General features: G+C 71.8%; 56 protein-coding genes and 1 tRNA gene (2 of these 57 only partly in view). 38 read left to right on the forward strand and 19 right to left on the reverse strand.

Going from position 1 to position 56,126, the window contains the following annotated elements:
* The 12 genes from ASG80_RS10685 to ASG80_RS10740 form a co-directional block, all read left to right on the forward strand.
* A protein-coding gene (locus ASG80_RS10685; protein WP_056730380.1) for a potassium channel family protein crosses the window boundary here: on the forward strand, nt 1–697 show its 3' portion. It extends 113 nt beyond the left edge of the window; 697 of the gene's 810 nt are visible here — the last part of the coding sequence; the start codon falls outside the window, past its left edge; it ends in the stop codon at nt 695–697.
* Between the two features lie 9 nt (nt 698–706).
* Nucleotides 707–1,231, forward strand: coding sequence for a phosphoribosyltransferase (locus ASG80_RS10690; RefSeq protein WP_056730382.1), 525 nt, complete (start codon nt 707–709; stop codon nt 1,229–1,231).
* The gene (locus tag ASG80_RS10695; protein ID WP_056730384.1) at nt 1,228–1,950 is read left to right on the forward strand and encodes a Type 1 glutamine amidotransferase-like domain-containing protein; all 723 of its coding nucleotides are present in this window, start codon (nt 1,228–1,230) and stop codon (nt 1,948–1,950) included. Before ASG80_RS10690 ends, ASG80_RS10695 begins: the two co-directional genes overlap by 4 nt.
* Before the next feature lies 1 nt (nt 1,951).
* Nucleotides 1,952–2,683 carry a uracil-DNA glycosylase gene (locus ASG80_RS10700; protein ID WP_056730386.1) on the forward strand — a complete coding sequence of 244 codons (732 nt, stop codon included), beginning with the start codon at nt 1,952–1,954 and terminating at the stop codon, nt 2,681–2,683.
* 9 nt (nt 2,684–2,692) lie between these two features.
* Nucleotides 2,693–3,271: a GNAT family N-acetyltransferase gene (locus tag ASG80_RS10705; RefSeq protein WP_056730388.1), complete on the forward strand. Its 579-nt coding sequence runs from the start codon at nt 2,693–2,695 to the stop codon at nt 3,269–3,271.
* Nucleotides 3,272–3,416: 145 nt separating this feature from the next.
* Entirely contained in the window at nt 3,417–4,892 is a 1,476-nt protein-coding gene (locus ASG80_RS10710) for a hypothetical protein (protein WP_056730390.1), read from the forward strand.
* Between the two features lie 52 nt (nt 4,893–4,944).
* On the forward strand, nt 4,945–6,369 hold the full coding sequence (locus ASG80_RS10715) for an amidase (protein WP_056730392.1): 1,425 nt from the start codon (nt 4,945–4,947) through the stop codon (nt 6,367–6,369).
* Between the two features lie 76 nt (nt 6,370–6,445).
* Nucleotides 6,446–7,405, forward strand: a complete 960-nt coding sequence (locus tag ASG80_RS10720) for a siderophore-interacting protein (RefSeq protein WP_056730394.1) — start codon at nt 6,446–6,448, stop codon at nt 7,403–7,405.
* 6 nt (nt 7,406–7,411) lie between these two features.
* Complete coding sequence (locus ASG80_RS10725) at nt 7,412–8,479, forward strand: iron ABC transporter permease (RefSeq protein ID WP_235508272.1); 1,068 nt, start codon at nt 7,412–7,414, stop codon at nt 8,477–8,479.
* The gene (locus ASG80_RS10730) at nt 8,476–9,558 is read left to right on the forward strand and encodes an iron chelate uptake ABC transporter family permease subunit (protein ID WP_235508273.1); all 1,083 of its coding nucleotides are present in this window, start codon (nt 8,476–8,478) and stop codon (nt 9,556–9,558) included. The genes ASG80_RS10725 and ASG80_RS10730 overlap by 4 nt, the downstream gene beginning before the upstream one ends.
* Nucleotides 9,555–10,367: an ABC transporter ATP-binding protein gene (locus tag ASG80_RS10735; protein ID WP_056730396.1), complete on the forward strand. Its 813-nt coding sequence runs from the start codon at nt 9,555–9,557 to the stop codon at nt 10,365–10,367. Before ASG80_RS10730 ends, ASG80_RS10735 begins: the two co-directional genes overlap by 4 nt.
* Nucleotides 10,368–10,406: 39 nt before the next feature.
* A complete protein-coding gene (locus ASG80_RS10740) occupies nt 10,407–11,423 on the forward strand; it encodes an iron-siderophore ABC transporter substrate-binding protein (protein WP_056730397.1) in 1,017 nt (338 codons plus the stop codon).
* Nucleotides 11,424–11,495: 72 nt separating this feature from the next.
* On the opposite strand, the gene ASG80_RS10745 is transcribed toward ASG80_RS10740, so the two are convergent.
* The 11 genes from ASG80_RS10745 to ASG80_RS10795 all read right to left on the reverse strand — a co-directional run bounded on the left by ASG80_RS10745 (nt 11,496) and on the right by ASG80_RS10795 (nt 21,451).
* Nucleotides 11,496–11,900 (reverse strand): hypothetical protein, encoded by a 405-nt coding sequence (locus ASG80_RS10745; protein ID WP_056730399.1) that lies wholly within the window; start codon nt 11,898–11,900, stop codon nt 11,496–11,498.
* Nucleotides 11,897–13,339, reverse strand: a complete 1,443-nt coding sequence (locus ASG80_RS10750; RefSeq protein ID WP_056730401.1) for an NAD(P)/FAD-dependent oxidoreductase — start codon at nt 13,337–13,339, stop codon at nt 11,897–11,899. Before ASG80_RS10750 ends, ASG80_RS10745 begins: the two co-directional genes overlap by 4 nt.
* Nucleotides 13,340–13,432: 93 nt before the next feature.
* Nucleotides 13,433–14,314 carry an arginase family protein gene (locus ASG80_RS10755; RefSeq protein ID WP_056730403.1) on the reverse strand — a complete coding sequence of 294 codons (882 nt, stop codon included), beginning with the start codon at nt 14,312–14,314 and terminating at the stop codon, nt 13,433–13,435.
* Nucleotides 14,315–14,384: 70 nt separating this feature from the next.
* A complete protein-coding gene (locus tag ASG80_RS10760) occupies nt 14,385–15,122 on the reverse strand; it encodes a PspA/IM30 family protein (protein WP_056730405.1) in 738 nt (245 codons plus the stop codon).
* Nucleotides 15,123–15,225: 103 nt separating this feature from the next.
* Entirely contained in the window at nt 15,226–17,217 is a 1,992-nt protein-coding gene (locus ASG80_RS24790; protein WP_056730409.1) for a TPM domain-containing protein, read from the reverse strand.
* Between the two features lie 80 nt (nt 17,218–17,297).
* Complete coding sequence (locus ASG80_RS10770; protein WP_056730412.1) at nt 17,298–18,089, reverse strand: hypothetical protein; 792 nt, start codon at nt 18,087–18,089, stop codon at nt 17,298–17,300.
* Entirely contained in the window at nt 18,076–18,609 is a 534-nt protein-coding gene (locus ASG80_RS10775; RefSeq protein WP_056730416.1) for a sigma-70 family RNA polymerase sigma factor, read from the reverse strand. The genes ASG80_RS10770 and ASG80_RS10775 overlap by 14 nt, the downstream gene beginning before the upstream one ends.
* Before the next feature lie 179 nt (nt 18,610–18,788).
* A complete protein-coding gene (locus ASG80_RS10780) occupies nt 18,789–19,436 on the reverse strand; it encodes a DUF2461 domain-containing protein (RefSeq protein WP_056730418.1) in 648 nt (215 codons plus the stop codon).
* 52 nt (nt 19,437–19,488) lie between these two features.
* Nucleotides 19,489–19,561 (reverse strand) — tRNA-Arg (locus ASG80_RS10785).
* A 65-nt stretch (nt 19,562–19,626) separates the two neighbouring features.
* Entirely contained in the window at nt 19,627–20,823 is a 1,197-nt protein-coding gene (locus tag ASG80_RS10790; protein WP_056730419.1) for an ROK family transcriptional regulator, read from the reverse strand.
* Between the two features lie 10 nt (nt 20,824–20,833).
* Nucleotides 20,834–21,451 carry a hypothetical protein gene (locus ASG80_RS10795; protein WP_056730420.1) on the reverse strand — a complete coding sequence of 206 codons (618 nt, stop codon included), beginning with the start codon at nt 21,449–21,451 and terminating at the stop codon, nt 20,834–20,836.
* A 39-nt stretch (nt 21,452–21,490) separates the two neighbouring features.
* Here ASG80_RS10795 and ASG80_RS10800 point away from each other — a divergent pair, with 39 nt between their 5' ends.
* The 8 genes from ASG80_RS10800 to prfA all read left to right on the forward strand — a co-directional run bounded on the left by ASG80_RS10800 (nt 21,491) and on the right by prfA (nt 32,627).
* A complete protein-coding gene (locus tag ASG80_RS10800; RefSeq protein ID WP_056730421.1) occupies nt 21,491–23,167 on the forward strand; it encodes an arginine--tRNA ligase in 1,677 nt (558 codons plus the stop codon).
* Nucleotides 23,164–24,120 (forward strand): DUF2993 domain-containing protein, encoded by a 957-nt coding sequence (locus ASG80_RS10805; RefSeq protein ID WP_056730422.1) that lies wholly within the window; start codon nt 23,164–23,166, stop codon nt 24,118–24,120. The genes ASG80_RS10800 and ASG80_RS10805 overlap by 4 nt, the downstream gene beginning before the upstream one ends.
* A 160-nt stretch (nt 24,121–24,280) precedes the next feature.
* On the forward strand, nt 24,281–25,720 hold the full coding sequence (gene lysA, locus ASG80_RS10810) for a diaminopimelate decarboxylase (RefSeq protein WP_056730423.1): 1,440 nt from the start codon (nt 24,281–24,283) through the stop codon (nt 25,718–25,720).
* On the forward strand, nt 25,717–27,027 hold the full coding sequence (locus tag ASG80_RS10815) for a homoserine dehydrogenase (protein WP_056730424.1): 1,311 nt from the start codon (nt 25,717–25,719) through the stop codon (nt 27,025–27,027). The genes lysA and ASG80_RS10815 overlap by 4 nt, the downstream gene beginning before the upstream one ends.
* The gene (gene thrC, locus ASG80_RS10820; protein ID WP_056730425.1) at nt 27,024–28,121 is read left to right on the forward strand and encodes a threonine synthase; all 1,098 of its coding nucleotides are present in this window, start codon (nt 27,024–27,026) and stop codon (nt 28,119–28,121) included. Before ASG80_RS10815 ends, thrC begins: the two co-directional genes overlap by 4 nt.
* Nucleotides 28,118–29,113 (forward strand): homoserine kinase, encoded by a 996-nt coding sequence (gene thrB, locus ASG80_RS10825; RefSeq protein ID WP_056730427.1) that lies wholly within the window; start codon nt 28,118–28,120, stop codon nt 29,111–29,113. The genes thrC and thrB overlap by 4 nt, the downstream gene beginning before the upstream one ends.
* Nucleotides 29,114–29,331: 218 nt before the next feature.
* Nucleotides 29,332–31,545, forward strand: a complete 2,214-nt coding sequence (gene rho, locus ASG80_RS10830; protein WP_235508274.1) for a transcription termination factor Rho — start codon at nt 29,332–29,334, stop codon at nt 31,543–31,545.
* Nucleotides 31,546–31,550: 5 nt separating this feature from the next.
* Nucleotides 31,551–32,627 (forward strand): peptide chain release factor 1, encoded by a 1,077-nt coding sequence (prfA, locus tag ASG80_RS10835; RefSeq protein ID WP_056730429.1) that lies wholly within the window; start codon nt 31,551–31,553, stop codon nt 32,625–32,627.
* A gap of 81 nt (nt 32,628–32,708) precedes the next feature.
* Here the strand turns inward: prfA and epsC are convergent, their stop codons facing one another.
* Both epsC and cysK read right to left on the reverse strand, forming a co-directional pair.
* The gene (gene epsC / locus ASG80_RS10840; protein WP_056730431.1) at nt 32,709–33,287 is read right to left on the reverse strand and encodes a serine O-acetyltransferase EpsC; all 579 of its coding nucleotides are present in this window, start codon (nt 33,285–33,287) and stop codon (nt 32,709–32,711) included.
* A gap of 4 nt (nt 33,288–33,291) precedes the next feature.
* Nucleotides 33,292–34,227, reverse strand: a complete 936-nt coding sequence (cysK, locus tag ASG80_RS10845) for a cysteine synthase A (protein ID WP_056730433.1) — start codon at nt 34,225–34,227, stop codon at nt 33,292–33,294.
* Between the two features lie 147 nt (nt 34,228–34,374).
* Between cysK and prmC the strand changes: the two genes are divergently transcribed.
* Nucleotides 34,375–35,247, forward strand: a complete 873-nt coding sequence (gene prmC, locus ASG80_RS10850; RefSeq protein ID WP_056730435.1) for a peptide chain release factor N(5)-glutamine methyltransferase — start codon at nt 34,375–34,377, stop codon at nt 35,245–35,247.
* A 21-nt stretch (nt 35,248–35,268) separates the two neighbouring features.
* On the opposite strand, the gene ASG80_RS10855 is transcribed toward prmC, so the two are convergent.
* Nucleotides 35,269–36,297, reverse strand: a complete 1,029-nt coding sequence (locus ASG80_RS10855) for a TetR/AcrR family transcriptional regulator (protein ID WP_056730438.1) — start codon at nt 36,295–36,297, stop codon at nt 35,269–35,271.
* Between the two features lie 119 nt (nt 36,298–36,416).
* On the opposite strand from ASG80_RS10855, the gene ASG80_RS10860 reads away from it, so the two are divergent.
* Together ASG80_RS10860 and ASG80_RS10865 are read left to right on the forward strand one after the other, a co-directional pair.
* Nucleotides 36,417–37,328: an ATP-binding cassette domain-containing protein gene (locus ASG80_RS10860; protein ID WP_056730440.1), complete on the forward strand. Its 912-nt coding sequence runs from the start codon at nt 36,417–36,419 to the stop codon at nt 37,326–37,328.
* Between the two features lie 14 nt (nt 37,329–37,342).
* Nucleotides 37,343–38,134, forward strand: a complete 792-nt coding sequence (locus tag ASG80_RS10865; RefSeq protein ID WP_056730942.1) for an ABC transporter permease — start codon at nt 37,343–37,345, stop codon at nt 38,132–38,134.
* 76 nt (nt 38,135–38,210) lie between these two features.
* Here the strand turns inward: ASG80_RS10865 and ASG80_RS10870 are convergent, their stop codons facing one another.
* Nucleotides 38,211–38,852, reverse strand: coding sequence for an HAD-IA family hydrolase (locus ASG80_RS10870; protein ID WP_056730442.1), 642 nt, complete (start codon nt 38,850–38,852; stop codon nt 38,211–38,213).
* Between the two features lie 42 nt (nt 38,853–38,894).
* Here ASG80_RS10870 and ASG80_RS10875 point away from each other — a divergent pair, with 42 nt between their 5' ends.
* The 13 genes from ASG80_RS10875 (at nt 38,895) to ASG80_RS10935 (ending at nt 49,881) form a co-directional block, all read left to right on the forward strand.
* Nucleotides 38,895–39,758, forward strand: a complete 864-nt coding sequence (locus tag ASG80_RS10875; RefSeq protein WP_082590139.1) for an L-threonylcarbamoyladenylate synthase — start codon at nt 38,895–38,897, stop codon at nt 39,756–39,758.
* Entirely contained in the window at nt 39,755–41,032 is a 1,278-nt protein-coding gene (locus ASG80_RS10880) for an MraY family glycosyltransferase (RefSeq protein ID WP_056730443.1), read from the forward strand. The genes ASG80_RS10875 and ASG80_RS10880 overlap by 4 nt, the downstream gene beginning before the upstream one ends.
* Entirely contained in the window at nt 41,013–41,492 is a 480-nt protein-coding gene (locus ASG80_RS10885) for a hypothetical protein (protein WP_056730445.1), read from the forward strand. Before ASG80_RS10880 ends, ASG80_RS10885 begins: the two co-directional genes overlap by 20 nt.
* Before the next feature lie 185 nt (nt 41,493–41,677).
* Entirely contained in the window at nt 41,678–42,457 is a 780-nt protein-coding gene (atpB, locus tag ASG80_RS10890; protein ID WP_235508275.1) for a F0F1 ATP synthase subunit A, read from the forward strand.
* A 45-nt stretch (nt 42,458–42,502) separates the two neighbouring features.
* Nucleotides 42,503–42,736 (forward strand): ATP synthase F0 subunit C, encoded by a 234-nt coding sequence (gene atpE, locus ASG80_RS10895; RefSeq protein ID WP_056730448.1) that lies wholly within the window; start codon nt 42,503–42,505, stop codon nt 42,734–42,736.
* Between the two features lie 46 nt (nt 42,737–42,782).
* On the forward strand, nt 42,783–43,337 hold the full coding sequence (locus ASG80_RS10900) for a F0F1 ATP synthase subunit B (RefSeq protein WP_369816254.1): 555 nt from the start codon (nt 42,783–42,785) through the stop codon (nt 43,335–43,337).
* A gap of 3 nt (nt 43,338–43,340) precedes the next feature.
* Nucleotides 43,341–44,135 carry a F0F1 ATP synthase subunit delta gene (locus tag ASG80_RS10905; protein ID WP_056730452.1) on the forward strand — a complete coding sequence of 265 codons (795 nt, stop codon included), beginning with the start codon at nt 43,341–43,343 and terminating at the stop codon, nt 44,133–44,135.
* Between the two features lie 76 nt (nt 44,136–44,211).
* Nucleotides 44,212–45,852, forward strand: coding sequence for a F0F1 ATP synthase subunit alpha (atpA, locus tag ASG80_RS10910; RefSeq protein ID WP_056730455.1), 1,641 nt, complete (start codon nt 44,212–44,214; stop codon nt 45,850–45,852).
* A 43-nt stretch (nt 45,853–45,895) separates the two neighbouring features.
* Nucleotides 45,896–46,792: a F0F1 ATP synthase subunit gamma gene (locus ASG80_RS10915; RefSeq protein ID WP_056730456.1), complete on the forward strand. Its 897-nt coding sequence runs from the start codon at nt 45,896–45,898 to the stop codon at nt 46,790–46,792.
* 20 nt (nt 46,793–46,812) lie between these two features.
* Nucleotides 46,813–48,270, forward strand: a complete 1,458-nt coding sequence (atpD, locus tag ASG80_RS10920) for a F0F1 ATP synthase subunit beta (RefSeq protein WP_056730458.1) — start codon at nt 46,813–46,815, stop codon at nt 48,268–48,270.
* A 2-nt stretch (nt 48,271–48,272) separates the two neighbouring features.
* The gene (locus tag ASG80_RS10925) at nt 48,273–48,533 is read left to right on the forward strand and encodes a F0F1 ATP synthase subunit epsilon (protein ID WP_056730459.1); all 261 of its coding nucleotides are present in this window, start codon (nt 48,273–48,275) and stop codon (nt 48,531–48,533) included.
* 10 nt (nt 48,534–48,543) lie between these two features.
* Entirely contained in the window at nt 48,544–49,116 is a 573-nt protein-coding gene (locus ASG80_RS10930; RefSeq protein ID WP_056730461.1) for an ATP-binding protein, read from the forward strand.
* Nucleotides 49,117–49,881, forward strand: coding sequence for a YaaA family protein (locus tag ASG80_RS10935; RefSeq protein WP_056730463.1), 765 nt, complete (start codon nt 49,117–49,119; stop codon nt 49,879–49,881).
* A 15-nt stretch (nt 49,882–49,896) separates the two neighbouring features.
* On the opposite strand, the gene ASG80_RS10940 is transcribed toward ASG80_RS10935, so the two are convergent.
* The gene (locus tag ASG80_RS10940) at nt 49,897–50,514 is read right to left on the reverse strand and encodes a DNA-3-methyladenine glycosylase I (protein ID WP_056730945.1); all 618 of its coding nucleotides are present in this window, start codon (nt 50,512–50,514) and stop codon (nt 49,897–49,899) included.
* A 5-nt stretch (nt 50,515–50,519) separates the two neighbouring features.
* Nucleotides 50,520–51,011 (reverse strand): methylated-DNA--[protein]-cysteine S-methyltransferase, encoded by a 492-nt coding sequence (locus ASG80_RS10945; protein WP_056730466.1) that lies wholly within the window; start codon nt 51,009–51,011, stop codon nt 50,520–50,522.
* Between the two features lie 143 nt (nt 51,012–51,154).
* On the opposite strand from ASG80_RS10945, the gene ASG80_RS10950 reads away from it, so the two are divergent.
* Nucleotides 51,155–52,123, forward strand: coding sequence for an aldo/keto reductase (locus ASG80_RS10950; RefSeq protein ID WP_056730468.1), 969 nt, complete (start codon nt 51,155–51,157; stop codon nt 52,121–52,123).
* A 90-nt stretch (nt 52,124–52,213) separates the two neighbouring features.
* Nucleotides 52,214–53,410 (forward strand): DUF4192 family protein, encoded by a 1,197-nt coding sequence (locus ASG80_RS10955; protein WP_056730470.1) that lies wholly within the window; start codon nt 52,214–52,216, stop codon nt 53,408–53,410.
* On the opposite strand, the gene ASG80_RS10960 is transcribed toward ASG80_RS10955, so the two are convergent.
* A complete protein-coding gene (locus tag ASG80_RS10960; RefSeq protein WP_056730473.1) occupies nt 53,397–54,842 on the reverse strand; it encodes an FAD-binding oxidoreductase in 1,446 nt (481 codons plus the stop codon). The two genes, ASG80_RS10955 and ASG80_RS10960, sit on opposite strands and share 14 nt — an antisense overlap.
* Nucleotides 54,842–56,126, reverse strand: the 3' portion of a protein-coding gene (locus tag ASG80_RS10965; RefSeq protein ID WP_056730475.1) for an aspartate aminotransferase family protein. Its footprint extends 131 nt past the window's final position; only the last 1,285 of its 1,416 coding nucleotides appear in the window; its start codon lies off the right edge, out of view; its stop codon occupies nt 54,842–54,844. Before ASG80_RS10965 ends, ASG80_RS10960 begins: the two co-directional genes overlap by 1 nt.

A 56,126-nucleotide genomic window follows, 5' to 3' on the forward strand; every position in this document is an offset into this window, starting at 1 on the left:
CACGGTCTACGTGCTGTGGCCGGATCGGCCGCAGGGGGTGACGACCGTCCTGGCCGTCATCCTCATCACCACCTGGGTGATCTTCGTCATCGATGTCATCATCCGGATCTCGCTCACGCCCCGCGGCCGACGCTGGCATTACGCCTGGCATCATCCGTTCGAAGTGCTCTCGGCCATCCTGCCGGTGTTCCGTGCACTCCGCGTCATCGGCCTCCTGCAGAATCTCCCGGTCCTGAAACGGCACACGCCGACGGCGGTCCGAGCGCAGTTCATCATCCTCGCACTCGCCTACGCGGGCGCATGGGTGTTCTTCCTCGCGCTCGCCACGCTGGAGGCCGAGCGCAATGCGCCCGGGGCCAACATCGTGACGTTCGGCGATGCCATCTGGTGGGCGCTCGTCACGATCGCGACCGTGGGCTACGGCGACACCTACCCGGTGACCCCGCTCGGCCGGTTCTATGCGGTCCTGCTGATGGCCGGCGGCGTCGCGATCGTGGGCACCGCATCGGCGACGATCATCTCCTACCTCAACGAGCGCGTCGCCGGTCTTCGGCACCGGGGCGACACGCTCGCGGCGCCGTCGCTCTCGACGGGCGAGGAGCCCGACCCGTCGGCCACGCATGCCCTGCCGCTGGCCGACGCCGACGCCGACGCCGCCGACGCCGACGCCGAGCGTCCGGCGGGGCCCGCCGGGTAGCCTGTCGGGATGAGCTTCGATGCGAACGACGCGGCCACGGGCGTCGACGGGATCCGCCGCGAGATCCTCACCTGGGACGAGTTCGGCGACGCCGCACGAGCGCTCGCGGGCGACGTGCTGCGGGCGGGCTTCCGGCCCGACGTGGTGATCGCGATCGCGCGTGGCGGGCTCCTGCTCGCGGGTGCCATCGCCTATGCGCTCGGCACGAAGGCGTGCGGCTCGATCAACGTCGAGTTCTACTCGGGCATCGACGAGCGCCTGCCCGAGCCGGTGCTGCATCCGCCGATGCTCGACGCTCCCGCGCTCGGCGGCAAGCGCGTGCTGCTCGTCGACGACGTCTCGGACTCGGGTCGCACCCTCGCGAAGGTCGTGGCGATCATCCGCGACGAGGGCGCCGAAGTGCGCACCGCCACGCTCTACACGAAGTCGCACACCGTGCTGGAGCCCGATTTCGACTACCGCCGCACCGACGACTGGATCGTGTTCCCCTGGTCGGCGCTCCCGCCCGTCGACGCCGCGGAGGGCGCCGCGTGAGCGTGCACCTCGTGGGCGGCGGCGCGACCACCGGTACGGATGCCCCACTGTACGCGCCGTTCGTCGCCGAGGCCGTCCTGCGGGGCGGCGCCGCAGGTCGCGCGCGGCCGCGCATCGCCGTGATCTCACTGCACCCCGAGGCCCAGAAGGCCGCGGCGCTCGCCGATCTCCTGGTCGCGGCCGGCAGCGGCGCCGAGATCGAGGTGCAGCTGACCGCAGGGCGACCCGGCGAGCCGATCGGGCTCGCCGCGATCGCCGACGTCGACGGCATCGCCGTGGGCGGCGGCCTCGTCGAAGAGGTGCGCGCCGGACTCGAGCCGGTGTTCGGCGAGCTGCGTCGGCTGGTCGCCGGCGGGGTGCCCTACCTCGGCGTCTCGGCCGGCGCGATGATCGCTGCGGAGGGCTCCCTCGGGAGCGGCTCCCGCATCGGCGGCGTGCTCGTCGCACCGGAGGACCCGGCGGAGCCGGGGTTCGAGCTCGAGATCGAGGCCGGCATCGGTCTGGTCGACGTGGCCATCGAGGTGCACGTCGCCGAGCGCGGCATGCTCTCCCGCCTGGTCGCTGCCGTCGAATCCGGGCTCGTCGGCGGCGGGCTCGGCATCGACGAGCGCACGGCGCTGATCGTGGGCGACGGCGGCCTGCAGGTCGCCGGCCGCGGGAGCGTATGGCGGGTGCTGCCCGCCGACCAGGGCGTGCTCGTGTCGACGATCGGAGCCTGAGGTGGCGAAGTCGCTCGACGAGCTCGCGTCGAACGGGCTGATCGACCCGGGTTGGGCGAGGGCGCTCGCGCCCGTCGGGCCGCGGATCGCGGAGATGGGGGACTTCCTCCGCGCAGAGACCGCAGCCGGTCGTGGCTACCTGCCGAGCGGCGATCGCGTGCTGCGGGCGTTCGGCGCGCCGCTCGACGAGGTGCGGGTGTTGATCGTCGGGCAGGACCCCTACCCGACGCCGGGGCATCCGATCGGGCTCTCGTTCGCGGTCGATCCGCACGTGCGCCCCGTGCCGCGGAGCCTCGCGAACATCTACCGCGAGCTCGCCGACGACCTCGGCCTGCCGACACCCGACCACGGCGACCTCACGCCGTGGAGCGAACACGGCGTCATGCTGCTGAACCGGGTGCTCACGGTGCGCCCGGGTGCGCCGGCATCGCACCGCGGCATGGGCTGGGAGGAGGTTACCGACCACGCGATCCGGGCACTCGTCGCGAGGGGCACGCCGCTCGTCGCGATCCTCTGGGGCCGCGACGCCCAGAACCTCCGGCCGCTCCTCGGCGACACGCCCGTCATCGAGTCCGCGCACCCGAGTCCCCTGTCGGCGAGCCGCGGGTTCTTCGGGTCCAGGCCCTTCAGCCGGGCCAACGCGCTGCTCGAGGCGCAGGGTGGCGAACCGGTCGACTGGCGCCTGCCGGCGACGCCGTCGACGAGACATCCGGTCGCAAGATCCGCGGAGTAGTCTGGCCTGATGCTCGAGGAGGAATACCAGGAGCGACGGGTGCTGCCCCGGCACCTGCGCACGCCCGAGCCGGCCGAGGCGGCCTTCGAGTTCGCGATCCGCGAGGCGCGCCTCGCGGACATGCCGGCCGTCCGCGAGATCTACAACTACTACGTCGCGAACTCCACCGTGACGTTCGACGAGGACGCCATGACGCTTCGCGAGTGGAAGGCGAAGTTCGCCTACCTGCACAAGCTCGGCATGCCGTTCCTCGTCGCGGAGTCGCCGACGGGGCAGCTGACCGGCTACGCCCTGGTGGCGCCGTGGAAGCCGAAGCGCGCCTATCGCTACACGGTCGAGAACTCGATCTACCTGGGGCCGGCGGCCGCCGGAAAGGGGCTAGGGCGCGCGCTCCTCGCTGAGCTCATCGACCGCTCGAAGGCCGCCGGGCTCAAGGAGATGATCGCGGTCATCGCCGACCAGGGCGCCGAGGCGTCGATCGCGTTGCACGAGAAGTTCGGGTTCACCGAGATCGGGCGCATGGGCCGGGTCGGGTTCAAGTTCGACCGCTGGCTCGGCACGGTGCTGCTGCAGAAGTCGCTGAAGTAGCGGGCGGATGCCGCGGGCGCGGCACCCGGCGACCAGGCGCGACTGAGCGGAGTTCAGGCTCGCTTCAGCCCTTCCGACCTACGCTGCGGGCGATGGATCCGGGTCGCGTCCGCGACACCGGTCCGCCTCGACCACGGAGGTCGCCATGTTCTCGCCACCCTCGGAACCGCCCGAGCGGGCGACGCGAGCGGGTCGACACCGACGTGCCATCCGCGGGCCGGCAGGAGCGGTCGGAGCCGGGCTCGCGGCCCTCGTGCTCCTCACCCTGAGCGCGTGCGTTGCCGATTGGGGAGCCGGCACGTCGGCATCGACGGGGACGCCGTGCCAGGCAACCGCGCGCACGAAGGTGCCCCAGCCGAAACCCGCCCAACTCGAGGCGGCCGGCTTCGACGCGCTTCCCCTCGCACCCGACGCGAAGCGCGTGGACCTGGTCGCCGCGCCGTTCTCGCGGCCGACCGAGGTGACCAACCCGCTCTTCCCGATCAGCGAGCTGCAGTCGGTGGTGCTCAACGGGCTGGTCGAGGGCCTGCCGTTCCGCACGGAGACGACGCTGATGCCAGAGACCCGGATCATCGAATGGCTCCCCGGCCATTGCGTCACCACGGCGATTTCGCAGTACACCGCCTACCTCGACAGCCGGATCGAGGAGGTCGCCATCGACCACTACGCGCAGGCCGACGACGGGTCGGTGTGGTACCTCGGCGAGGAGGTCTACAACTACGCCGACGGCGTGATCGCCGAGACGTCCGGCACGTGGCTGGCCGGCAAGGAGGGTCCGGCGGCCATGATCATGCCGGGCCGCCCACGGGTGGGGCAGGCGTTGCGGCCGGAGAACATCCCGGGCCTCGTCTTCGAAGAGGTCGTCGTCACCGACGTCGACGTGACGGTCGACGGCCCGCGCGGCCGGGTGCGCGGTGCGCTGGTTGCGTCGGAGCTCCACTCGGACGGTACGATCTCGGACAAGGTCTTCGCTCCGGGCTACGGCGAGTTCTCGTCGGCGGACTCGGGTGACCTGGAGGCACTGGCGATCGCCGTTCCCATCGACGCGCTCCCAGGACCGGTGCCCGGGGCCCTCAAGGACCTCGGCGACTCCGCTCTGGCGGTCTTCGACGCGGCCGGGGAACCGGACTGGCCCGCTGCGGCCGCGGCCCTCGCCCGGCTGACGTCGGCGTGGACGGCGCAAGCCGACACCGGCGAGGTCCCACCGAGGCTCGTCGCGCCGACCGATGCGGCAGTGGCCGAGCTGACCCTCGCCGTCGCCGCGCAGGACGGCTACCTCGCGCGCGACGCGGCATTGCTCGCGCTCCAGTGCGCCCTCGACCTCCAGCTGCAGTACCTGGACGCCGCCGAAGTCGACCGTGCCAGGTTCGAGCTCTGGGCGCACCGGGTCATCAACGATGCGGCCGAGCCGAGCCTGTCGAAGGTGGCCGGCGACGTGAGCACCCTCGAATGGATCCGCGACCGCATCGTCCGGACGCTCGAAGCGGCGGAGCTCACGAGGGTCGATGCCCTGCTGGAGGAGCTCCGCGCCGGCGCGAGCGAGCATGACCTGGCAGCGGCGACCGACGCTGCGGCGGAACTGCTCGACGTCGTGGAGGGCGCCGGGTTCGCCGCGCAGTGAGACGTGTCATCACCCGGGCGGCCAGGAGGGTGGCGGACCGTAGGCTCGGAGGATGACCGAGCTCCACGAGTACACCGCCCTCGAGCTCCACCAGCTGCTGCAGCGTCGGCAGGTGTCGCCGGTCGAGCTCGCGCAGCACTACCTCGACCGCATCGCGCGGCTCGACGGCGCGGTCGGCGCGTTCGCCGCCGTGACGCCCGACACCGCCCTCGCACGGGCTCGGCACGTCGAGGAACACGTGCCGACTGCGGCGCCGCTCTGGGGCCTGCCGCTCGCCGACAAGGACCTGCACCGGCGCGCCGGGGTGCCAGCCCGGTTCGGCTCACGCGCATTCGCCGATTTCGTGCCGGACGACTCCGATGATCTCGTGGAGGCGGTGGACCTCGCCGGCGCGGTCAGCCTCGGCAAGAGCGCCACCCCCGAGTTCGGGCTCCCGTCGTACACCGAGGGGCTCGCCGGCCCGCCGACGCGGAACCCGTGGGACCCGTCGCTCGGCGCAGGCGGGTCGAGCGGCGGAGCGGCGGCCGCCGTGGCATCCGGGATGCTCCCATTCGCGCCCGGGACCGACGGCGGCGGCTCGATTCGGATCCCGGCAGCGGCCTGTGGGCTCGTGGGCGTGAAGCCGACGCGTGGGCGCGTGCCGGCGGGGTCGGGGCTCGCGACCCTCGCCGGGCTCGGCGTCGCCGGACCCATCGCGCGCAACGTCGCGGATGCGGCCCTGCTCCTCGACGGCATGATCGCGCCGGCGGGGTACCCCGCCGCGCACCGGTTCGCGGTACGGGCGCCGGGAGACGATGGACCGTACCTGGGTGCGGCGATCCGCGGCGAGGGACGGTTCCAGCTCGGCGTGATGACGGACTCGCCCTGGGACGAGGCCTACGAGATCGAGGTGGGGGACGAGGCGCGGTCCGCGCTGGACCGGGCGATCGCGGTGTTCGAGGGCCTCTGCCATGGCATCGAGGCGATGACGCCCGAGCCCGAACCGGGCTATCCGGCCGCGTTCCGCACGATCTGGCAGGCGGGGGCCGCGACCATCCCCGTCGACGGCGAGAAGGAGGCGCTGCTCGAACCGCTCACGAGCTGGCTCCTCCGACGCGGGCGCGCGCTGCCGGCCAGGCAGCTCGCCGAGGCCATCGTCTGGCTCGCGGGCTTCGAGGAGCGCGTCATCCGCCGGTTCGCGCCGTTCGACGCCGTGCTGACGCCGGCGCTCGCGTTGACGCCGCCGCCAGTGGGCTGGTACGACCAGCAGGATGGCGAGCGCAACTTCGCGCAGCAGGTGCAGTTCACCCCGTTCACCTCGTTCGTCAACGTGGCGGGGCTGCCGGCGATCACGGTCCCGGTCGAGGAGACCGCGGCGGGGTTGCCGATGGGCGTGCAGCTCATCGGGCGTCCGGGCGGCGAGGCGACGCTGTTCGGGCTCGGCGCGCAACTCGAGCGTCGGGTGCGGCGTGGGCACCGGCATCCGCCGAACTGGTGAGACGGCGTGTCGGCTCGCGTCGCGGCGCGTGACGTCACGATGGGATGCGCGCGCTGCCGTGTGCAAGACTTAGGTAATGCTTACCTCACTCGCTGAAGCCGCACCGCGCGAGCGCCCCGCCTACCGCAGTTTCCGAGTGCGGGTGGCCCGGGTCGAACGCCTCGCGCGGCACTTCACGAGCGTGACCTTCGCGGGCGACGACCTCGACGAGTTCGGCACGGCCGGCCTCGACCAGCGCGTGAAGGTCGTGCTGCCGCTGCCCGGGGTCGGGTTCGCCGCCTTCCCCGAGGGCGACGACTGGTACGGCGCCTGGCGGGAGCTCCCGGCGGGGCTCCGAAACCCGTTCCGCACCTACACGGTGCGGGCCGTGCGCCCCGAGGCGCGCGAGGTCGACATCGTGTTCGTCGGGCACGGGGACGCCGGGCCCGCCTCGGCATGGGCGGCCACGGCCGCGCCCGGCGACGAGGTCGTGCTCATCGGGCCCGACGAGCTGAGCCCCGGCCGCACGGTCGGCATCGACTGGCGGCCCGGCGAGGTCGAGACCCTCCTGCTCGCCGGCGACGAGACCGCCGCGCCCGCCATCGCCTCGATCCTCGAGTCGCTCCCGTCCGACGCGACCGGCATCGCCCTCATCGAGGTGCCCGCGCACGCCGACCGGCTCGGAGTGCGCGCACCGGCGGGCGTCGAGGTCCGCTGGCTGGCCCGTGAGGATGCGGACTGCCTGCACGGCGGCCTGCTCATTCCGGCGGTGCGCGACTGGGTCGTGCGTCACCTCGCGGCACGCGGCGTCGCCCGTACGGCCGACGTCGACGCGGCCACCGCGCTCGCGGCCGCCGAGCAGGCCGACCTGCCCGACACGCCCCTCTGGGACGTCCCCGAGGGGCACAGCCTCGATGGCGACTGCTACGCCTGGCTCGCGGGCGAGGCATCCGCGATCACCACCCTGCGCCGCTTCCTCGTGCGCGAGGCCGGCCTCGACCGCCGTCAGGTCGCCTTCATCGGCTACTGGCGCATGGGTCGCGCCGAGCTCGACTGACGAGGGGTGACCGAACGGATGCCGCGCGCCGCCACGGTGACGCAGCCGACCGGCACGCCCGGCCGGCCGGCCGGGCGTCGGATGCCGCCGGCGGCGACGCTCGCGATCGCACTCGGGCTCCTCACCGTCGTCGCGGTCGCGAGCCTCGCCATCGGCACACGACAGGTGCCGTTCGACGTCGTCCTCCAGGCCTTCATCGCGCCGGTCGCGGGCGACGCCGACCAGGTCGTGGTGCGCGACCTCCGGCTTCCACGCGCCGTCATCGGCATCATGGCGGGCGCCGCGCTCGGGGTGGTCGCCGCGATCCTGCAGGGTGCGACGCGCAACCCGCTCGCCGATCCTGGGCTCCTCGGCATCAACGCGGGGGCCTCCCTCGCGGTCGTCGCGGCGATCGCATTCCTGGGCATCGCCTCGCCGTTCGGCTTCATCTGGTTCGCGTTCGGCGGTGCCGCGCTCGCCGCCGCCGTCGTGTTCGCGATCGGCTCGACAGGCGGAGCAGGCGCCACCCCCGCGAAGCTCGCGCTCACCGGCGCCGCCCTCACCGCGGCGACGACGCCCCTGGTCACGCTGCTCCTCATCCGCGACCAGGGCACCCTCTCCCAGTACCGGTTCTGGTCGGTCGGGTCGCTCTCGGGTCGAGGGCTCGAGACGGCGGCGGTGCTCTGGCCGTTCCTGGTCGTGGGGCTCCTGCTCGCCGGCTGGCTCGCGGGCCGACTCAACCTGCTCGCGCTCGGTGACGATGTCGCCCGCGGGCTCGGCGTGCGCCTCGGGACGACGCGGGTCGTGACCGCGGTGGCCGTCATCGTGCTCGCCGGCACCGCGACATCGCTCGCCGGCCCCATCGCACTGCTCGGCCTGGCGGTCGCACACGCCGCGCGCGGGCTCGTCGGCGGCGACTACCGCTGGCTCACCCCGCTGTCGGGAGTGCTCGGGGCGATCGTGCTCCTCGCTGCAGACGTCATCGGGCGCGTGGTGGTGGCGCCCGCGGAACTCGAGGCGGGCATCGTCGCCGCGATCGTCGGCGCGCCCGTGCTGATCGCGTTGGTGCGCCGCACGAAGGGAGTGTCGCTGTGAGCGCCGCGCCGATCGCGGCGCCCGCCGTGCCGCCTGCCGACTCCATCGATGCCCTCGCGGTCCGGGTGGCCGGCACTCGCGGGCGGCGGCGGCGGCGAGCCGCCACGGTCGCCGTCGTCGCGTCGTTCCTCGCGCTGGCCGCCGCGGTCGCGTCGCTGCTCCTCGGTGCGGCGGGGCTCGGCGTCGGCGACGTGCTCGCCGCGCTGGCCGGGGAGGGCTCGGCGAAGGCCGAGTTCGTGATCGTGCGGCTGCGCCTGCCGCGCGTGCTCGCCGCGATCATCGCGGGCACGGCCCTCGGCCTCGGCGGCGCGCTCTTCCAGACGACGCTGCGCAACCCGCTCGCGAGCCCCGACATCCTCGGCGTGACGGGCGGCGCGAGCCTCGCCGCGGTCGGGTCGATGCTGGTCCTCGGACTCGAAGGACCGGCCGTGTCCGTCGCCGCGTTCGCGGGAGCGCTCGTCGTCGCCGCGCTCATGTGGGGCCTCGCGTGGCGCGACGGCCTCACCGGGATCCGGTTCGTGCTCGTCGGCATCGGGCTCGCGTCGATCGTGGCGGGCCTGCTCGGCTGGCTCATCACGCGCGCCGCCGTGCGCGAGGCATCCGAGGCGCTCGTGTGGATGGTCGGCGGAATCGCGACGACCGGCTGGCCCGAGCTCGCCACCGCCGGGGTCGCGCTCGCGGTGCTCCTCGGGCTCACGGCGGTCTTCTCGCCCCGGATGCCGCTCATCGCCCTCTCCGACGACAGCGCGCGTTCGCTCGGGCTCGACGCCACCCGTGCTCGCGCCGTGGCGATCGTGCTCGGGGTCGCGCTCGTGGCCGTGGCCACGTCCCTCGCCGGGCCCATCGCGTTCGTGGCCCTCGTGGCCGCACCCATCGCACGGGCGCTCGTGGGCCACGGGCAAGCGGCGCTCGCAGCATCCGCCATCGTCGGCGCCGCCATCGTGCTCGTGGCCGACCTCGTGGCCCAGCACGCCTTCGCGGGCATCGCGGTGCCTGTGGGAATCGTGACGGGCCTCATCGGCGCGCCCTACCTCCTCTGGCTCATCGCGAGAGGCAACCGGAAAGGATCGGACGGATGACCCGGTCGGCACCCCATGCGCTCCGCGCCGAGTCCCTGGCGCTGGCCTACGACGGCCGCCCCGTCATCGAAGGACTCGACCTCGAGATCCCCGATGGGCGCATCACGGCGATCGTCGGGCCGAACGCGAGTGGCAAGTCCACCCTGCTGCGCGGGCTCGCGCGGCTGATGCGCCCCGAGTCGGGGCGGGTCACCCTCGACGGCCGCGACATCCGGTCGTACGCGCCGAAGGAGTTCGCGCGTCGCGTCGCGGTGCTGCCGCAACAGCCGGTGGCGCCCGACGGCGTGCTCGTCGCCGAGCTCGTATCGCGTGGGCGGCATCCGCACCGCGGCTGGTTCGGCGGACGCTCGAGCGACGACGACCTCATCGTGGCCGAGGTGCTCGCGGCGACGGGCACGGCCGAGCTCGCCGACCGGGCCGTCGCAGAGCTCTCGGGGGGCCAGCGGCAACGGGTGTGGATCGCGATGGCGCTCGCCCAGCGCGCTGACATCGTGCTGCTCGACGAGCCCACGAGCTTCCTCGACGTGAGCCACCAGCTGGAGCTGCTCGACCTGCTCACCGAGTCGAACCGCGACCACGGCACCACCGTGGTGATGGTGCTGCACGAGCTGAACCTCGCGGCGCGCTACGCCGACCACCTCGTCGTCGTCGACGCCGGGCGCATCGCGGCGGAGGGCGACCCGGTGGCCGTCATGACCGCGGAGACCGTCGGCGCCGCGTTCGGCGTCGACTGCGTGGTGGCCACGGACCCCGTCGCCGGGTCGCCGATGGTCGTGCCGATCGGCAGGTTTCACGGGCGCGATATTTAGGTTAGGCTAACCTCAATCCGCCCACTCGAAAGGGAGTTCATGCACGCCCGACGCACGATCGCCGTCCTCGCCGCCGTCGCAGCGGCTCTCGCCCTCGCCGGATGCGCTTCGGCGGCGCCCGAGGAGAACGGAACCTCCGCGGCATCCGACGGCACGTTCCCGGTGACCATCGAGCACGCGTTCGGCGAGACCGAGATCCCCGCCGCGCCCGAGCGTGTGGCGACCTGGGGGTGGGGGAGCGCCGAGGCCGCGCTGGCGCTCGGTGTCGTGCCCGTGGCGATCGCCCAGCAGACCTACGGCGCGAACGAGGACGGCGTGCTCCCGTGGGTCGCAGAGAGGCTCGACGAGCTCGGTGAGGAGACTCCCGCCATCCTCACCGACGACGGCGAAGGCCCGCCCTACGAGGAGATCATCGAGGCCGCGCCCGACGTGATCCTCGCGCCGTATTCGGGCATCACCGAGGAGCAGTACGAGCTCCTCAGCGAGATCGCGCCGACCGTCGCCTACCCCGACGAGCCGTGGACCACCCCGTGGCGCGAGGTCGTCACCTCCGTCGGCACCGCGCTCGGTATGGAGGACGAGGCGCAGGGCGTGCTCGACGACCTGGACGCCGAGCTCGCCGCGCAGGCCGAGGCCCACCCCGAGCTCGATGGGCTGACCGTTGCGGCCGTCTGGGACGTCGCCGGCACGTTCTACGTGTACACGCCCGAGGACTCGCGCGTGGAGTTCCTCTCGGCGCTCGGCCTCGAGGACGCGCCCGCCGTCGCCGAGCTCGCCAACGGCGACTCGCCGTTCTACTACACGCTCAGCTACGAGCAGCTCGACCAGCTCGACTCGGACCTCGTGATCAGCTACCACGACACCCAGGAGGAGGCCGACGCGTTCCTCGCCTCGGGGCCGGTCCAGGCGATCCCGGCCGTGGCCCGCGGCCAGGTCGCCCAGGTCGTCGGAACCGAGCTCATCGCTGCGGTCTCGCCGCCCACCGCCCTGTCGCTGACGTACGGGCTCGACGAGCTCGTCGCGTCGCTGTCCGCGGCCGCTCAGCCGGCGAGCTGACCGGCGCCGCCCGCACGGCGGCAAGACGGTGGCCCGGATGCCGCGACGGTCGTATCGGGGCCGTTCGGCGTCTCAGCGGGCGGAACGGTCGGCGCGCCGGCGCCGCGGGACGTAGCCGCCGGCCTCGAGGCCCGCTTCGATCTCGAAGCGGTTGCCGAGCGGGTTCCGCCCCGCGATGAGGTAGAGCACGGGGAAGAGCATGCCGTACTTCCGCCACTGCGCCTTGTGCACGGCCTCGTGCCCGAGCACGACGTCGCCGGCGTTCCGATCGGTGAGATAGCACCCGCCGACGCACGCGCCGCCGCGACCGAAGGTCCACTTCGGCATCCCCGTGAACACGACGAGGCCCTGCCGCACCTCGATGGGGCCCGTGCTCCACAGGAAGCCCCAGACGAAGCCGACGAGGGTCGCCCACCAGTAGCCGGCGCGGCTGATCGGCGAATCCGTGAGGCGGATCCGGAGCACCCGCCCGCTCACGCCGCGACCTCAGGCCGGCCGAGGTCCTCGAGGAGGCGCAGCCACACCTCGCTCATCGTCGGGAACGCCGGCACGACGTGCCAGAGCCGGTCGACGGGGACCTCGCCCACGATCGCGATCGTCGCGGCCTGCAGGAGTTCCGCGACATCCTGCCCGACGAACGTCGCGCCGATGACGTTGCCCCGCCCGGCGTCGACGACGAGCCGCGCGCGGCCCTCGTAGCCGTCCGCGAGGATGCCCGCTCCGCTCGCGGACTGCATCGGGACGTCGGCGATGCGCACCTCGATGCCGGCACGTTCGGCGGCCGCGGCCGTGAGCCCCACGGCGACGCACTCGGGCTCGGCGAAGACGACCTGAGGCACCGCGGAGTGATCGGCCGTCGCCGCGTGCACGCCCCACGGCGAGGCGTCGACCCCGCGGCCGAGTGCGCGTGCGGCGATCACGTCGCCCGCCGCACGCCCCTGGTACTTGCCCTGGTGGGTGAGGAGGGCGCGGTGGTTCACGTCGCCCGTCGCGTAGAGCCATTCACCCCCGCCGTCGGCACCTGAGACGAGCAGCGTGTCGTCCACCTCGATCCAGGAGCCGGGCTCGAGCCCGACGGTCTCCAGCCCGATCGTGCCGGTGCGTGGCTTCCGCCCCGTCGCCACGAGCACCTCGTCGGCGGTGACCGTCGACTCGTCGTCGAGCGTGATCACGACGTTGCCAGATGCGTTGCGCTCGACCTGCGTCGGCTGCGCGCCGAGCCGCACGGATGCCCCGAGCCCGCGGAGCCCGGCCGCCACGGCATCCCCGGCGAACGGCTCCATGCCGCCGAGCAGGCGGCTGCGGGCGAGCACGGTGACCTCGGTGCCGAAGCCGGCGTATGCGGTCGCCATCTCGACCGCGACGACGCCGCCGCCGATGATCGCGAGTCGCGCAGGCGGATGCTCGACGCTCGTCGCGTCGCGGCTCGTCCACGGGTCCGCCTCGGCGAGGCCGACGATGGGCGGCACGACCGGGTCGGAGCCCGTCGAGACGACGACGGCGTGACGGGCGACGAGCGCGACCTCTGTGCCGTCGGGGCGTTCGACGACGACGCGCCGGGGCCCGTCGAGGCGTCCGTGCCCCCGCTCGAGTTCGACGCCGATGCTCTCGAGCCAGCCGACGGCGCCATGGTCGCTCCAGTCGGATACCCAGTAGTCGCGCCGGCGGAGCACGGCCTCGACGTCGAGAGGTCCGGTGACAGCCCCCGCCGCGCCCGCGACGCGCTGGGCCGCGCGCAGGGCCGCCGCGCTCCGGAGCAGGGTCTTCGAAGGCACGCAGGCCCAGTACGAGCACTCGCCGCCGACGAGCTCGTGCTCGACGAGCACCACGTCGAGGCCGCCCGCGCGTGCCCGATCCGCGACGTTCTCGCCGACCGGGCCCCCGCCCAGCACGACCACGTCCACCTCGCGCTGCATGTGTCTCCCTCCGGCCCGGCGGACGCCGACGGCCTGGCCCAAGCCTAGGCAGAACGGCCGACGGGCCGCACCGTGGTGGCGCGACCAGCAGGCTCAGACGGCGTCGGCCTCGGGTGCCTCGTCGCTCCGCGCCGCACGGTCGCCGGAGGTGAGCGCGGCGACGAGTCGGAGGATCGTGGGGAGGTCGTCGTTCGCGGACTCGGGCGAGTTCGGCGCGAACCCGGCGATCGCCGCGCCCGCGAGCGGGAATCGGGTCGCGACCGCACGCAGGAGTGCCGCCAGTGCGGCGGCGTCGATGCCGAAGGGCATGGGGTACGACAGCCCGGCCAGGGCGGAGGGATCGAGCACGTCGAGGTCGATGTGCACGAACACCTGCGAGGCGCCGGTCTGCTCGAGCGCCGCGACGACCACGGTGGGGTCGGAGAGGTCCTCGACGGTGAGCACGGTCACGTCGTGCTCGTCGATGAACCGGCGTTCCTCGTCGTCGATCGCGCGGATGCCGCCGAGCACGAGGCGCGCGGGCGCCACCTTCGTCGTCTCATCGAGGGCGAGTCCCTCCGCGCCGTCACCCGCGATCGCCCGGAGGGTCATCCCCCCGAAGCCGCCGGACGGCGAGGACTCGGGCGTGTTCAGGTCGGGCTGCGCGTCGAGCCAGAGCACCGCGAGGTCGCCGCCCGTGCGGCGCGACGCATGCGCGACGGCGGCGAGCGACGCACTGCAGTCGCCGCCGATCGTGAGGGCCCAGTCGGGGACCAGCGCGAGCGCCTCCTCGGCCCGCTCGCGCACGCGGCGCAGCGCGCTGTACCTCCGCACTCCGGTGCCGAGCGAGTCACCCGCCTCGACGGGCACCTCGACGACGATGGTGGCGGCGGACGGGAGGTCGCCCTGGATCGCGATGGCACCGTCGGCATGGCTCATCGCGCGAGCCGACACGGAACCCTGCCACAGGGGGACGACGACGAACGTAGCGGGCATGCCTCACAGTATCGCGCACGCACGGATGCCGCGGCCCGCCGTGAGCCGCGGCATCCGTCGATCGCCCGGGTCAGCCCGAGATGGCGCCCTGCGACGAGCCCCCGGCCTTCAGCGCGGCGAGGCGGGCATCGACCTCGGTGAGTTCGCCGAGGTCGTCGAGCTCGTTGAACTGCGCGTCGAGGCTCGACGCGGCAAGCTCAGCCTGGCCGCGGACGACGGCCTCCTCGCGGCGGATCTTGTCCTCGAAGCGGCCGATCTCGCTCGTGGGATCGAGGAAGTCGATCGACTTCACGGCGTCCTGCACCTGCCTCTGCGCCTGGGCGGTCTTCGCCCGCGCGACGAGCTCGGAGCGCTTGTTCTGCAGCTGGACGAGCTTCTCCTTCATGCCGTTGAGGCCCGACTTCAGCTTGTCGACCACCTCGGTCTGCGCGGCGATCTGCGGCTCGGCGGCCTTCGCCTCGTTCTCGGCCGAGATCTGGCGGCTGAGCGCGACCTTGGCGAGGTTGTCGAACTTGTCGGCGTCGACCGCATCGCCGGCCGACCGCAGCTCGTCGCCCTTGCGACTCGCGGCGACGGCCTTCTCGCCCCATTCGCGGGCGGCCTCGACGTCCTCGCGGTGGTCGTCCTCGAGGAGGCGCAGGTTGCCGATCGTCTCGGCGATCGCGGCCTCGGCGTCGGCGATGGAGTTGGTGAAGTCGCGCACCATCTGGTCGAGCATCATCTGCGGATCCTCGGCCTGGTCGATCAGCGCGTTGATGTTCGCCCTCAGGAGTTGCGAGATGCGGCCGAAGATGGACTGCTTTGCCATGGTGGTTCCTTTCGGTGGTGGTCGGTGCTGGTCGAAGGTCGTCGGTGGCGGTCGTCGGAGGTCGTCGAGCCGCCCGTGTCGGCGTGTCGGGTGGTCGCGGCGCTCAGAAGCGGCCTCCGCCCCCGCGGCGCGACCTCGTGCCGGAGCCGCCGAAGCTGCCCGGCGAGCGGCGCCCGCCGCCCCCGAAGCCGCCGCCGAAGCCGCCGCCACCGCCGCCGAAGCCGCCTCGTCCGCCTCCGCCGAGCACGGAGTTGATGAGGATGCCGCCGAGCACGGCGCCGAACAGGTCGCCGCCGCCTCTGCCGCCGGCCTGCGGCGCGCCGTAGCCGCCGCCCATGCCACCGCCGAACCCGCCGACGTCCTGCTGGGCGAGCGACATGGCCGTGCGGGCGAGGGACTCCGCACGCTGGGCGGTCGCGAGTGCCGCCGCCGGGTCTGGCGCAGCCAGGCCCTCCGCCTCGACGAGCAGTCGTCCCGCCTCTGCGAGGCGCGTCCTGGCCTCGGCGCCGACGGCGCCGCGGCGCGCCACGAGGTAGTCCTCGGCCGCCTGCACCTGGGCCCTGGCCGTCGCGAGCGTGCGCCCGAGTTGGGCTTCGGCTCGCGCGCGCTGCTCGGCGGCATCCCGCGCGCCCGCGATGGCGGCGTCGATCTCGGCGTTCACCCGCTCGACGCGGGCATGGGCCACGAGGGGGTCGCGGCCGGGCGCGCCGATGCCGGCGCGGAGCGCGGCCGCCTCGCTCGCCACGCGATCGGCGAGCGCCGCGGCGCCCTGGTCGCCGAGCCCCCGGGCGGCCTGCACGTCGCGTTCGAGGTCGGCGACCCCGGCCGCCACCGCCTGGTCGGCGGTCTGGAGGTCGGCGGCGAGCCGCTCCACGGCGTCGGCGAGCAGGGTTGCCTGGTCGACCGACTCCTCGGCCGCGCGGATGCCGACGGCGGCGTCGTTCGGTCGCCCCTCCGTGATCGCGGTCGCCGCCTGCTCGAGCGCCTGCCGTGCGAATCCGATGCGGGCCTCGGCCTGCGCGGGGTTGTCGGCGACGGGCGCGACGGCGGATGCCGCGTACTGCGCCGTGAGCGCCGCGAGGCGCTGCGACGCGGGCGCCAGTCGAGGCGCTGCCGCATCCGCCTCGGATCGCACGCGTTCCAGCTCGGCCGGCGCGTTGCGTTCGAGCGCCCGAAGCTCGTCGAACCGGTCCGCCTGCTCGTCGAGCAGGGCGTCGGCCTCGCCCGCGAGGCGGATGATCCCGCCGTACCAGGCGCGCCGCTCGTCGTCGGTGTCGGGATGCGCGTCATCGAGCTGCTGCTGCATCGCGAACGCCTCCGCGACCTTGGCCTTCGCGCCCTCGAGGGCGGCGCTGAAGTCGGCGGTGGCCGCGTCGCCGTAGGAGGCGACGGCGAATCCGAGCTCCTCCTCGCTCGTCTTCACGGCGTCGTCGGCCTGCACGAGGGCGCTGCCCGCCTGCCGCCTGAGCTCGTCGATCGGGGGCTGGGGAGGGCCGGCCGCGACGCCACCGCCGGCGGCCTGCCTCCGCCTCCGTCGGCGGGAGAGCACGACGGCGATGATCGCGACGACCACGGCGCCGATGACGAGGAACCACACCCAGCCCCAGCCGCCGCCTCCGCCTCCGTCGGCGAGCGCATCTGCGGTGTCGATCGCGGCCTGTGCCCAGTTCCCGTCGCGGAGTTGCGGCTCGATGACCTCGAGCATGATGCGCTGGAGCTCATCTTCCGGGATGGACGCCTCGGAGTCCGCGGAGAGGTAGTACGCGCGTCCGTCGATGGCGACGGCGAGCAGGTAGTCCTCGGCGCCCATGTTGTTGGCGATGGCCGTGTCGCTGGCCCACGCGTCGGCGGCCTCGGGATTCGTGAACTCGTCGACGTAGGCGACGAAGAGCTGCCGCCCGCTCGAGTCGGCGGCACCGTCGATCGCGGCCTCGACCTCATCGAGCCGGTCGCCGAGCGCGCCGACGGTGTCGACGACCGGGCTCGACCCGAACCCGACCGGGTCCTCGGCCCATGCGACGGCCGGTGCGCCGATCGTGAGCATCGCCACCGCGATGATCCCCAGAACTCCGGAACTGCGACGTACCGACGCCATGCACCAGTGCCTTTCCCCCGTCCGAGCGGACCATCCCGAGTCTATGGGGAGGTCGTCCCCTCGTCCACGGTGCTGGCGGATCACTCCACGGTGAGCGGGGCGAACGGCGACACCAGGAGCATGCTCGCACCGTCGGCCGCCGACGTGAACACGAGGATCGCGCCCACGGCGTAGTCGCCAGGCTCGAGCGGCGGCAGGTCGCCGGGCAGGCCGGCACCCTGGTCGTCAGCCGTCGTGCAGCGCTGGGCGGTCACCTCGGCGGGAAGCGTCAGGGATGCTCCTGGCGCCAACGCGATCGGCGCCATGCCCGCGTCCGAGGTGCCGCTCGAGTGCCACACCGCGTCACCGGTCTGGGCGAGGGTGATTGCGGGAACGACCGACAGGTCACCGGTGACCGGCTCAACGCCTGTGTTCGTCACGGTGACCTCGACCGACCCGGTCCCGTCGGGCGCGAGCGGCGCGGCGGGCGGCGCGACCGTCACCGCGAGCGGGCTCGTCGCGGCATCCGTCGCCGTCGCCACCGGGGCGCCGCACAGGTTGACCGACTCGGGCGCGACGAGCATGAGACCGGATGCCGCGTCTTCGCCCCGCGCCGCCTCCGGCACGGCGTCGGACGACTCGGCCGACCCCGACACCACGGGCGCGTCCGCGGTCGTGGACCCGCCACCGGTCTGCTGGAGCCCGAACACGAGCCCGCCGACGGCGAGCACGACCGCGACCGCACCCGCGCCGGCGACCATCGCGGTGCGTCGCGCCCGCCGACGAGAGCGGCTCGCCGCGAGGACGGCGTCGACGTCGACCGGGCGCGGGCTCGCGGCATCCGCGGCCCGCTTCAGGCCCTCGCCGAGCCCGGTGGGATCAGGTGCTGACATTCTCGCCTCCCGTCCGCGCGGAACGCGCGCCCGCCGGATCGATCGAGGAGGAGAGCGAGCGCAGGCCGTCGCTGAGGTACCGCTTGACCGCACCCGAGCTGATGCCGAGCACCCGGGCGATGCCGTCGACGGTGAGGTCCTCGTAGTACCGCAGGACGATGCACGCGGCCTGCCGCGGCGGCAGCTTCCGCACCCGCCCGAGCAGGTCGAGGCGGTCGTCGCTGGCGTCGGCGGCCGAATCGACGCTCGGCGGCGCCACGGCGAGGTGGCGAACGCGGCGCCAGGTGCTGTCGCGACGCGACCGGTCGATGACCTGGTTCAGGATGGCGCGGCGCACGTACGCCTCGGCGCGCGGCAGCGTGAGCCCGAGACGGGGCCTGCCGAAGGTGCGCACGAGGGCCTCCTGCACGAGGTCGGCCGCGTCGTCGACGCTGCCGGTGAGCAGGTAGGCGTAGCGGCTGAGCGCGTCGCCGCGCTCGACGACGAGCGTCGTCGCCACCTCGTCCCACGCGCGGGCCACGCGATCTCCTCCCGACGGCGGCGGATCCGCCGTCACCCATTCAGACGAACGATGGGCGCGTTTCGTTGGGTGGCCGACGGGTCGCTTCGCTCAGCGTATCGCCGCGGGTATCGACCGGTCCGGGCCGGACCCAGCTGACGGGCCACCATGCACCGCACGGTCGGCGGGGAGTCCGCGCGTCAGCGAGTGCGCTCGGCGGCCGACGGACCGACGTGCGCGTCGAGCCAGTCCGTCAGCGGCCGCGAGGCGCGCAGCGCCTCGGCGACGCGGTCCTCGGCGGCGGCCGTGTGCAGCCAGGGCGAAACCGGCCACTCGATCCAGGCTGCGAGGTCCTTGTCGCGGAGCAGGTCGGCCCTCGGGTGCTCGGGGTCCACGCCGCGGGGAACGCGCTTCAGCCGTTCGCGGGCCGTCACCGAGACGCCGTCGGCTTCCAGGGCCGCGACGGCTGCGATCAACGCCTCGCCGCTGAGGTCCTCTTCGACGGCCGCGCGGAACCGGGCGAGCTGGTCGGGCGCCATGACGTGGCATCCGGCGCCGACACCGAGGCCCGAGGCGGAGAAGTGCACGTACCCCGAGCCGCCGAGCGTTGCGCCGATCGCGGTCTTGTACGGGGTCTTGTCGGCGCTGAACCGGATGTCGCGGTAGGGGCGGAAGATGCGTCCCTCGCCGAACTCGCCCTCGAGGTCTTCGAGCAGCGCCTGCATCGGCCCGAGGACGAACGTGTCGTACTCGGACCGGTGGGCGGTCCAGTACGCCTTCGAGTTGTCGGCCTCGAGCCCGCTGTAGAACTCCAGCGCGCGACCCGGCCAGCCAGTGAACTCGCCCATCTCAGCCTCCTCTGCGGAGCCCGAACGGCGATGGCGACGTCATCGCCCGGAGTGCCCCCGGAGGGATTCGAACCCCCGACCTACGGTACCGGAAACCGGCGCTCTATCCCCTGAGCTACGGAGGCGCACAGTTGGAAAGACTACCACTGCGCGCACCCGCCTCCGACACGTCGGCCGCCCATGCGGCGCTTCAGGCGAGGCTCACGCTCGCGACCGTGTCGAGCAGTTCCTCGCGCACCCGGCCGGCCAGCTGGATCCGGGCGCCCATGAGGACCGGGTCGCCGTCGACGCGCGTGGCGACCACCTCCGGGTACCAGCGGCTGAGACGGTGGATGCCGCGCCCGACCTCCTGCGCGAACGCCTCGCCGCCGAGGCTCGCGGTCGGCCCGGCGAGCACGAGGCGCCCCGGGTCGAGGGTCGCGAGCAGGGGGAGCGCGACGTGCGCGACGCGCTCGGCGAGGTCGTGGAACACGGCGGTGCGCGCCTCCTCGGCCTCGGGTTCGGCGAGCGCGGCGCGCGCCGCGTGGTAGCCGGTGACGTCGAGACCGTGGTGGCGTGCGAGCAGCGCGACGGCGCGACCGCCGACGAGGTCCTGCGCGCTGTGCGCGCTCGGGTCGATGGCGCTCGCCGCCGCCGACAGCGGCAGGAAGCCGATCTCGCCGGCTCCGCCGAAGGTGCCGCGGTGCAGGTCGCCCGCGACGTCGAACGACGCGCCCACGCCGTTGCCGAGCCAGAGCAGCACGAAGAAGCCGTTGTCGACCCCTGCCCCGAGCTCGCGCTCCGCGACCGCGGCGAGGTTCACGTCGTTCTCGACGTGCACGGCCCGCCCGAGCTCCGCCTCGAGGATCGGGCGCAGGCCGCGCACCGGCCAGCCGGGCAGGGTCTCGCTGAAGAGCTCGCCCGTCTCTCCCGGGTCGACGTAGCCGGGGATGCCGATGCAGACGGAGTGCACGACCGTGGGGTCGGTGCCGGCCGCCTCGCTCGCCTCGACGATCGCCCGCGACACCTCGTCGACGGCGGAGCGCTCCGTCGGATCGTGAGGCAACGGCATCCGCACCACCGGGCGCCCGCCTCCGGTCGCGTCGACGACCGTGGCGCGGAGCTCGAAGGCGTCGAGGTCGAGGGCGACGCCGAGTGGGCGGTCGGTGCGCGCTGCGTAGACCACGGCGCTGCGGCCGGCGGAACCCGACGTACGCCCGCGCTCCTCGATGAAGCCGGCGGCGAGCAGGCGCGACATCATCTGCGACGCCGTGGGCTTCGAGACCCCGACGAGCTCGCAGATGCGGTTCCGCGTGAGCGGTCCGTGCTCGAGCAGCACCGCGAGTCCGGCGCGATCGTTGACGGCCCCCAGCCACGAGGGCGTTCCCGTCGAGGAGTTCGCCGCCATCGGCCGTCCGTCAGGCCGCGGGCAGGTTCTCGAGCACGGCGGCGACGAGCTGCTGCGCGTCGCCCGGCTCGAACAGCGCCGTCGAGTCGACGACGACCCAGTACGGACCACGGAACACCTGCGCCTCGCCGGTGCCGCCGACGTGGACGAAGTAGCCCTCGACGTCGGGCGGCGTGCCGTAGGTCGGCACCGGCTTGCTCGACAGCGCGGCGTCGTTGCGGCGCGCCTCGCCGGCGGCGGTCGTCGGCGTCGCGACGCCGATCTCGATCACCTCGCCGCTCGTCTGGTTGAGGTAGCCGCAGGCGGTGCCGGCATCCTCGTCGACGAGCGCGACCACGGTGTCGGCGGCGGGTTCGTAGCCGGGGTCGGCGCCGTAGTTCGGGTTGAACGCGTAGAGCTGCTCTGCGGTGACGAGCTGGTCGCATGCGATCGGGAAGGGCGTCGGTGGTTCGGCCGTCTCGGTCGGCTCGGGGGCCGCCGTCGGTTCGGTCGGAGCCGCGGTCGGCGCCGCCGATCCGGTGGGCTCGGTCGCCTCTGGCGTGCATCCGGCCAGCAGGGCGACGGATGCCGCAGCGACGAGTGCGAGGCCGGCGTGACGGGTTCGGGCGAGGTAGGGCGTGCGCGGCATGTGACGAACCCTATCAACCGTGCCGGGTAGGATTTGCGGGTGACTCCCGACGACCTCTCGCGTGCCCTCCTCGACCTCGTGAACGGGCTCGTCGAGCGACGCCGGGCGGCCGGCGAGGACGTTCGCCTCGAGCTCGCCGCGGGCGATGTCACCCTCGAGCGGCCGAAGCTGCGCGAGCACGGCGACTGGGCGTCGAGCATCGCCATGCGGGTGGCCAAGCCGCTCGGCTCGAATCCTCGCGAGATCGCGACCGAGCTCGCCGGCGCGCTGGCAGGCATCGACGGTGTCGCGAGCGCCGAGGTCGCGGGTCCCGGCTTCATCAACATCCGCCTCGACGCAGCCGCGGCGGGCGCCCTCGCCAAGGCCATCGTCGATGCGGGTCCCGCGTACGGTCGCGGCGACTCGCTCGCGTCCGGCGGTCGCATCAACCTCGAGTTCGTCTCGGCGAACCCCACCGGGCCGCTGCACATCGGCCACACCCGGTGGGCGGCCCTCGGCGACTCGATCGGCCGCGTGCTGCGGGCCGCGGGCGCCGACGTCGAGAACGAGTACTACGTCAACGACGCCGGCAACCAGATGGACACCTTCGGCGCCTCGGTGCTCGCAGCTGCGAAGGGCGAGCCGACCCCCGATGGCGGCTACCCGGGCACGTACATCGCCGACCTCGCCACCCGGGTGCTCGAGCGCGAGCCGAAGCTGCTCGAGCTCGACGACGTCGTGGCACTGCACACGGCGAAGGAGATCGCGTACGAGTTGCAATTCGCCGAGATCCGCCGCTCGCTCGAGCGGTTCAACGTGCACTTCGACATCTGGACGAGCGAGCGTCGCCTGCACGTCAAGGACGACGACGGGCTGTCCGACATCGACACGGCGGTCGAGCGGCTCCGCGCCCAGGGGCACGTCTACGACGAGGACGACGCGGTGTGGGTGCGCACCACGGACTTCGGCGACGACAAGGACCGGGTCATCCGCCGCGGCAACGGCATCTACACGTACTTCGCCGCCGATGCCGCGTACTACCTCGACAAGGGCGACCGCGGGTTCGGGCACAAGATCTACCTCCTCGGCGCCGACCACCACGGCTACGTGCACCGCCTGAAGGCCCTGGCCGGTGCCGCGGGCGACGACCCCGAGCGCGACATCGAGGTGCTCATCGGCCAGCTCGTGAGCGTCAACGGGGCGAAGCTCTCCAAGCGCGCAGGCAACATCATCGAGCTCGACGACCTGCAGGCGTGGCTGGGCACCGACGCGCTGCGGTACACGCTGGCGCGGTACCCGGCCGACTCGCCGCTCACGATCGACCCCGAGATCCTCCAGCGCCGCAGCAACGACAACCCCGTCTTCTACGTGCAGTACGTGCACGCGCGCACCACGCAGCTCGCGCTGAACGCGGCGGCATCCGGGGTCGACCGCTCCTCGTTCGCGCCCGAGCTGCTCACTCACGAGACGGAGTCGGCGCTGCTCGGCGCGCTGCAGGAGTTCCCTCGCGTCGTGGCGCAGGCCGCTGAACTGCGCGAGCCACACCGCGTCGCCCGCTACCTGGAGGAGCTCGCGGGCCTCTACCACCGCTGGTACGACAACTGCCGCGTGCTGCCGCTCGGCGAGGAGCCCATCGGCGACCTGCACCGCACCCGGTTGTGGCTGAACGACGCGACCGGCACCGTCATCCGCAACGGGCTCGACCTGCTCGGCGTCTCCGCACCGGTGCGGATGTGACGCAGCCGGGGCAGGGCGACGAGCCGCGGGAGACGGATGCCGCGGGCGGGGCGGTGCCCGGCGAGCCCGACGACACCGGCGCGACCGCGATCATCCCAGTGGACGAGCAGCAGACGGAGGTCATCTCGCCCGCAGGAGCGACGGCCTCCCCGGCGCCGTCCGCGGCCGCCCGGCCACGGGACGCGACAGGCGGCGACCGCCCGCGTCGCCGCTCACTCGGCCGGGGCACGCGCGTGTGGATCACGATCGCCGCGGTCGTGGCCGCGCTCGCGGCCCTCGTCGTGGTGGCCGATGTCATCGTCCGCAACATCGCAGAGGCACGGTTCGCCGAGCAGATCGAGGCGAACCTGCCCGATGGCGTCGAGGGCGACGTGCAGGTCACGATCGGCGGGCTCTCGGTCATCGCGCAGTACCTCTCCGGCACCATGCAGCAGGTCGAGCTCTCCGCCCCCGAGCTCACCGTCGAGGGCGTGCCGATCTCGGTCGACGTCGTCGGCGAGGGCGTGCCCGTCGACCTCGCGGCGCCGGTCGAGCGGATGTCCGCCACCATCGAGGCCGACGCGGCCGCGGTGAACCGGCTGGTCAGCGTGCAGGGCGTCGAGGGCGACCTCGCGTTCGGCGACGGCACGGTCGGGTACACCGGGTCCACGAGGTTCCTGGGGCTGCGCATCGAGTACACGGTCACCGCGCGACCGACCGCGGCGGGCGACACGGTGCTGCTCGAACCGGTCGGCGTGGAGGTCGCCGCCGGCGGCGGCTCGATCGACGTGTCGGGCATCGTCGAGCGACTCCTCGGCGATGACCCGGTGCCCGTGTGCGTCGCCGATCACCTGCCTGCCGGTGTCGAGGTGCAGCAGCTCACCGTCGACCCCGCCGGTGCAACCGTCACCCTCGAGGCGAGCGGCCTCCGACTCGACGAGGCGAGCCTCGCGACGACGGGAAGCTGCGACTGACCCGTGGCCGCCCGTCACGGATTCGGCCCGTTCGACGCGCCTCGGTAGACTCGCCGTAGTCCGCCCCACAAGGGCGGCCCGCAGCAGGCTTCAGGAACCAATCCGGGTTCGCTCGCCGCGAGCGATCCCGTCGATGCTCTCGTCCCGTTGAGGTTTCCCCGTGGCAACCACCGCAGCAATACCAGGCTGGCTCCGCGTGCCCGACGACGCCAACGCCCTGGCGCCGCAGGTCTGGCCCGAACGCGCGCACCGCGATGCCGACGGCCGGCTCGTGCTCGGAGGCCTGCCCGCGACCGAGCTCGCCGAGCGCTTCGGCACGCCCCTCTACGTGATCGACGAGTCGGACGCGCGGGCGCGCGCGGCGCGCATCCTCGCCGCGTTCGAGGCGGCCGCGGCATCCGTCGACACGACCGTGACGGTCTATTACGCGGGCAAGGCGTTCCTCTCCGGCGCCGTCGTGCGCTGGGTCACCGAGGCCGGGCTCGCGGTCGACGTGTGCACCGGCGGCGAACTCGCCGTCGCGCTCGCCTCGGGCGCCGACCCCGCACGCATCGGGTTCCACGGCAACAACAAGTCGGTCGCCGAGATCGAGCGAGCGGTGGCCGCGGGCGTCGGCGCGATCATCATCGACAGCGAGGTCGAGATCGAGCGGGTGGCGGATGCGGCGGCGCGCGCCGGCCGCGTGCAGCGCGTGCGGCTCCGCGTGAACAGCGGCGTGCACGCCTCGACCCATGAGTTCCTCGCCACGGCGCACGAGGACCAGAAGTTCGGCGTGTCGCTCGAACGAGCCGTCGAACTCGGCACGCGCATTCGCTCGCACGCGTCCCTCGACCTCCTCGGCCTGCACTGCCACATCGGTTCGCAGATCTTCGACTCCGCGGGGTTCGCGGAGTCCGCAGAGCGCCTGCTCGCGGCGCACGCGGAGCTCGACCGAGTCGCGCCGCTGCCCGAGCTGAACCTCGGCGGCGGCTTCGGCATCGCCTACACCTCGGCCGACGACCCCACGCCCATCGAGCAGATCGCGCTCGGCATCGCCGAAGCTGTCGCGAGCGGATGCCACGCGCACGGCGTGCCCGTGCCGAAGCTCGCCTTCGAGCCCGGCCGCTCGATCATCGGCCCGGCCGGCGTCACCCTCTACACGGTCGGCACGGTCAAGCCGGTGCCCATCGAGGGCGGCTGGCGGCACTACGTGTCGGTCGACGGCGGAATGAGCGACAACGCGCGCGCCGCGCTCTACGGCGCCGACTACACGGTGCGCCTCGCGTCGCGCATCTCCCACGAGCCGCCCGCCCTGGTGCGCGTCGCCGGCAAGCACTGCGAGTCGGGCGACATCGTGGTCGACGCCGACTACCTGCCGCACGACGTCGCGCCCGGCGACCTCGTGGCCGTCGCCGCGACCGGCGCCTACTGCTGGTCGCTCGCGAACAACTACAACCACGTGCCGCGGCCGCCGGTCGTCGCCGTGCGCGACGGCGTCGCGCGGGTCATCGTGCGCGGCGAGACCGAGGCCGACCTCCTCGCCCGCGATGCCGGGCTGGACGCACCCGACGGTCGCGACGACATCGTCGCTCCGGCCGCCGCAGAAGGGACCCGTGCATGATCGAGTACCGCACCATCCGTGTCGGGCTCCTCGGGGCGGGGTCCGTGGGCTCGCAGGTCGCGCGGCTCCTGCTCGAGCACTCCGACGAGCTCACGCAGCGCATCGGGGCGCGCATCGAGCTCGTCGGCATCGCGGTGCGCGATCTCGATGCCAAGCGCGATACCGCCCTCCCGCGAGAGCTGCTCACGACCGACGCCGATTCGCTCATCCTCGGCTCCGACATCGTGATCGAGCTGATGGGCGGCATCGAGCCGGCGCGCACGCTCGTGCTCGCGGCGATCGCATCCGGCGCGGATGTCGTCACCGGCAACAAGGCACTCCTCGCGAATCACGGGCCCGAGCTGTTCGCCGCGGCAGAGCAGGTCGGCGCGCAGCTCTCGTACGAGGCGGCCGTCGGCGGCGCGATCCCGATCATCCGGCCGTTGCGCGACAGCCTCGCGGGCGACCGCATCGAGCGCATCCTCGGCATCGTGAACGGCACCACGAACTTCATCCTCGACCGCATGGACACGACGGGCGCCTCCCTCGAGGACGCCTTGGCCACTGCGACCGAGCTCGGGTACGCGGAATCCGATCCCACGGCCGACATCGGCGGCTACGACGCCGCTCAGAAGGCCGCTATCCTCGCGAGCCTGGCGTTCCACACGAGCGTGCCCGTCGACGCGGTGTACCGCGAGGGCATCACGGGCGTGACGGCCGACCAGGTCGAGTCCGCCCGGCGCGCCGGGTTCGTCGTGAAGCTCCTCGCCATCTGCGAGCGCCTCCTCGACGACGAGACCGGCGAGGAGGGCGTCTCGGCCCGGGTCTACCCGGCGCTCGTGCCCCGCGAACATCCGCTCGCCGCGGTGCACGGCGCGAACAACGCCGTCTTCGTCGAGGCGGCGGCCGCGGGCCCGCTCATGTTCTACGGCGCTGGCGCCGGGGGAGTGCAGACGGCCTCCGCAGTGCTCGGCGACCTCGTCGCGATCGCCCGCCGGCACGTCATCGGCGGCCCGGGCACCGCGGAGTCGACGCACGCCGAGCTGCCGGTGCTCGACATAGGCCGCATCACCACGCGGTATGCGATCACCCTCGAGGTGGCCGACGAGCCCGGCGTGCTCGAGCGCATCGCGCACGTCTTCGCCGAGCACGGCGTCTCGGTCGAACAGCTCCAGCAGACCGTGAGCGGCGCAGCCGAGCGGGCTACGCTGGTGATCGGGACGCATGAGGCGAAGGAGTCCGCGCTCGCCGACACCGTCGCCGCCCTCGCCCAGAGCCCCGTCGTCGCATCCGTCGCGTCCGTCCTCCGAGTTGAAGGAGCAGTGTGAACCACCCCACCCCCAAGCCAGGCTCGCGCCAGTGGCGCGGCGTCATCCGAGAGTACGCCGATCGCCTCGACGTCACGGATGCCACGCCAATCGTCACCCTCGGCGAGGGCGGCACGCCGCTCCTGCCGGCGCCTGCGCTCTCGCGCCGCACCGGCGCCGACGTGTGGGTGAAGTTCGAGGGCATGAACCCCACCGGCTCCTTCAAGGACCGCGGCATGACGATGGCCGTCACGAAGGCCGTGGAGCGCGGAGCGAAGGTCGTCATCTGCGCCTCGACCGGCAACACGTCGGCCTCGGCGGCGGCGTACGCGACGCACGCGGGCATCACGGCCGCCGTACTCGTGCCAGAGGGCAAGATCGCGATGGGCAAGCTGAGCCAGGCGATCGCGCACAACGCGCAGCTCATCCAGGTGCAGGGCAACTTCGACGAGTGCCTCGACATCGCCCGCGACCTCGCGGCGAACTATCCGGTGCACCTCGTGAACTCGGTGAACAACGACCGCATCGAGGGCCAGAAGACGGCGGCGTTCGAGGTCGTCGAGGTGCTCGGCGACGCGCCCGACTTCCACTTCATCCCCGTCGGCAACGCGGGCAACTACACCGCGTACACACGCGGCTACCGCGAGGACATCGCTGCGGGCAACGCGACGCGACTGCCGCGCATGTTCGGCTTCCAGGCGTCGGGCTCTGCGCCCATCGTGCGCGGCGAGCCCGTGCGCGACCCCGACACGATCGCGAGTGCGATCCGCATCGGCAACCCGGCCTCGTGGGAGCTCGCCCTGCAGGCCCGCGACGAGTCCGACGGCTACTTCGGCGCGATCGACGACGACAAGATCCTGGAGGCGCAGCGCATCCTGTCGGCCGAGGTCGGCATCTTCGTCGAGCCGGCCTCCGCGATCAGCGTCGCGGGGCTCCTCGAACGCTCCGCAGCCGGTGTGGTGCCGGCGGGGGCGCGGGTCGTGCTCACCGTCACGGGCCACGGTCTGAAGGACCCGCAGTGGGCCCTGCGCATGGCCGACGGCTCCGACGTGAAGCCAATCGTCGTTCCGGTCGACACGGCCCGGGTCGCCCAGGTGCTCGGGCTCGTCTCATGACCAGCGCGACCACGGCACCGGGCTCGGGCGTCGCGCCGTCGCTCGCCGGCCGCGTGGTGCACGTGAAGGTGCCGGCGACGTCGGCCAACCTCGGCCCGGGCTTCGACACGCTCGGCCTCGCGCTCGCGCGCTACGACGAGCTCGAGGTCGAGGCGACGGATGCCGCGACCCACGACATCCGAGTGTTCGGCGTGGGCGCCGGCGAGGTTCCGCTCGACGAGTCGCATCTCGTGGTGCGCGCCATCGCGCACACGTTCGCGCGCGCCGGCGTGCCGATGCCGGCGCTCCGGCTCGTGGCGCACAACGCGATCCCGCACGGGCGCGGACTCGGGTCGTCGGGGGCGGCGATCGTCGCAGGCGTGATGGCGGCGAAGGGCCTGCTCCAGGGCGTCGTCGAGTTCACGCCCGACGAGCTGCTCGAGTTCGCGACCGAGCTCGAGGGCCACCCCGACAACGTGGCGCCCGCACTCTTCGGCGGCCTCACGATCGCGTGGGTGACGCCTGAGGGCCCGCGGCACAAGAAGCTCATCGTGCATCGCGGCGTGTCGCCGCTCGTGCTCGTGCCCGAGCACGAGATGTCCACGGCGCTCGCCCGCTCGCTGCAGCCCGAGTCCGTGCCGCACGAGGACGCGGTGTTCAACGTGTCACGATCGGCGCTGCTCATCGCCGCGCTCATCCAGAGTCCCGAGCTGCTGCTGCAGGCCACGGAGGACAAGCTGCACCAGCACTACCGGGCGCAGGCCATGCCCGAGACCGACCGGCTCATCCGGGTGCTCCGTGCGGCGGGGCATCCGGCGGTCGTGTCCGGGGCGGGTCCGTCGATCCTCGTGCTCGCGAGCGACCCGAGCGAGCGGGCCGACGCGATCCGCCTCGTCGAGGAGTCGGCCGACACCGCGTGGCAGGCGCTGCCGCTCGCCGTCGACTTCCTTGGCGCGACGGTGTCAGAAGCGGAACGCCGAGCCCCGCAGGAGGCTCCTCGCACCGCCGGGTGAGTCGTGCGTCGGAGACGCGCCTCGCCAGGTGTTAGGATTATTCCGCACCCGGCAGGCAACGCAAGGTATCGCGTTCCCTGTCGCATCGTGCAATTCCCAGCAATCCATTGCTTTCGCTTTCGCGCATGTCTGCGCCACCGCGCACCGACATCGCTCGTGCCGGCGATCAGCTCTCCTGGGTCGGCAACTCTTGCGGCCAGGGGAAAGGAACATACCCAGTGACCAACGGAACCGACCACGCCACCGTGAGCGTGGCGAACCGCACCCGCCTCAGCGCCCTGAAGGTGGCTGAGCTCCAGGAGCTCGCCGCCTCGCTCGGCATCGTGGGTGCATCGAAGCGCCGAAAAGGAGAACTCGTGGAGTTGATCTCCGCCCACCAGGACGGCGGCGCCTCCGTCGACGCGCCCGTCGAGGCCGCAGAGGCCCCCGCGACGAGTGAGCCGGCCGCACCCGAGGAGCCCGCCGCCGCGGTCGAGGCTCCCGAGGCCGGGGCGCCCGCCGCCGACGACCCCATCGTGGCAGTCGGCGCGCCCGCCGAGGCCGCCGGCCTCGAGGCTCCTGGCGTCGAGGCTCCTGGCGTCGAGGCTCCTGGCGTCGAGGCTCCGGCCGTCGAGGCTCCGGCCGTCGAGGCTCCGGCCGAGACGACGGATGCCGCGGCCGCGCCGGTCGCGACGCAGCCCGCGCGGCAGGGTCGCCAGCCTCGCCGTGCGACGAGCGCCAGCACCGCAGCCGCGCAGCACGTGAACGCGGGCGCCGGCGTAGACCTCGTCCCCGCCGACGCCGACGCCCGCGAGGCCGCGCGTGCCGCCGTACGCGAGGAGCTCGCGGCCGCGACTGGCGACGGCGCGCGCGGCACGCAGCCCGCCGAGGGCGAGGGAGAGCAGGCTGCCGAGCAGCCCCGCCAGGGTCGCGGCCGCAACCGCGGCCGCCGCGGCGGCGACCGCGCCGAGCGCGCCGGTGACGACGCGCAGAAGCCCGCAGAGGAGCGCCCGGGTCGCCAGAACGGCCAGGCCGCCGACCGGCAGGCAGGCGCCAAGGGCGAGGAGCAGGGCGGACGTCCCGCGCGCGAACGCCAGCAGGGCGAGGGCGACACCGCCAAGCAGCAGGGCGAGGGCGCACGCGGGCAGCAGCAGGGCCAGGGCCGCGGCGACCAGCCGCAGGCCGAGGGCGAGGGCGGGCGCCGCAGCCGCTACCGCGACCGCAAGCGTCGGGGCCAGGGCACCGGCGACGAGCTCGAGCCCGAGATCCTCGACGACGACGTGCTGATTCCCATCGCCGGCATCCTCGACGTGCTCGACAACTACGCGTTCGTGCGCACCACCGGCTATCTGCCCGGTCCGAGCGACGTCTACGTCTCGCTGGGCCAGGTGAAGAAGTACAACCTCCGCAAGGGCGACGCGGTCGTCGGCTCGATCAAGCAGCCGCGCGACGGCGAGTCGAACAGCCGCCAGAAGTACAACGCGCTGGTCAAGGTCGACTCGGTGAACGGCCAGACGTCCGAGGAGTCGGCCGCGCGCGTCGAGTTCCAGAAGCTCACGCCGCTCTACCCGCAGGAGCGCCTGCGACTCGAGACCGAGCACACCAGGCTGACGCAGCGCATCATCGACCTCGTGGCGCCGATCGGCAAGGGCCAGCGCGGCCTCATCGTCGCGCCGCCGAAGGCGGGCAAGACGATCGTGCTGCAGCAGATCGCGAACGCGATCTCGATCAACAACCCCGAGGTCCACCTCATGGTCGTGCTCGTCGACGAGCGCCCCGAAGAGGTCACCGACATGCAGCGCACGGTGAAGGGCGAGGTCATCGCCTCGACGTTCGACCGTCCGGCCGAAGACCACACGACCGTCGCCGAGCTCGCCATCGAGCGCGCGAAGCGGCTCGTCGAGCTCGGCCACGACGTGGTCGTGCTGCTCGACTCGATCACCCGGCTCGGCCGCGCGTACAACCTCGCGGCACCGGCATCCGGCCGAATCCTCTCGGGCGGGGTCGACGCGTCGGCGCTGTACCCGCCGAAGCGGTTCTTCGGCGCGGCGCGGAACATCGAGAACGGCGGCTCGCTCACGATACTCGCCACGGCGCTCGTGGAGACGGGCTCGAAGATGGACGAGGTGATCTTCGAGGAGTTCAAGGGCACCGGCAACTCGGAGCTGCGCCTTTCGCGTCAGCTCGCCGACAAGCGCATCTTCCCGGCGGTCGACGTCAACGCGTCGTCGACGCGGCGCGAGGAGATGCTCCTCTCGCCCGACGAGGTGAAGATCACCTGGAAGCTGCGTCGGGCCCTCGCGGGGCTCGAACAGCAGCAGGCGCTCGAGGCAGTGCTCGGCCGTCTCAAGGAGACGCAGTCGAACGTCGAGTTCCTGATGCTCATGCAGAAGTCGATGCCCGTCGCGAACGGCGCCGCTCACTCGCACGGGCACGAGACCGACCACCGGTAGGCCGCGTGTTCGAGTCCGTCCAGGCCCTGATCGCCGAGCACGGCGATCTTCAGGAGGAGCTCGCCGACCCGGCGCTGCACGCCGACGCCACGCGCGCGAAGAAGGTCAACCGCCGCTACGCCGAGCTCAGCCGCATCGCAGCCGCGCACTCGGCGTGGCTCCAGGCCCAGGACGACGTCGAGGCGGCGCGCGAGCTCGCCAAGGAGGATGACGCCTTCGCCGAGGAGGTTCCCTCGCTCGAGGAGGGCCTCGCGCAGGCGCAGGAGAAGCTCAGGCGACTCCTCATCCCGCGCGACCCCGATGACGGGCGTGACGTGATCATGGAGATCAAGGGCGGTGAGGGCGGCGCGGAGAGCGCCCTCTTCGCGGGCGACCTCCTGCGCATGTACATGCAGTACGCGCAGTCGAAGGGCTGGAAGGTCGAGCTCCTCGACCAGAACGAGTCCGACCTCGGCGGCTACAAGGACGTGCAGGTCGCGATCAAGTCGAATGCGACGGACCCCTCGCAGGGGGTGTGGGCGCACCTGAAGTACGAGGGAGGCGTGCACCGCGTGCAGCGCGTGCCGGTCACCGAGACCCAGGGCCGCATCCACACCTCGACCACGGGCGTGCTCGTCTTCCCCGAGGTCGACGAGCCCGAGGAGGTCGACATCAACCAGAACGACCTCAAGATCGACGTGTACCGCTCGTCGGGCCCCGGCGGCCAGTCGGTGAACACCACCGACTCCGCGGTGCGCATCACGCACCTGCCCACGGGCATCGTCGTGTCGATGCAGAACGAGAAGTCGCAGTTGCAGAACCGCGAGGCGGCGATGCGCGTGCTGCGCGCGCGCCTGCTCGCGCGCCAGCAGGAGGAGCAGGCGGCGGCGGCATCCGATGCCCGCAAGTCGCAGATCCGGTCGATGGACCGTTCGGAGCGCATCCGCACCTACAACTTCCCCGAGAACCGCATCGCCGACCACCGCACCGGGTACAAGGCGTACAACCTCGACCAGGTCATGAACGGCGCCCTCGACCCCATCATCGACTCGGCCGTCCAGGCCGACGAGGAGGCGCAGCTCGCGGGCTTGGGCGACGACTGAGCCCCGCCGTACGGAACGGCGAAGGGCGGATGCTGCGGCATCCGCCCTTCTGCGTTGCCCGCCAGGAGCGGCGGGGTCGGCTCAGATATGCCAGTCGTGCACGCCGCGCGCGGCATCCGCGGTGGCGTGCGACAGCGGCTTGAAGGTGGCGGGGATCCCGACGACGAGTGAGTGCGCCGGCGCGTCCCTGGTGACGACGGCGTTCGCGCCGATCGCGCTCCACGCGCCGATCGTGACGTTGCCGAGCACCTTCGCGCCGGCGCCCACCGTGACGCCGTCTTCGAGCGTCGGATGCCGCTTCGCGCCGCGCGGCGTGCCGCGCGGCGCCTTGCCGCCGAGTGTGACGCCGTGGTAGAGCATCACGTCGTCGCCCACGACGGCGGTCTCGCCGATCACCACGCCCATGCCGTGGTCGATGAAGAAACGCCGGCCGATGCGCGCGCCCGGGTGGATCTCGATGCCCGTGAGGAAGCGCACGAACTGCGAGCCGAGGCGCGCGGGCAGCCGGAATCCGGCCTCCCAGAGCCGGTGCATGAGACGGTAGCCCCAGATGGCGTGCAGGCCGGAGTAGGCGAGGAAGACCTCGGTGGAGCTCCTCGAGGCAGGGTCGTGCGCGCGAGCGGTCGCGATGTCTTCCCTGAGCCTTGCGAGGATTTCCACCTGCTCAGTCAAGCAGACCCTCGTACAGCACCGTGGACAGGTAACGCTCCCCGTAGCTCGCGACGATGACGACGATGGTCTTGCCGGCGTTCTCGGGCCGCTTGGCGAGCTCGACCGCCGCGTAGACGGTGGCACCGGACGAGATGCCGCCGAGGATGCCCTCCTCCACGCCGAGCCGTCGCGCGGTGGCCACCGACTGGTCGATGTTCACGTCGATGATCTCGTCGTAGACGTCGCGGTCGAGGATCTCGGGCACGAAGTTCGCGCCGATGCCCTGGATCTTGTGCGGGCCGGGCTGGCCGCCGTTGAGGATCGGCGACTCCGCGGGCTCGACGCCGACGATCCGCACCTCGGGCTTCCGCTCCTTCAGCACCTGTCCGACGCCGGTGATGGTGCCGCCGGTGCCGATGCCCGACACGAAGATGTCGACGTCTCCGTCGGTGTCGTTCCAGACCTCCTCGGCGGTGGTGCGGCGGTGGATCTCGACGTTGGCCTGGTTCTCGAACTGCTTCGCGAGCACCGCGCCGGGGGTCTCCGCGGCGATCTGCTCGGCCCGGGCGACGGCGCCCTTCATGCCCTCGCCGCCGGGGGTGAGCACGAGCTCGGCGCCGTAGGCGCGCAGGAGGGCGCGGCGTTCCTTGCTCATGGTCTCGGGCATCGCGATGATGACGCGGTAGCCGCGGGCGGCGCCGATCATGGCGAGCGCGATGCCGGTGTTGCCGCTGGTGCCCTCCACGATGGTGCCGCCCGGCTGCAGCTCACCCGACGCCTCGGCTGCGTCGACGATGCCGATGCCGAGGCGGTCCTTGACGCTCGCGCTCGGGTTGTAGAACTCGAGCTTCGCGAGCACGGTCGCCTCGGCGCCGTCGGTCACTCGGTTCAGGCGCACGAGCGGCGTGCGACCGAAGACCTCGGTGATGTTGTCGAAGACCTGGGTCATAGTGCTTCCTCTCGGGTGTGCGTGCGACGTGCGGGTGCTGGCGCTGCGACGACGGGGGCCCGCCGTGGACGGCGGATGCCGCGGCCCAGCCTACGGCGGCGCCTTCCCACGGTCACGTGCGTTACATTCCATTTCGTGGATGAACGGATGCCGCCGGCGGGCGCGCGGGGACTGCGCGCGGTGCGCGACGAGACGGTGGCGCGCCTGGCCGCGGCCGGCGTGCCCGATCCCGAGGTGGACGCCGAGCTGCTCATCGGCCACGTGCTCGGGCTCTCCCGGGGCGGCGTACAGGCGAGGCTCGTGATCGGCGGCGAGCTCGGCGAGGCGGATGCCGCGACGCTCGAGTCGCTCGTCGCGCGTCGCGAGCGGCGGGAGCCGCTGCAGCACCTCACCGGCCGCGCCGCCTTCCGGTCGCTGGATCTCGCAGTCGGGCCGGGGGTGTTCGTGCCGCGTCCCGAGACCGAGCAGGTCGCGCAGTACGCCATCGACGCGCTCAGGGCTGCTGCCGAGCCCGAGCCGATCGCGGTCGACCTCGGCAGCGGAAGCGGGGCGATCGCGCTCGCCATGGCCACCGAGGTGCCGCACGCGCGCGTGTGGGCGGTCGAGAACTCGCCGGAGGCGTTCCCGTGGACCCGGCGCAATGTCGACGAGGTCGGCGCGTCGAACCTCGAGCTCGTGTTCGGCGACCTCGCCACGGCGCTCGCCGAGCTCGACGGGCGCGTCGCCGTGGTCATCTCGAATCCGCCGTACGTGCCGGCTGGAGAGCTCCCGCGTGATCCCGAGGTGCGGCTGCACGACCCCGAGGCGGCGCTCTACGGCGGTGAAGACGGGCTGGACGTCGTGCGCGTGATCTCACGGCGCGCAGCGGAGCTGCTGCACCAGGGCGGACTGCTGGTGGTCGAGCACGCGGAGACGCAGTCGGCGCCCATCGCGGCGATCCTCGCGGCCGACGGTTGGCGGGCGATCTCGCACCATCGCGACTTCACGATGCGCGACCGGGCGACGACCGCGGTGCGCTGAGCGGAGGCATCTGCCCGCTCGTCACGTGGCGCGTTCGAGGCGCTCGCGTTCGCGTCGCTCACGCTCGGCCTGTTCGCGCTCCTCCTTCTCGCGGGCGTGCTTCTCGCGCTCCAGCGCGTGCTTGATCGCCTCGCGCTCTCGCTTGCGGGCCTCGCGGAGGGCCTTCTCGGCCTCCCGCCGCGCCTTCGCGGCTTCGCGCACCTGCTTGTCGCGGGGGAGCGCGAGCTCGGGCGCAGGCGGCTCGGGCTGCGCCACGGTGCGCCCCTGCTCGACGCGGCCGACGTGGTACTCGATGCCGTCGAGGATGCGCTGGAGTCCGAACTCGAAGTCGTCGTCGGTGTCGGCGGACCCCGCCCCCGGCTCAGCGACGTACCCGCCGGCGGCGAGCAGCGGACTGAGGTACGGGAACCGCTCGGGGGTGACGAGCTCGTTGAGCGCCTCGAAGAAGTTCTCGCCCGTGACATCCGCCGGGTCGGAGGCCGCTGCCGCCGCGGCTCCGATGTCCCGCTCCTGCGCGCCCGTGGCTCGCACGTAGCTCGTGACGAGCAACAGGGCTGACATCTTCTCGCCGTCGCTCAAGGGGAGCGAGCGCACCTCGCGGAGGAACCAGTCCACGATGGTGAGGCTGTTCGGCGTGATCGGCGCCCCCGAGATCGGGATGTCCACGAGCCACGGATGCTCCCGATAGGCGGCGCGCATGGCGAGCACCCATGCCGTGACGCCGTCGCGCCAGTTGCGCTCGAGCAGGTCGTCGGGCACGGGCACGACGCTTCCGCTCTCCTGCATGAGGAGGATGAGGTCGTCCTTGCTCGTGACGTAGCGGTAGAGCGACATGGTGGTGAAGCCGAGCGATGCGGCGACCCGGCTCATCGAGACCGCCCCCAGGCCCTCCGCGTCGGCGATCTCGATGGCGGCGTCGACGATGCGCTCGATCGAGAGTTCGCGCTTCGGGCCGCGCTGCGGGTGGGCCGCGATGCCCCAGGCGAGCGCGACGCCTCGGGGGAGTTCGGGGTCGGGCCGCTCGGCGTCGGGTGGCGTGGGGTTCGGCATCGGCTCCCGTTCTCGATCGGTCTTGACGACAGTCTAGAACTGTGTATTACTTAAACAACAGTGCATTACATACACAGTTTGCGCCATACGCAGACGATTTCGATTGAAAGGAGCAGGCTATGACGTTCGCCATCGACGCTCGCGGTCTCCGCAAGCGCTTCGGTCGCACCGAGGTGCTCTCGGGGCTCGACCTCGCGGTGCCGGCAGGCACCGTGTTCGCATTGCTCGGGCCGAACGGCGCGGGCAAGACCACGACGATCAACATCCTGACGACCCTCGTGCGAGCCGATTCGGGCACCGCGCTCGTGGCCGGGCACGACGTGGTCGCCGACGCCGAGGGCGTCAAGGAACGCATCGGGCTCACGGGGCAGTCCGCCGCCGTCGACGAGGTGCTCACGGGCACCGAGAACCTCGTGATGATGGCTCGCCTCTCGGGGCTCGGGCGCCGTGCCGCACGCGACCGTGCGGCCGAGCTCCTCGAGCGCTTCGACCTCGTCGAGGCCGCGGGCCGGCGCGTCGGCACGTACTCGGGCGGCATGCGCCGCCGGCTCGACCTCGCGCTCAGCCTCATCGTCGCGCCGGCCGTGCTGTTCCTCGACGAGCCGACGACCGGCCTCGACACGCGCAGCCGTCAGGAGCTCTGGAGCGTCATCCGCTCGCTGGCGGGCGCCGGCACGACCGTCTTCCTCACGACCCAGTACCTCGAGGAGGCCGACCGGCTGGCGGACCGGATCGCGGTGCTCGACCGCGGCCGAGTCGCCGCTGAGGGCACCGCCGATGAGCTGAAGGCCCGCATCGGCGGCGACGTCGTGGAGCTGCGCGATGCCGACGGCGAGCTGCTACTGGAGCTTCCCACCGACGGCAGCGTGCACGGCCTGCGCGCGGCGATCGACGAGCTCGACCACGCCCCTGCGGCCGCCGCAGCCGGGGTCGCCGTCTCCATCCGGCGCCCCAGCCTCGACGACGTGTTCCTCGCCATCACCGCCCGCGGCGCGGCATCCGCTTCGCCCGAACTCCTCGAAGCGAAGTGACGACCATGACGACCATGACAGCCATGACGACCCCCGCCCGCCCGCGCCTCGGCGCCTTCACCGCCGAGTCCACCTTCATCTCGCGCAGCTTCATCCATTCGGTGCGCGACGTGGAGGCCCTGCTCATGGCCGTGGTGCTGCCCACGATGCTCATGCTGATGTTCACCTGGATCTTCGGCAACGCCATCGACCCGTCGGGCGGCTACGTCGACTACGTCGTGCCCGGCATCATCCTGCTGTGCGCCGGGTTCGGTGCCTCGTCCACGGCGATCTCGGTCTCGCGCGACATGACCACCGGCATCATCGACCGGTTCCGCACGATGCCGATCCGCAGCGGCGCGGTGCTCACCGGCCATGTCGTCGCGAGCCTCGCGCGCAACCTCGTCGCGACCGCCGTCGTCATCGCGGTCGCGTTGCTCGTCGGGTTCCGCCCGGTGGCGACGCCGCTCGAGTGGCTCGCGGTGGTCGGGGTCGTCGCGCTGTACATCCTCGCGATCACCTATCTGTTCGCGGCGATCGGCCTCGCGGCGTCCACGCCCGAGGCGGCCAGCGGCTTCGGCTTCATCCTGCTGTTCCTGCCGTATGTCTCGAGCGCGTTCGTGCCGGTCGAGACGATGCCGGAGTGGCTGCAGTGGATCGCCGAGAACCAGCCGATCACGCCCGTGATCGAGACGATCCGCGCCCTGCTCATGGGCACGCCGCTCGGCGACTCGGCGTGGTGGGCGATCGGGTGGTGCCTCGGCATCATCGCGGTGTCCATGGTGTGGGGCGCCTGGCTCTTCCTCCGCAAGGCGGGCCGCCGCTGACGACGGGGGAGCAGGCGACGGATGCCGCGGGCCGCACGGGCTCGCGGCATCCGTCGCGGCTCGCGGCATCCGTCGTTCAGGCGACGCCCCGCTCGGCGGCGAACGCCTCGATCGCCTCGACGAGCGCGTCCGTGTTGTAGCCGCCTCCGATCTCGAGCAGCTGGAACCCCGTGATGCCGACCGCCTCCGCGCCGCGGACGTTCGCGCCCGAGTCGTCGACGAGCATCGCGTCGACGGCCGGGATGCCGAACCGGCTGAGCGCGCGGGTGTAGATGCGGGCCTCGGGCTTGCGGGCGCCGAGCACCGCCGAGACCAGGTCGTTCTCGCCGAGCACCCCCGCGACCTCGGGGGCGAGGTCGTGCAGCGAGTCGCGGAAGATGATCGGGTTGTTCGACAGCAGCGACACGGTGCCGAGCTCCCCCGCCCGCCGGAGCGCCGCGAACGACGCGGGGATCGGGGTCATGGCGGCGCGGCGCGCCTCGCGCCATCCGTCGGCGGTGAGCGATGCGCCGGTCACGTCGTTGAACGCCGCGAGGTACTCATCGGTCGAGAGGTACTCGCCCGACTCGGCGGCGGCCTCATGTCCGCCCTCCCACCAGGTCTTCGCCAGGGTGTACTGGCTGACGCCCGTGAGCTCGGCGAGCCTCGGCAGGCGCTTGCGGAAGTCGTAGGCGTAGAGCGTCTTGTCGAAATCGAAGAGGAACAGCGGCGTGCCCATGCCCCGAGTATGGCAAGCGTGCTGGTCTAGAATCGAGCGGTCATGACTCCCATCTACGACTGTTCGGTCGATACCCAGCTGCTCACCGGCATGCGGCTCGCTCGCGGCGCCATCGGACGCGGCGAGCTCGTGGTGATCCCCACCGACACGGTCTACGGTGTGGCCGCCGACGCGTTCGACCCGGCGGCGGTCACGCGCCTGCTCGAGGCGAAGGGCCGCGAGCGCTCGTCGCCGCCGCCCGTGCTCATCCCCGGCATCCCCACGCTCGACGCCCTCGCGGCCGACGTGCCCGAGCCGGTGCGCCGGCTCGTCGCGGAGTTCTGGCCCGGCGGGCTCACGGTGATCCTGCACGCGCAGCCGTCGCTGCAGTGGGACCTCGGCGAGACGCGCGGCACGGTCGCGCTGCGCATGCCGGCGAACCCGATCGCGCTCGAGCTCCTGTCCGAGACCGGCCCGCTCGCCGTGTCGAGCGCGAACCTCTCCGGGCAGCCCTCCGCCACGACCGCGACCGACGCCGAGGCGATGCTCGGCGACGCCGTCACCGTCTACCTCGACGGCGGCCCCGCGGGCGAGGCATACGAGGCGACCGGCGAGCGCCAGGGCGACACCAGCTCGACCATCGTCGACGCCACCGGGCTCGACGCCGACGGGGGAGTGCTCCGGATCGTTCGCGCGGGCGTCATCTCGCGCGAACGCATCGCGGCGATCGTCGGCGAGGACCTGCTCGCGCCGGGCGACGCGGCGCCCGCCGCAGACGGTGAGCCGGCGGATGCCGCCGCGGCATCCGGTGCGCCCGACACCGCCGAGCCCGCCGCGGGCGTGGCCGCAGAACCCGCCGCAGGCGGTGAGCCGGCGGCATCCGATCGCGACACCGCCGACGACGGAGCGGGTGCCGCCGCCTCATGACCCTGTTCCTCGCGCTCGCCCTGGTGGCCGCGGTCGTCACGTTCGGCGGGTCCGTGCTGGTGTGGAAGCTGAGCCTCAAGTACCGGCTCTACCCGAAGATCCGCGAGCGCGACGTGCACACGCGCCCGACGCCCCGACTCGGCGGCATCGCGATGTTCGTCGGCATCCTCGCGTCGATCGGCGCCGCCGCGTTCGTGTCGACGCTCGGCTCCTCGAGGTTCTCGATCGTCTCGATCGTCTTCCAGAACCCCAACCAGATGCTCGCGATCCTCGGCGCGGCCCTGCTCATCGTGCTCATCGGCGTGGCCGACGACATCTGGGACCTCGACTGGACCACCAAGCTGGCGGGCCAGTTCATCGCCGCCGGCCTGATCGCGTGGCAGGGCGTCTCGATCGTGTCGCTCCCGATCGGCGGAATCACCGTCGGCTCGTCGTGGATGAGCGCCACGATCACCGTGTTCACGATCGTGCTCGTGATGAACGCGATCAACTTCATCGACGGGCTCGACGGGCTCGTCGCGGGCGTCGCCCTCATCGCGAACGGCGTGTTCTTCCTCTACACGTACCTGCTCGTGCAGAAGACGTCGCCCCTCAACTACTTCAACCTCGCGTCACTGCTCGCGATCGTGCTCGTGGGCGCCTGCGTCGGGTTCCTCCCGCTCAACTGGCACCCCGCGAAGCTCTTCATGGGCGACGCGGGGGCCCTCCTCATCGGCCTGCTCATGGCCACCTCGGCCATCGCGGTCACGGGCCAGATCGACCCGGCGTCGCTCGGGCTCGGCGAGCTGTTCCCCGCGTTCATCCCGATCATCCTGCCGTTCGCGGTGCTCCTCATCCCGCTCCTCGACTTCGGGCTCGCGGTCGTCAGGCGCCTGCGGGCCGGCAAGTCGCCGTTCTCGGCCGACCGCAAGCACCTGCACCACCGCCTGCTCGACATGGGTCACTCCCACCTGAACGCGGTGCTCATCTTCTACGGCTGGACGGCCGTCGCCTCGATCGGATGCCTCCTGTCCTTCGTGTTCCCCGTGTACTTCGGCATCCCGTCGTGGTGGGCGTTCCTGCTGCTCGGCCTCGGGTTCCTGGTCTGCGCGGCGATCACGCTCGCGCCCCTCGGACGCCGTAAGCGCCTGACCGTGGCGGCCGAGGCCGAGTCGGCGGACACCCCCGAGGCAGCGGTGTTCGACGAGTTCGAGACCGCCCCGGTCCCGGTTCAGGGCGCGCGGTTAGAATCGGGGGACCCCGAACTGGAGCACGATGACCGACGCACGCCCTGAGCCCTCCGACCGCACGCCCACCTCGAACCCGGTGCTCCGAAGGGCCCTCGCCTGGGGCGGAGTGCTGGCCGCGATCGTCCTCGTCGTGAGCGGCATCCTGGGCCTCGTGTTCGCAGGCACGGAGGGCCTCATCAGCGCCCTCCTCGGCACGCTCATGGCCATGGTGTTCATGGGCATCACCGCGGCCAGCATCCTCCTCGCCAACCGGTTCGCCTCGAGCGACGTCTTCGTCGGCGTGTTCTTCGGCATCGTGCTCGGCGGCTGGCTGCTCAAGTTCATCGTCTTCATCGTGCTCGTCGTGGTGCTCCGCGACGCCTCCTGGCTGAACTCGACGGTGCTCTTCCTGAGCCTCGTCGCGGGGGTCATCGTTTCGCTCGTCGTCGACGTGCTCGTCGTCGCCAAGTCCCGGATCCCGTACGTGAGCGACGTCCGGCTGCCCAAGGCTCCGACCGACGACTGAGGCCCCCTCGGCGATTCGTCCGGGGCCGGAAGTATTGCTAGAGTGATGGGGATCCCCCAACGGTTTCCGCCCGGCTTCGGCCTGTGCGGAATCCGTTTCCGATGTTCGTCGACGCGAGAGCCGAGCTCCACGCCCCGAAACAGGAGATAGCGCTGCTAGCTAACGCTCTGAACCTGCTGGTTCCGATGTCAACCGATGATGGTGGCTTCCACGGGCCGTCGATCGAGGAATTCTTCCCCGGGGCCCTGCTCTTCGGCGGCACCCCCTTCGAGATCAACCGCATCACCCTCGTGCGCATCGTCGCCGTGGTCGCGCTGCTCCTCGTCTTCTGGCTCGGCACCCGCCGGATGACGGTCGTGCCGGGCCGATTCCAGAGCCTCGTCGAGATGGGCCTCGACCTCGTGCGCGTGAACATCGCCGACGACCTGCTCGGCAAGAAGGACGGCAAGCGGTTCCTGCCGATCCTCACCACCATGTTCTTCATGATCCTGTTCATGAACCTCACGGGAGTCATCCCGTTCCTGAACATCGCCGGCACGTCCGTGATCGGCGTGCCCCTCGTGCTCGCGATCGTCGCGTACGTCGCCTTCATCTACGCGGGCGTCAAGAAGAACCCGGTGAACTTCTTCAAGAACTCGCTGTTCCCCTCGGGTGTTCCGTGGCCCGTGTACATCATCGTCACGCCCATCGAGATCATCTCGACCTTCATCATCCGGCCGATCACGCTCACGCTCCGACTCATGATGAACATGATCGTCGGGCACCTCCTGCTCGTGCTCTTCTTCGCGGCCACGCAGTTCTTCGTCATCCAGCTCGGCGGCTGGTACACCCTCCTCGGCGTCGGGAGCCTGGCGTTCGGCCTCGTCTTCACGCTCTTCGAGATCCTCGTCGCCGTCCTGCAGGCCTACGTCTTCGCGCTCCTCACCGCGGTCTACATCCAGCTCGCGGTGGCGGAAGAGCACTGAGCCCGGGCACCCGCCCAGAACATCCCTAGGAAAGGAAAACCCAACGTGGACGCAACCACCGTTCTCGCTGAGATCAGCGGTAACATCGCGACCGTCGGCTACGGCCTCGCGGCGATCGGCCCGGCCATCGGCGTCGGCATCGTCGTCGGCAAGACGATCGAGGGCGTCGCCCGCCAGCCCGAGCTCGCCGGACGCCTCCAGGTGCTGATGTGGATCGGCATCGCCTTCACCGAGGCGCTCGCCTTCATCGGCATCGCCACGGGCTTCATCTTCACCTGATCCGCTTCCGCCGCAATCTAAGGAGGCCAATGTGCTCCACGCAGTTCTGAGCGCTGCGACCGAGGCAGCCGAGGAGAACATGAGCCCGGTCGTCCCCGAGTTGTACGACATCATCGGGTCGTTGATCTGCTTCGTCATCATCCTCGTCTTCTTCTGGAGGTATGCGCTGCCGCGCGTGCAGAAGCTGCTCGACGAGCGCGCCGAGGCCATCGAGGGCAACATCGCGAAGGCCGACGAGGCCCAGCGCAAGGCGGAGGCGGCACTCGAGGAGTACACCGCCCAGCTCGCCGACGCTCGCGTCGAGGCCGGTCGCATCCGCGAGACCGCCCGCGACGACGGCAAGAAGATCGTCGCCGAGGCGAAGGAGCAGGCCACCGGTGAGGCGGCCCGCATCACCGCGACCGCACAGGCGCAGATCGAGGCCGAGCGCCAGGCCGCGCTCGTCTCGCTCCGCTCCGACGTCGGCACCCTGGCGATCGACCTCGCGTCGGGCGTCATCGGCGAGAGCCTCGCCGACGACCGCAAGGCGCAGAGCGTCGTCGATCGCTTCCTCGAGGACCTCGAGGCGAGCGAGCAGGCGGCCGCCGGAGGGAAGAAGTAATCCATGGGTAGCGCTACGAGAGGGGCCCTCGCCGTTTCGCGAGCCGCGCTCGCCGAGCTCGGCCGGGCCGAACTCCCGGTCGCCGAGGACCTCCTCGCGGTCGGTCGGGTCGTGGGTGCGTCGTCGCAGCTGCGCTCGGCGCTCACCGACAACGAGGCGGATGTCGCGCAGAAGCGCGCGCTCGTGCAGGCGGTCTTCGGCTCGAAGATCTCCGCAGAAGCGGTCGCGCTGCTCATCGCCGCCGCCTCGAGCCGCTGGTCGAGCGGCGAGGACTTCCTCGCCGGCGTCGAGGAGATCGGCTATCGCGTCGCCGCCGAGTCGGGGCCCGATGGCGTCGACATCGACGCGGAGCTGTTCGCGTTCGAGCGCACCGTCGCATCCGACTCGGAGCTCGAGCTCGCGCTCGGCAGCAAGCTGAGCCCGACCGCCTCCAAGACGAAGCTCGTCGACCGCCTGCTCGTCGGCAAGGCGACGCCGCAGACGGTCGCGATCGTGCGTCATCTCGTGCAGCAGCCGCGCGGCCGCCGCATCGGCGCGGCGCTGCGACACGCGGCATCCGTCGTCGCCGACCAGCGCGGTTTCGACGTCGCGACGGTCACGACCGCCCGGCCGCTCACGGCCGCGCAGCTCGGCCGCCTCGAGCAGGGCATCGCCGCGCAGGCGGGCCGTCGTGTTCGGTTCGACACCATCGTCGACCCCGCCGTGATCGGCGGTGTCCGCGTGCAGATCGGCGACGACGTCATCGACGGGAGCGTCGCCAGCCGCCTCAGCTCGCTGAGGCAGAAGCTTGCCGGCTGACGCCGGATGAAACGACCGGCGTCCCGCGCCGCGACACACCAGTAGCTGTACAACCGGTACAGAAAAGGGAAAGACAATGGCAGAACTCTCCATCAGCCCCGACGAGATCCGTTCGGCTCTCTCGGAGTTCGTCTCGTCGTACGAGCCGGGCCAGGCGCAGAAGACCGAGGTCGGGTACGTCACCGACACGGCCGACGGCATCGCGCACGTCGAGGGCCTTCCCTCGGTCATGGCGAACGAGCTCATCCGCTTCGCCGACGGCACGCTCGGCCTCGCGCTGAACCTCGACGAGGACGAGATCGGCGTCGTCGTGCTGGGCGAGTTCGCCGGCATCGAGGAGGGCATGGAGGTGACCCGCACGGGCGAGGTCCTCTCGGTCCCCGTCGGCGAGGGTTACCTCGGCCGTGTCGTCGACCCGCTCGGCAACCCGATCGACGGCCTCGGCGAGATCACCGGCATCGAGGGCCTGCGTGCCCTCGAACTGCAGGCGCCCGGCGTCATGCAGCGCAAGTCGGTGCACGAGCCGCTGCAGACGGGTATCAAGGCCATCGACGCGATGATCCCGGTCGGCCGCGGCCAGCGGGAGCTCATCATCGGCGACCGCCAGACCGGCAAGACCGCCATCGCGATCGACACGATCATCAACCAGAAGGCGAACTGGGAGTCGGGCGACCCGAACAAGCAGGTTCGCTGCATCTACGTGGCCATCGGGCAGAAGGGCTCGACGATCGCCTCAGTGAAGGGCGCCCTGGAGGACGCCGGCGCCATGCAGTACACCACCATCGTCGCCGCTCCGGCTTCCGACCCCGCCGGCTTCAAGTACCTCGCGCCGTACACCGGCTCGGCCATCGGCCAGCACTGGATGTACGACTCCAAGCACGTCCTCATCATCTTCGACGACCTGTCGAAGCAGGCCGAGGCGTACCGTGCGGTCTCGCTCCTCCTCCGCCGCCCGCCGGGCCGCGAGGCCTACCCGGGTGACGTGTTCTACCTGCACTCGCGCCTGCTCGAACGTTGCGCCAAGCTCTCCGACGAGCTCGGCGCCGGCTCGATGACCGGTCTGCCGATCATCGAGACGAAGGCGAACGACGTCTCGGCGTACATCCCCACCAACGTGATCTCGATCACCGACGGGCAGATCTTCCTGCAGTCGGACCTCTTCAACGCGAACCAGCGTCCCGCGGTCGACGTCGGCATCTCGGTGTCGCGAGTCGGCGGTGACGCCCAGGTCAAGTCGATCAAGAAGGTCTCGGGCACGCTGAAGATCGAGCTCGCCCAGTACCGCTCGCTCGAGGCGTTCGCGATGTTCGCGAGCGACCTGGATGCCGCGAGCCGTCGTCAGCTCGCCCGCGGCGCGCGCCTCACGGAGCTGCTGAAGCAGCCGCAGTACTCGCCGTACCCCGTCGAGGAGCAGGTCGTCTCGATCTGGGCCGGCACGAACGGCAAGCTCGACGAGGTCCCCGTCGAGGACATCCTGCGCTTCGAGCGCGAGTTCCTCGACTACCTCGGTCGCAACACCGAGGTGCTCTCGACGCTGCGCGACACCAACGTCCTCTCCGACGAGACGGTCGCGACGCTCGAGACCGAGGTCGACAGGTTCAAGCTCGAGTTCCAGACTGGAGAGGGCAAGCCCCTCGCCTCCGTCGGGCGCGAGGAGTTCGAGGCGATCGCCGTCGAGGACGTCAACCAGGAGAAGATCGTCAAGGCCCGCCGCTAGGCAGGGCCGACCGTCGATCGGACTCTAGGGATACAGGAGAGAAATGGGAGCGCAACTTCGGGTCTACCGGCAGAAGATCAAGTCTGCCCAGACGACGAAGAAGATCACGAAGGCGATGGAGCTCATCGCCGCTTCGCGCATCCAGAAGGCGCAGGCGCGCGTGACGGCTTCGACGCCGTACTCGCGCGCCATCACGCGCGCCGTCTCGGCCGTCGCGACGTACTCGAACGTCAATCACGTGCTCACGACCGAGCCCGAGACGATCGAGCGCGCAGCCGTGGTGATCCTCACGTCGGACCGCGGGCTCGCCGGCGCGTTCAACTCGCAGGTCCTGCGCGAGGCAGAGGAGCTCAGCGAGCTGCTCCGCTCGCAGGGCAAGGAGGTCGTGTACTTCCTCGTCGGGCGCAAGGCTGTCGGCTACTTCGCGTTCCGCCGCCGCGCGTCGGAGCGCCAGTGGACAGGCAGCTCCGAGAATCCCGAGTTCGAGCTGGCCAAGGAGGTCGCCGACGCCGTCCTCGAGGCGTTCCTGCGCGACGCCGCCGATGGCGGCGTCGACGAGATCCACGTCGTCTACAACCGGTTCGTGAGCATGATGACGCAGACGCCAGAGGTCGTGCGCCTGCTTCCCCTCGAGGTCGTCGAGGGCGTGGAGGAGCCCGATGCCACGGTGCAGCCGTTGTACGAGTTCGAGCCCGACGTCGAGACCGTGCTCGACGCGCTGCTGCCGGTGTACATCGAGAGCCGGATCTTCAACGCGCTGCTGCAGTCGGCCGCGGCGAAGCACGCGGCCACCCAAAAGGCGATGAAGTCGGCGAGCGACAACGCCGACAAGCTCATCACCGACTACACGCGGCTCGCGAACAACGCGCGCCAGGCCGAGATCACGCAGCAGATCTCCGAGATCGTGGGCGGCGCCGATGCGCTCGTCGCCAAGAAGTAATCCAGAAAAGAGAGAGCAGAATGACTGACACCGCAACCGCGCCGGTCGCCGAGACCGCCGGCGCCGTCGGCCGTATCGCCCGCGTCACGGGCCCCGTCGTCGACATCGAGTTCCCGCACGACTCGATCCCCGAGATCTACAACGCTCTCAAGACCGACATCACGCTCGGCGGCGACACCGTGACCATCACGCTCGAGGTCGCCCAGCACCTCGGCGACGACCTCGTGCGTGCCATCGCGCTGAAGCCCACCGACGGACTCGTGCGCGGCCAGGAGGTCCGCGACACCGGCGAGGCGATCTCGGTGCCCGTCGGCGACGTCACCAAGGGCAAGGTCTTCAACGTCATCGGCGAGGTGCTGAACGCGGAGCCGGGCGAGCAGATCGAGATCACCGAGCGTTGGCCGATCCACCGCAAGCCCCCGGCCTTCGACCAGCTCGAGTCGAAGACGCAGCTGTTCGAGACCGGCATCAAGGTCATCGACCTCCTCACGCCCTACGTGCTGGGCGGCAAGATCGGCCTCTTCGGCGGTGCGGGCGTCGGCAAGACCGTCCTCATCCAGGAGATGATCCAGCGCGTCGCGCAGGACCACGGTGGCGTGTCGGTGTTCGCCGGTGTCGGCGAGCGCACGCGAGAGGGCAACGACCTCATCCACGAGATGGAGGAGGCGGGCGTCTTCGACAAGACCGCACTCGTCTTCGGCCAGATGGACGAGCCGCCGGGCACGCGTCTGCGCGTCGCGCTCTCGGCGCTCACGATGGCGGAGTACTTCCGCGACGTGCAGAAGCAGGACGTGCTCCTCTTCATCGACAACATCTTCCGCTTCACACAGGCGGGCTCCGAGGTCTCGACGCTGCTCGGCCGGATGCCGTCGGCCGTCGGCTACCAGCCGAACCTCGCCGACGAGATGGGCATCCTGCAGGAGCGCATCACCTCGACGCGCGGCCACTCGATCACCTCGCTGCAGGCGATCTACGTGCCGGCCGACGACTACACCGACCCGGCGCCGGCCACGACGTTCGCGCACCTCGACGCCACCACCGAGCTCTCGCGCGAGATCGCGTCCAAGGGTCTGTACCCCGCCGTCGATCCGCTGACGTCGACGTCACGCATCCTCGACCCCCGCTACCTGGGCGCGGACCACTACCGCGTCGCGACCACGGTCAAGCAGATCCTCCAGAAGAACAAGGAGCTGCAGGAGATCATCGCCATCCTCGGCGTCGACGAGCTGTCCGAGGAGGACAAGATCACGGTGTCGCGTGCGCGCCGTATCCAGCAGTTCCTCTCGCAGAACACCTACATGGCGAAGAAGTTCACCGGTGTCGAGGGTTCGACGGTGCCGCTCAAGGACACGATCGAGTCGTTCGATGCGATCGCCCGCGGTGACTACGACCACGTCGCCGAGCAGGCCTTCTTCAACGTCGGCTCGATCTCCGACGTCGAGGAGAAGTGGGCGCAGATCCAGAAGGAGAACGGCTGAGCATGGCCGCCCTCAACGTGAGCGTCGTCTCGGCCGACCAGGAAGTATGGTCGGGCGAGGCGGCCATGGTGGTCGCCCGCACGGTGGAAGGCGAGATCGGCATCCTGCCGGGTCACGAGCCCATGCTCGCGATCCTCGCGGGTGGTGAGGTGCGCGTGACGCTGCCCGGTGGCGAGAAGATCACCGCGAGGGCGGAGGAGGGGTTCCTCTCGGTGCATTCGGACGCCGTGCAGGTGGTCGCCTCCCGAGCGGAACTCGCCTGAGGGGTGCCGGATGCAGGGGGAGCAACCGATCGAACGTCAATTCGGTGACCTGAGCGTCACCCAGCTCATCGTCATGGCCGGGTTGCCGGGAGCGGGCAAGTCGACGATCGCCGAGATCGTGGGTGCCCGTCTCGGCGCCACGGTCGTGTCGGTCGACCCGATCGAGTCGGCGATCCTGCGTGCCGGGATCGACAACGACCAGCCGACGGGCCTGGCGGCGTACCTCGTGGCCGAGGAGATCGCCGAGAAGGAGCTCGAGTCGGGACGCACGGTCATCGTCGACGCCGTGAACGCCGCCGAGGCCGCGCGCCTGCAGTGGCGCGACCTCGCGGCCCGTGCCGACGTGCGACTCCGCGTGATCGAGGTCGTGTGCTCCGACGAGGACGTGCACCGCGCGCGGCTCGAGAAGCACAAGCGCGGCCTGCCGCACCTCGAGGAGATCACGTGGCGTGCCGTCGAGCAGAGCCTCGAGGGGTACGCACCGTGGACGGGCCCATCGTCGGCGTTGCCGCGCGTCACGATCGACAGCGTCGAGTCGCTCGGGTCGAACGTCGACTCGGTGCTCGCGTTCATCGGCTCGTAGATGCTCCTGCTCCTGCTGCCGCCGTCGGAGACCAAGCGCGAAGGCGGGCACCACGGCCCCCTTGATCTCGCCGCGCTCTCGTACCCCGAGCTCACCGCCGCGCGCGCCGCCCTCCTGGAGCGGGTGGTGACCCTCGCCGACGATCGCGACCTCGCCATGCGGGCGCTCAAGCTCGGGCCACGGCAGGCGGCCGAAGTGGAGCGGAACCGACTGCTGCTCGAGAGCCCGACGATGCCGGCGATCGACCGCTACACGGGCGTGCTCTTCGACGCGCTGGACGCCTCGAGCCTCGACGCCGAAGCCCGTTCGTTCGCCGGCGATACCGTCGTCGTGCACTCGGCGTTGTTCGGGCTGGTGGGCGCGCTCGATCCGATCCCCGCGTACCGGCTGTCGCACGACTCGCGCGTGCCCGACCTGCCACTCCGCCGGTTCTGGCGCGAGCCGCTCTCGGCGCGCCTCGCCGCCGAGCGGGGCGTGATCCTCGATCTCAGGTCCGAGGGGTATGCGGACCTGGGGCCAGCTCCGGCCCGCGACGACAGCGTGTTCGTGCGGGTCGTCTCGGTCGATCGCGACGGCCGTCGGCGCGCGCTGAACCACTTCAACAAGCAGGCGAAGGGCCGGTTCACGCGCTCATACCTCGAGGCTCGGCCCGAAGTGACCTCGCTCGCCGAGCTCATCGCCTGGGCCGAGGACGCGGGCTTCCGCCTCGACCTCCGCGCCGCCCAGGAGCGCGGCGGCCTTCGCGAGCTCGAGCTCGTCGCCTGAGGGTCGGCAAACGTATCAGACGAACCCTCGAACGGGCGTGGCGAGCCGGTCGGCGGTCGACGTGGCGCGGAAGCATCCGGCGAGGTGATCGTCGACCATGCCGGCGGCCTGCATGAGTGCGTACATCGTGGTGGGGCCGACGAAGCGGAACCCGCGCTTGCGGAGGTCCTTGCTCATCGCCGTGGACTCCGGCGTCGTCGCCGGCACCTCGGCGTAGGACGCGGGTGAGGACGCGCGAGCCGGAGGCGCGAAGCTCCAGAGGAGCTCGTCGAGGGGAACGTCGAGCGCGAGCGTCGCCCTGGCATTCTGGATGGCGGCCTCGATCTTGCCGCGGTGCCGGATGATGCGGGCGTCGCCGAGCAGTCGCTCCACGTCGGCCTCGGTCATGGCGGCGACGCGTTGGACGTCGAACCCGTGGAACACGTCGCGGAAGGCCGGACGTCGTCGAAGGATGGTGATCCACGACAGCCCCGCCTGGAAGCCCTCGAGGCACACCTTCTCGAAGAGGCGCACGGGGTCGTACTGCGGGGTGCCCCACTCCTCGTCGTGGTAGCGGCGGTACTCGGGGTCGGTCGAACCCCACGCGCAGCGCGTGACGCCGTCGTCGCCGGTGACGAGCTCTGCTGGCGGCACGACGCTCACGCGGCGAAGCCGATCTGCTCGTGCCCGAGGAGCCAGAGCTTGGTGGGGATGCCGTCGCCGCCCGAGTAGCCGGTGATGCGCCCGTCGGAGGCGAGCACGCGGTGGCACCCGACGATGATCGGGATGGGGTTCGCGCCGACGGCGCCGCCGATGGCGCGGGCGGATCCGGGCTTGCCCACGGCGGCGGCGAGCGCGCCGTACGAGGTCGCCTCACCCCATCCGAGTCGTTCGAGCTCGGCCCACACGGCTTGCTGGAACGGGGTGCCCGTGAGCCGCACGGGAACGTCGAACCGGGTGCGGGCTCCGGCGAAGTACTCCCGGAGCTGGGTGCGTGCGTCGTCGAGCACGTCGTTCGAGCGCTCGGGCTCCCCGTCGTGGGGGAGTGCGCCCTCGCACTCGATGGAGAGGCCGGTCACGGCCGCGTCGTCGCCGACGAGCTCGATGCGGCCGATCGGGCTGTCGAGGCGGGTGATGAACACGTTGGTCATGCTTCGAGCGTAGCCGCGGCATCCGACATCGACTCGCGGGATTCGGACATCGCGCGCGGATGCCGCAAGACCGCGGGTGTCGAGGACGAGTGACCGTCGTCGTGGTGATCGCGACCCGGCGCGCAGCCCCATAGGCTTGGCGGATGACCGATCTCGAGTACCGTTCGCTCGGCCGATCGGGCCTTCGCGTCTCGGCGGTGGGCCTCGGCGGCAACAACTTCGGACGTCCCGGCACGGCGACCGAGACCCAGCAGGGCACGAACGAGGTCGTCGTCGCCGCCCTCGATGCCGGCGTCAACCTCATCGACACCGCCGACACCTACGGACGCGAGTACGGCCTCAGCGAGGCCCTGCTCGGCGAGGCACTCCGCGGCCGGCGCGACGAGGTCGTCATCGCGACCAAGTTCGGGCACGCCGGTATGCCCTCGCCGCTGCCCGCCTGGGGTGCGCAGGGATCCCGGCGCTACATGCGGCTCGCGGTCGAGGGCTCGCTGCGGCGCCTGCAGACCGACTGGATCGACCTGTACCAGCTGCACACGCCCGACCCCGCCACGCCCATCGACGAGACCATCGCGGCACTCGACGACCTGGTACGCGAGGGGAAGGTGCGCTACATCGGCCACTCCAACCTCAGCGGCTGGCAGATCGCCGAGGCGGAACTCGTCGCCCGCGAGCTCGGCGCGACCCGGTTCATCTCGGCGCAGAACGAGTACAACCTGCTCTCGCGAGGCGCCGAGGCCGAGGTGCTGCCCGCCGTGCGGCACTTCGGTCTCGGGTTCCTGCCGTACTTCCCCCTGCAGAACGGCCTGCTCACCGGCAAGTTCCGCCGCGACGAGCAGCCGGCCGACACCCGCATCATGCGCCAGCGGCGGCACCTCGTCGACGACGCGCCCTGGGATATCCTCGACCGATACCGTGCCTTCGCCGAGGCCCGCGGCATCACGATGCTCGAGGCGACGTTCGGATGGCTCCTCGCGCAGCCGGCCCTCGCGAGCGTGATCGCCGGCACCACCCGGCCGGAGCAGATCCGCCAGAACGCGGCTGCCGGGAGCGCCTGGCGGCCGAGTGCGGCGGAGGCCGCCGAGATCTCGGAGCTGTTCTCGATGCGCTGACTCGTCCTCGACACGAGTCCGGCGGCGGCATCCGTCACCGTGCGAGCACCTCGACCTCGATGACGGATGCCGCCGCGGCACGCTGTGGGCATGACCACCATCATCCGCGCCGCCGGTGCGCACGACCTGCTGGCGATCGTGCCGGTGCTCGCGGGCTTCGTGCCCGAGCGCTCGATCGTCTGCGTCGCGTTCCGCGGCACCCGTTCGGCCGGCGTACTGCGTCACGACCTTCCCCGTCGCGCCAGGGACCGGGCGGCGCTCGTCACCGCGATCGTCGGCACGCTCTGCCGGATGCCGGGCGTCGACGCCGTGGTGCCGATCGCCTACACCGACGCGACGTTCGCGGGCTCCCGCGGGCTCCCGGAGCGCGGGGTGCTGTCGCTGCTCGTCCGGCGCGCGGAGCAGGCCGGCTTCGCCGTGCGCGACGCACTGTGCCGGGCTGCCGATGCCTGGGGATCGCTCCTCGACCCGGCCACGCCGACGACGGGGCATCCGCTGTGCATGATCGACGAGAGTCCGGCTGCCGGCCGCGTGCCAGACCACGGTCGGCCCCTGGCGGCCGCCGCGGCCGCGGGCCGGCTGCCCGAACGCGATGAGGCCGCCGCGGCCGTGATCGCAGCCGAGCTCGCGGCCTTCGCCGACCTCTCGCGCAGTGCAGTCCAGCTCGACCGGCTCGGCGCTGATGCCGATCCGGTGACGCTCGTGGAGGCGCTGCTCCGGCCCGGCGCCGACCGGCAGCCTCCGGTGCGGGTGGCGTGGTTCCTCCATCTCGCGGATCGGCCCGCCATCCGCGACGCGATGATGCTCCAACTGGCATTCGGCCAGGTGGTGGGAGAGGCCGCACACGACGATGCGGTGGAGACGGCGTCGAGGGCCGCGCGCCGCGGCGAGACGGTCGACGACCTCGTGCGGCGGGAGCTCGTCGAGGGCCAGGAAGACGCCGTGTCCGAACTGCTCGGGCGCCTCCTGCTCGGCCAGTCGAGCCTTCGTCCAGAGCATGGACGCGTGGAACGCGGGCTCGACCTCGCGCGATGGGCCGCCGCGCATGCACCGGTGGAGCTGCGTGCCGCCCCGCTCTGCATCGCCGCGTGGCTGGCGTGGGCGCTCGGCCGGGGCTCGGCAGCGGGGGCACTCGTCGACCAGGCCGTCGCGGTCGCCCCCGGCCACTCGATGGCGGCGCTCCTCTCGGCGTTCATCGGGAGCGGCGCCCTGCCCGAATGGGCGTTTGCGGAGCAGCCCGACGCCGGTCGCGACGACCGGTCGGAGCGTGACGTCAGTGACCGGTGAGCGGAGCGAGCAGCCGCGCCGTCAGCGACGGTCGCCTCGTGACGCGCTCCTCGAGGTCGGCGACCTGCATGCCGAGGATGCCGAGGTTCGCGCCCGCGAAACGCAGCGGCTCGGGCTCCCACAACGGCGATCGGTGGTTCGCCCAGGCGAGTGCGGTGAGCTCGGTCTCGCGGCCGAGCACGAGATCGGCCAGGGTGCGACCCGCGAGGTTCGTCGTCGAGAGGCCGTCGCCCACGTATCCGCCAGCGAAGCCCACGCCCGTCCTGGGGTTGTAGCTCGCGGTCGCGTGCCAGTCGCGGGCCACACCGAGCGGTCCGCCCCAGCGATGCGTGAGGCGTGCGTCGCCGATCGCCGGGAAGAGGTCGTGGAGCGCATGGTGGAGGCGGTCGAACACCCCGTCGACGCGTTCGAACGCCGGATCCACCGCGCTGCCCCAGTGGTAGCGTGCCCCGCGACCGCCGAACGCGAAGCGGTCGTCCGCCGTGCGCTGTCCGTAGACCAGCAGGTGCCGGTAGTCGCTGAACGTCTGTCCGTGCTCGATGCCGATCTCGTCCCACACGTCGTCGTCGAGCGGCTCGGTGGCGATCATGAGCGAGTACAGCGGAAGGACGCGACGGCGGACGCGGGGCAGCTGGGAGCCGTACCCCTCGAGCGCGATGATCACGTGCCGCGCCGCGACGGTGCCCTCGACCCGCGAGTCGACGCCGCGGAACCGCACGGTGCCCGCAGCCCAGTCGAGCACCTCGGTGCGCTCGAACAGCGAGACGCCGAGCGACTCCACGACGTTCGCGAGCCCGCGGACGAGCTTGGCGGGGTGCACGCGTGCGCACGCGGGATCGAACATCGCGGCGGGTGCGCCGCCGTCGAGCGAGGTGGCGCCGAATCGCGAGCCGGTCGTACGTTCGTCCCAGTACTCGGGGGCGTCCACGCCGAACCGTCGCATCTCGGTGACGTCCGCCTTCGCGAAGCCGCGCTGCACGTCGTTGCGCGCGAACACCACGGTGCCGCCCCGTGCGTAGTCGCAATCGATGCCCTCGAGACTGGTGATGCGGCCGACCTCCTCGACCGTGTCGACCATGGCCCGCCGCATCTCGACGGCCTCGTCGTGGCCGTGCTCGCGCTCGAGGGAGCCCGGCGACCGCGGGAACAGGGCCGAGCACCAGCCGCCGTTCCGTCCCGACGCCCCGAACCCGGCGATCTCGCGCTCGAGCACGGCGATCCGGAGCCCGGGGTCGGCCTTCGCGAGCGAGTACGCCGTCCAGAGCGCGGTCAGCCCGCCGCCGACGATGCAGACGTCGAACCGCGCATCCGCGACCAGTGGGGCGCGTGGGATGAGGTCGTCGTGCCCCGACGACGCGAGGTCGTCGAGCCAGAAGCTCGCGCCGCGATAGGCGGCCGGCGTTCCGTCGGTCGCCTGGTGCAGCCCCGCCATCAGATGCGGTTGGAGGCTTCGGTGAGCACGCTCCGCAGGATCTGCTCGATCTCCCGGAACTCCGGCACGCCGACGGTGAGCGGCGGCGCGAGCTGGATCACGGGGTCGCCGCGGTCATCGGCCCGGCAGTAGAGGCCGGCGTCGAACAGCGCCTTCGAGAGGAACCCGCGCAGCAGGCGCTCGGACTCGTCGTCGTCGAACGTCTCCTTGGTGGCCTTGTCCTTCACGAGCTCGATGCCGAAGAAGTACCCGTCGCCGCGCACGTCGCCCACGATCGGCAGGTCGAGGAGCTTCTCGAGCTCGGCGCGGAAGAGGGGGGAGTTCACGCGGACGCGCTCGTTCAGCCCCTCCTCCTCGAAGATGTCGAGGTTCTCGAGCGCGACCGCGGCCGACACCGGGTGCCCGCCGAAGGTGTACCCGTGGTAGAACGACGTGTTGCCCGTGGCGAACGGCTCGTAGAGCTTCTCCGACACGATCGTGGCGCCGATCGGGGAGTAGCCCGAGGTCATCGCCTTGGCGCACGTGATCATGTCGGGCACGTAGCCGTAGGCGTCGCAGGCGAACATGTGCCCGATGCGGCCGAACGCGCAGATCACCTCGTCGGAGACGAGCAGCACGTCATACTGGTCGCAGATCTCACGCACGCGCTGGAAGTAGCCGGGAGGAGGCGGGAAGCATCCGCCCGAGTTCTGCACCGGCTCGAGGAACACGGCGGCGACCGTCTCGGGGCCCTCGAAGAGGATCATCTCCTCGATGCGGTTCGCGGCCCAGATGCCGAACGCCTCGAGGTCGTCGGCGGGTGCCCCGACCTCCGCCGCGCGATAGAAATTCGTGTTCGGCACGCGGAATCCACCCGGCGTGAGCGGCTCGAACATCGCCTTCATCGCAGGGATGCCGGTGATCGCGAGGGCGCCCTGGGGCGTGCCGTGATAGGCCACCGCGCGTGAGATCACCTTGTGCTTGGTCGGCTGGCCCTTGAGCTTCCAGTAGTACTTCGCGAGTTTGAACGCCGTCTCGACCGCCTCGCCGCCACCGGTGGAGAAGAACACGCGGTTGAGGTCGCCGGGCGCGTATCCGGCCAGCCGGTCGGCGAGCTCGATGGCCGACGGATGCGCATACGACCAGATCGGGAAGAACGCGAGCTGCTCGGCCTGCTTGGCGGCGACCTCGGCGAGGCGGGCGCGCCCGTGGCCGGCATTGACCACGAACAGGCCCGAGAGGCCGTCGAAGTACTTCCGCCCCTCGACGTCGAAGATGTGGTGACCCTCGCCGCGGGTGATGATC

The sequence above is a fragment of the Agromyces sp. Soil535 genome (assembly GCF_001428255.1).
In the GTDB taxonomy this organism is placed as follows: Bacteria; Actinomycetota; Actinomycetes; order Actinomycetales; family Microbacteriaceae; genus Agromyces.

Excerpts from the sequence above, each read along its gene's own strand:
- ASG80_RS10715 (WP_056730392.1), top strand. The coding sequence starts at position 4,945 with ATGACCGAGCTCCACGAGTACACCGCCCTCGAGCTCCACCAGCTGCTG.
- ASG80_RS24790 (WP_056730409.1), bottom strand. The coding sequence starts at position 17,217 with ATGGCGTCGGTACGTCGCAGTTCCGGAGTTCTGGGGATCATCGCGGTG.
- ASG80_RS10950 (WP_056730468.1), top strand. The coding sequence starts at position 51,155 with ATGACCGATCTCGAGTACCGTTCGCTCGGCCGATCGGGCCTTCGCGTC.
- ASG80_RS10705 (WP_056730388.1), top strand. The coding sequence starts at position 2,693 with ATGCTCGAGGAGGAATACCAGGAGCGACGGGTGCTGCCCCGGCACCTG.
- cysK (WP_056730433.1), bottom strand. The coding sequence starts at position 34,227 with ATGACCCAGGTCTTCGACAACATCACCGAGGTCTTCGGTCGCACGCCG.
- ASG80_RS10925 (WP_056730459.1), top strand. The coding sequence starts at position 48,273 with ATGGCCGCCCTCAACGTGAGCGTCGTCTCGGCCGACCAGGAAGTATGG.
- ASG80_RS10870 (WP_056730442.1), bottom strand. The coding sequence starts at position 38,852 with ATGGGCACGCCGCTGTTCCTCTTCGATTTCGACAAGACGCTCTACGCC.
- atpB (WP_235508275.1), top strand. The coding sequence starts at position 41,678 with ATGTCAACCGATGATGGTGGCTTCCACGGGCCGTCGATCGAGGAATTC.
- ASG80_RS10735 (WP_056730396.1), top strand. The coding sequence starts at position 9,555 with ATGACCCGGTCGGCACCCCATGCGCTCCGCGCCGAGTCCCTGGCGCTG.
- ASG80_RS10875 (WP_082590139.1), top strand. The coding sequence starts at position 38,895 with ATGACTCCCATCTACGACTGTTCGGTCGATACCCAGCTGCTCACCGGC.
- ASG80_RS10795 (WP_056730420.1), bottom strand. The coding sequence starts at position 21,451 with ATGCCGCGCACGCCCTACCTCGCCCGAACCCGTCACGCCGGCCTCGCA.
- ASG80_RS10690 (WP_056730382.1), top strand. The coding sequence starts at position 707 with ATGAGCTTCGATGCGAACGACGCGGCCACGGGCGTCGACGGGATCCGC.
- ASG80_RS10710 (WP_056730390.1), top strand. The coding sequence starts at position 3,417 with ATGTTCTCGCCACCCTCGGAACCGCCCGAGCGGGCGACGCGAGCGGGT.
- thrB (WP_056730427.1), top strand. The coding sequence starts at position 28,118 with ATGACCAGCGCGACCACGGCACCGGGCTCGGGCGTCGCGCCGTCGCTC.
- ASG80_RS10750 (WP_056730401.1), bottom strand. The coding sequence starts at position 13,339 with ATGCAGCGCGAGGTGGACGTGGTCGTGCTGGGCGGGGGCCCGGTCGGC.
- ASG80_RS10880 (WP_056730443.1), top strand. The coding sequence starts at position 39,755 with ATGACCCTGTTCCTCGCGCTCGCCCTGGTGGCCGCGGTCGTCACGTTC.
- ASG80_RS10760 (WP_056730405.1), bottom strand. The coding sequence starts at position 15,122 with ATGGCAAAGCAGTCCATCTTCGGCCGCATCTCGCAACTCCTGAGGGCG.
- ASG80_RS10945 (WP_056730466.1), bottom strand. The coding sequence starts at position 51,011 with ATGACCAACGTGTTCATCACCCGCCTCGACAGCCCGATCGGCCGCATC.
- ASG80_RS10915 (WP_056730456.1), top strand. The coding sequence starts at position 45,896 with ATGGGAGCGCAACTTCGGGTCTACCGGCAGAAGATCAAGTCTGCCCAG.
- ASG80_RS10905 (WP_056730452.1), top strand. The coding sequence starts at position 43,341 with ATGGGTAGCGCTACGAGAGGGGCCCTCGCCGTTTCGCGAGCCGCGCTC.
- ASG80_RS10960 (WP_056730473.1), bottom strand. The coding sequence starts at position 54,842 with ATGGCGGGGCTGCACCAGGCGACCGACGGAACGCCGGCCGCCTATCGC.
- ASG80_RS10885 (WP_056730445.1), top strand. The coding sequence starts at position 41,013 with ATGACCGACGCACGCCCTGAGCCCTCCGACCGCACGCCCACCTCGAAC.
- ASG80_RS10815 (WP_056730424.1), top strand. The coding sequence starts at position 25,717 with ATGATCGAGTACCGCACCATCCGTGTCGGGCTCCTCGGGGCGGGGTCC.
- ASG80_RS10855 (WP_056730438.1), bottom strand. The coding sequence starts at position 36,297 with ATGCCGAACCCCACGCCACCCGACGCCGAGCGGCCCGACCCCGAACTC.
- ASG80_RS10770 (WP_056730412.1), bottom strand. The coding sequence starts at position 18,089 with ATGTCAGCACCTGATCCCACCGGGCTCGGCGAGGGCCTGAAGCGGGCC.
- ASG80_RS10755 (WP_056730403.1), bottom strand. The coding sequence starts at position 14,314 with ATGCCCGCTACGTTCGTCGTCGTCCCCCTGTGGCAGGGTTCCGTGTCG.
- ASG80_RS10865 (WP_056730942.1), top strand. The coding sequence starts at position 37,343 with ATGACAGCCATGACGACCCCCGCCCGCCCGCGCCTCGGCGCCTTCACC.
- ASG80_RS10740 (WP_056730397.1), top strand. The coding sequence starts at position 10,407 with ATGCACGCCCGACGCACGATCGCCGTCCTCGCCGCCGTCGCAGCGGCT.
- ASG80_RS10930 (WP_056730461.1), top strand. The coding sequence starts at position 48,544 with ATGCAGGGGGAGCAACCGATCGAACGTCAATTCGGTGACCTGAGCGTC.
- ASG80_RS10955 (WP_056730470.1), top strand. The coding sequence starts at position 52,214 with ATGACCACCATCATCCGCGCCGCCGGTGCGCACGACCTGCTGGCGATC.
- ASG80_RS10935 (WP_056730463.1), top strand. The coding sequence starts at position 49,117 with ATGCTCCTGCTCCTGCTGCCGCCGTCGGAGACCAAGCGCGAAGGCGGG.
- ASG80_RS10780 (WP_056730418.1), bottom strand. The coding sequence starts at position 19,436 with ATGGGCGAGTTCACTGGCTGGCCGGGTCGCGCGCTGGAGTTCTACAGC.
- prmC (WP_056730435.1), top strand. The coding sequence starts at position 34,375 with ATGCCGCCGGCGGGCGCGCGGGGACTGCGCGCGGTGCGCGACGAGACG.
- ASG80_RS10720 (WP_056730394.1), top strand. The coding sequence starts at position 6,446 with ATGCTTACCTCACTCGCTGAAGCCGCACCGCGCGAGCGCCCCGCCTAC.
- ASG80_RS10860 (WP_056730440.1), top strand. The coding sequence starts at position 36,417 with ATGACGTTCGCCATCGACGCTCGCGGTCTCCGCAAGCGCTTCGGTCGC.
- atpA (WP_056730455.1), top strand. The coding sequence starts at position 44,212 with ATGGCAGAACTCTCCATCAGCCCCGACGAGATCCGTTCGGCTCTCTCG.
- ASG80_RS10790 (WP_056730419.1), bottom strand. The coding sequence starts at position 20,823 with ATGGCGGCGAACTCCTCGACGGGAACGCCCTCGTGGCTGGGGGCCGTC.
- atpD (WP_056730458.1), top strand. The coding sequence starts at position 46,813 with ATGACTGACACCGCAACCGCGCCGGTCGCCGAGACCGCCGGCGCCGTC.